Raw genomic sequence first — 57,671 nt, 5'->3', positions numbered from 1 at the left:
GATGCTTACCTGAGGCGGGATGAGGAAGAAGATTATGTATTGCAAAAATCCCCCTGTGCTTTCCTGGGGCCGGATAATAAGTGCATAGTATACGAAAACCGGCCAAGAGCCTGCCGGGAATACCCGCATACCAACCGAAAGCGGATGTATCAGATCACCAGCCTCACATTTAAAAACACCCTCGTATGTCCGGCGGTTAGCAGAATAATCTCTCGCCTCAAAACCATTTACTCATGACCCTGGAAGAACTGAGACAAGCTCGCGAATCGGAGGTAGATGAGCTAAAACAGCTTGCGATCGGCACCATCCGATCCACCAGCGCAATGGACTACTCACCAGACCAGATCAATGTATGGACCCGGGCGATCGAAAACAGCGGCAGGTGGGTTAGCTGCATTCAAAACCAATACTTCCTGGTAGCGGAGGCTGATCAGAAAATAGTGGGGTTCGGGTCACTGGAAGCTGGTAGTTATGTGGACTTTATATATGTGCATAAAGATTTTACCCGAAAAGGAATTGCCAAAAACATCTTTCATGCTTTGCTCCAAAGGTCGCTGGATAGCGGGGTAAGTGAAATGACCACACATGCCAGCAAAACGGCGGTACCATTCTTTGAAAGCATGGGATTTGAAATCGTCCGGCCAAATAAACACATCATTCGGGAAGTGGAGATCACCAATTTTTTAATGGTGCGTTCCAATGGAGTGTCCAAAATTGGACTGAGGTAATGGTGAATATTATTTAACTTAGTGGGCTTAAACCACCAACCTAATGAGTAATCGAAGGACTACACTCCGATCTTTTTTCGTCTTTTTTCTCGGTGCTTGTGCCGCTATATCCGTTCTTGCAGGATTTGGGATTATTTATTTTGTATTTACCAATGTAAAAGATCTGGACTTAACAGTAGAGAGCGACCTGAATACCCTCAGCCAGCTCGGTGAGTTTTTTGGTGGGGCCGTAGGTTCTATCTGGTCGCTGGCCGGGGTGATTTTATTTTACCTGGCACTGATCTATCAACGTAGAGAACTCGAATTACAAAGGGAAGAGCTTTTAGAATCCAGAAAGATCATGGACAGCCAGTCTAAAACGATCGAGATCCAGCAATTCGAGAATACCTTTTTCCAACTGCTGGAGTTTCACCTTACTGCGGCAAAGCGAATCGAAACGCAGGACAGTGGAAATGGTTTTGATAAAATGTATGTCGACTTCAAAAAAGCAGTCAGCGACACCAAGCGCAAACGGAAGAAAGACGGCAGCTCTCAGAACCTGGATTCACATTCCTTCGAAACGTGTTTCCGACAGGTCTATGACAGTTATAGAAACACCCTTTCGCATTATGTCGAAAGCTACAAGGCTTTGATTTTCCTGGTGGATAAAAAGAGCAGAGATCCGCTGTTTTATGTAAACATCATCAAGCCTCATCTCACAGAGCAGGAGGTTTTGATCCAGTTTTATTACCTGCTGCTTCACGACGGAAACGGTCAGTTTAAAAAGGTGGTGGAGAACTATGGGCTATTTGAGCGATTGAATTTCCGGGCTGTTCAGGCTATCGATAGATTGCACCTGGAAGAACTCGAAGACTCTGCCTACCAAACCACCCATGCTTTTCTTGTAGATGAGAAACCGTCAGCCGAAGATAGGGAAGTTGTAAAACCCGAAAAGTAGATCCTCCAGCTATGTCTCTGACCATCAGGGTGGCCTCCACCGAAGACATCAATGAAATCCTGCGAATGATGGTGGATTTTAATGCCATTGATGATTATCCTTTTGACAAGGAAATTGGGTTTAAAAACATTGTCTACCTGCTGAACCATCCGGAAGTCGGAAAGATCTGGTTACTCCTTATTGACAAAAAGATCATTGGATATATAGTCCTGACTTTTGGCTTCAGCTTTGAGTATGAAGGAAAAGACGCATTCATTGATGAGCTGTTCATCAAAGCACCATTTCGGGGCAAAGGCTACGGAGACAAAACGCTCGATTTCATTTTTGATGAGGCGAGATACCTGGACGTAAAAGCCATCCACCTGGAAGTAGAGTCTCACAATACCGAAGGAAACAGGTTATACAGCAATAAAGGTTTTGCAGGAAATAACAGGAGGCTGTTAACCAAACGAATATGACCATTGGTATTTTAGGATGCGGATGGCTGGGCTTACCATTGGGTAAGGAACTTGCCAAAAAAGGACACACCATAAAAGGCAGCACTACTCAGGAAAACAAGCTGGAAAAGCTCCAAAATGCTGGAATACAGCCTTACCTCCTTAGCCTGGAGCCTGAGCTTCACGGCGACTCTTCCTTTTTCTCAGCAGATCTACTGATCATCAACATTCCGCCCCGTAACAGAGAAGACCAACCGGATTTTCATAAACGCCAGCTGCTCGAGATCAGATCCAGGGCCATTGAAAAGGGTGTTTCTAAGATCCTGTTCATTAGCTCTACAGCGGTATACCCCAATCTGAATCGAGTGGTTCGGGAAGACGATGCAACTATTGAAAGCCTAAGCAGGGGTGGTATATCGCTCTTGGAAATGGAGCGTATTTTCACGCAGGATAAGAACTTCAAAACGACTGTTCTGAGGTTTGGCGGGCTCTATGGTCCGGGTCGGCATCCGGGCAGATTTCTGGCAGGCAGGACCGGCCTTACCGGAGCGGATAACCGTGTAAACATGATCCACCTGGAAGATTGCATCGGTGTGATCACCGCCATCATTGATCAGGACGTCTGGGGAGAGGTCTTTAATGCCTGTTCACCCGATCATCCGGATCGAAAGAGTTTTTATGAAAGAGCTGCAAAGGAAATGGACCTGGAGCCGCCTCGGTTTTCTGATGAACCAGCGGGATTTAAAGAGGTGAGTGTGCAGAAATTATTGAATTTGGTTAATTATACGTTTAGAGCAAGGCTATAATTGATGTTGGTACTAAGGGTGGTTGGCAGAACCCCGGGACTGTACTTTCACCAGACCATGAAACTATCCAAAATACCGGGATAACCTGACCCGATAAAACCCCATTCATTCGTTGCATTTGTTAGCGTTTTTTTATTTGAGTATTGATTTAAGGAGTGCATGCGTATCTAATTGTTGCAATCTTTTGTCAATTGTTGACATATCTATGTCATTGCTTAACAATTCTTGAAAATCAGTTAATCTTTTAAGAAGAATAGCTGTGATTTTAAGGTCGGGCTCATTTGTTAATGTGTATTTTTCGAGATCAACACTTACCCGTTCAATAAAGTCAAAAACTAGATCTATTAACCTTACATACTTATCGGTATAGCCTTTCAGAAGGTTTGTCTTATTCTCAGTAAGAATGCGCTTGTCAGCAAACTTGAGTCTGATTACTTTAATATTCGTAGTAAATAAATTACTAAAGGCTATTTCATACGAATTTTCGTTTAGTTTGTCGCTTTGGTTTGTGATGAATTTTTTGAATCTATTTCTGACGCCACTATCAAGTTGATCTACTACAATTGTGAAAGAATCAGATTTTATGTCATGAGCGAATTTGTTCCTAAAGACCATTAAAAGTTCAAGGTTCAAGAGTTCCTCTTTTGAAAGCACACCTATATCATACAGTAATTCCACCTTACTTTTAAAAGGAATGCCTGCTTTCTGACCAAAGTGTTTGGTTGCTTCCTTGTCTTCTATACCCAAGTGGAGCAGAAGTAAAGAGTTGATTGCGTCCTCAATTACTATTGAAAGTTTCAAGGCATCTGCTCTAACATTCATAATGGGCATCATCCCTTCTGTTTCAGTATTTTGCATTGCAGTATATTAGTGAACGATCAGCTATCGGTTGTATGCCCACGCGGCCCGGCCCACAGCTAATGAATAGCACTAAAGTAGTGAATCTGCCGGTGCTTCCAAAGTATCAGAATGGCACTGCGTTCTGAAGTGAAAAAATCCCGCTAGCGGAAGTCTCTAAACAGCACAAAACTATCTCGGCGGCAGACTTCACGGTCGAGTTCAGATGCAGTTTGTAGAAAGCACTTAAGCACATGCCTTATACATTTTGTTATGCTTATTTTCTATTGTCAAGCGAATTGATCACAGTTTGAATTTCCTCTGATTGCAACTTTAATTCTTGTTGAATCTGAGTTATCGATCCACTTATTACTATTTTTTCACTTCTTATTTTATGTAAAATTCTCATACAACTTGACGTGAATTCAAGGATGTTACTAGTTCGCTCATCTAATCTTTTATGAGCAAGGATTTCTAGCATTGGCAGAAAAAAATCTTTTTCTAGTGTAAAAATGTCCTGGTGAGATTCTCCGTTAATACTTGGAGTCAATAGGTGTTCAAAAATTAGATTACCCATTTTGGAATATGCCTCATCTTGAATTGGGTCACCCTTTATTGATTTTTCTACCTCAACGGAGTAATGATTAAATGCCTTTTGAAGATTATAGACATTTTCATTTAGCTCATCAGTTAGATCGCCAATTCTGTTCATGTAATCATCAAATCGATGCTGGAGCATTTCCGAATAATGGGATAGAATTTGAGTAACTCCATGAGTTCTATTGGCTAGATTAACTGCTTCTTGATATTTTATTTTGTTTATTTTTTCGAGTGCATCCAAGAACTCACCCTTATCAAGAGTTTTAAATATTTCCCCTTTTAGAATGGTGTTAACTCCCATGTCCGGTATATCATTCCTATCCTCTTTGACCTCATTAATGAATTTTTCGAGATCTTCAATTTGTTTGTTTAATGGATTTACCAAAATCCTGATTTCAGCAATCCATCTCTTTAGTATAGATCTCAGTTTTTTCTGTTTAGAATAATATTCCAAAAGCTTATTGATACCAATACCAAGAAGTAAGGTTAAGAATGGGAAAATGTATTTAAAATAGTCTATTGAAGGCCCTGCTTCTTGGTTAATCAGTACAACTGTTACGCTTTCAGGGATATTCAAAGTCGTATCAGTATTTGCAATTAAAATTGTATCTGTTTTCTGAGGATAAATATTCGAAGAACTGTCATATCCACTGTTCAGTTGATTACTCAAGACCGTATCTTCTGAATCAATAGAATCAGTTTCTATAGCGAATATTAGAAATAGGAATAATATTTTCAATTGTGCAGATCAATTAAGCATAACGACCAGATATGGCACGTGCCTCTGGACTTTCAAATATCGCAAATATTTCTGTTTTGCATTTCACTATCAGGTTGCTCAGTAGAGGCATGTGCTATATCGTCTGTGCCCGTTGCACAACTCAAATTCCCCCGAAATGGTCAAATTTTCCTATCTGAAAACCTGGATTACAAAGCTTAGAGACAGGTAATGCTTAACAGTATTAGGTATTTACCAACTATTGAGGGGTTGTGCAACAGCCACATTTGTTAGGCAACGTGTTTTCTTTTCAATTTTATCTCCCCTGTGGTTTCTCGGTCAGTCCAATATTGGCCTTCCATTTCGTTAACCTTAAAACCTTCAAATGTCAGCAGAGTAGATCCATAATGAATCTCACTTCTGTCCCGCACACTTGATTTTGGGGTGTTTATGTATGAGTAAATTAATTGTTCCAAACCACGGTCTTTTTCAATATCAAATGAGGCTCCAATACTATGACTTCTGCTTTCATTGGTTTTAATCTTAACTTGGATGTTGAAAAATGTCTGAGTGATTTTGATTTCAGTTGGGATTGGGTCAAGTGACTTCTCTTTCCAATTTGATTTAAGTTCTCCTTCCCATTCTCCTGATAGGTTTGGGAATGGTACAAGCCAGGGGTAAAATATTTTCCACTTCCACGCCCATTTAATAAATAATGTCCATATAATAACATCTATCGAAATGGTAGTAGATATATGAGTCAAAGCTTTATTAAAATCAATGCTATCTAAATTTTGCGTTGATAGAAAAATTATTCCATAGATCAAAAATGCTAGTCCCAAAATCGTAAACGCAAAAACTCGAATGTTATAAGTTACCATAGATTAAAATTCTAAATGATTCCATAATAAAACCATATAAGAATTTACATCCTTATAAGTCCACTTCCTACCGACAAATAGGTACAGCAATTCAGAAACTTCTCCCCATTCTTTGCAAGTCTCTTCGTCCTTGGTCTGTTCGTAAATGTAAATTATTGACTCCCTTAATCTATCTGTCCAAGAATCGTTGTTATTCATAATCCGATTTGGAACATTCCAAACAAGGCACTCCAAAAGAAAAGAGGTGATATTATCACTTACGTTCTCACCGTCATCAATCATTTTATATCTCAACTTGCGGTGTAATCGGGTAAGACGTTTAAATCTACGGTAGGTATTCGAGTTTTTGTTTCCTCCATTTTCTATGTGTTGCTTAGGATAGTTTACTGTAGCTTTTCCTTTATCTGACCAAAACTTTGCACCTAACACATATTTGCCATCTTTAGAATATCTTCTAAAATTCCAAGTAGGCACTACATCCGTTTCGATTCTATTTGTATTGGCTTTTACTGTTATGCATTTGTCATTTCTAACAACTTCACTTCTTCCGAATTTATTTGCCAATGCTATTTCAACGTCATCTTTAAACTCAGAATAAGAATAGCCACTTGAACCTATGTGAGCAATATTTACATCTTCTTCTGTAACTTCAGGAGGTAAGCTGAAATAATAGCCACCTATGTATCTTACATTTATATCAATATCGCTATTTAGTCTAACATTTGTGTTGTTTGCATAAGAGCCTTGACCGAAAGTTTCAGTCGATTTCTTTTTTAACTTTTCATCAGAGTTTATGGCATCTCGAACCATTCGTTCAGAATTTTCAAGTTTAGTCTGTTCTGAATCACTTGGAGGTCTTGTCCAACTTGTTAGTTGGTCTTCAGTGTACTTTGCCATATTATTAGACTATTATTTCTGTACAATTCTTATTGGGTTTCTTTTTTGCTCTTTGTAATGCCAAATTGACCCTTTCGAGTACTTCCGATTTTATTTCATCTTTATTATACTCAGTTACTCCACAGCTAACAGTAAACTTAAAGTTCTTCCCATCAATATTAAATGTTGAATCTGCAATCAATTTTCGTTTCCTTTCTGCAGCAATTTGAGCATTGGATATAGAGGTCTTTCTAGCAATGATTAAAAATTCATCACCACGCATGAAGTACCTATATATTTCATCAGTTATTCTGCTGTCTTTAGTTAACAAATTGCCCAATTTTGAGAGAATTTTGTCTGCTACTTCATAGCTATTATCTTCATTGAATTTCTTAAAATCATCTATGTCTAATAAAATAAGAGATACCGGTTCGTCATTTGAGTTCCAATTGCTTACCAAGTTATCCATGTCCAACTCCAATGCTTTGTAATTTTTCAACCCTGTTAGTTCATCTATTCGACTATCAGCTTGTATTTTTTTAAATCTTTTGTTGAATAATAGATATGATGTGGTAAGACTTATTCCAATTAAAAGCAAAGAATAAATTAATATTACCCAGATAGAATTTGAAACTTCTAGCTCAACTTTTTCCTTAGCAACAGGTACATATTTAAGGATTTGAACCTGCTACATTTGACCGGACAGTAAGTTAAGCTCGGGTAGCTAAATTTACTGATAATGAAAAGAGAAAGAAGAAACTTCGATAAGGAGTTTAAATTAATGGCAGTGAACCTGTGTTATGGGGATAAATCCACAAAGGAGGTTGCTGAAGAACTTGGAGTCAGACCGGAGCTTGTCAGACGGTGGAAGCGTGAACATGAACAGTACCAGAGTGGTAGCTTTTCAGGCCATGGAAATGCAAACATGACAGCTGAACAGAAGGAAATAGCCAAGCTCAAGAAAGAATTGAAAGAGGCCCAACTGGAAAGGGATATCTTAAAAAAGGCAGTAGGCATCTTCTCCAGGAACGACAACAAATATTCCGGTTCATGAAGGATCACCGCCACAGGTTTGGTGTCGAGAAGATGTGTAAAGTCTTCAATGTAAGCAGAAGTGGTTATTATGATTGGTTGAATAGAAAGCCTTCCAGCAGACAGCTTGAAAATCAACAGATCACTGAAGAAGTACAGATGGTTTACCAACAGAGCAAAGGTCGTTACGGCAGCCCCAAAATAACTGACGAGCTTAGGGATAGAGGATGGAAAGTCTCTCGCCCCAGGGTAGCCAGGATCATGCGCTCAGAAGGGCTTAAAAGCATTGTCAACAAGAAGTTTAAAATACTTACCACCGATTCCAGGCACAACTTGCCAGTGGCCGAAAACTTACTTGACCGGGATTTTGTAGCAGAAGCACCTGGCCGGAAATGGGTTTCGGATATCACCTACATCCCAACTCGTCAAGGATGGATGTATTTAACCATTATTATGGATTTATATGATCGGAAAATAATCGGATGGGCATTAAGTACTACTATGACCGCCAAGGATTCGGTATTGGCTGCCTGGAAAATGGCAGTTCTGAATAGATCTTTTGTCCCTCATCAATTAGTTTTTCATTCGGATCGTGGAATCCAATATGCCTCATCTGCATTCACAGGTAAGCTTAAGCATTATCAAGTGATACAAAGCATGAGCCGGAAGGGCAATTGTTGGGATAATGCAGTGGCGGAAAACTTCTTTAAAACCCTAAAGTCTGAATTGGTCAAACACACGAACTTCAACAGCATTCTGCAAGCAAAAACAGAGTTGTTCGAGTTCATCGAAATTTGGTACAATCGCAAAAGAAAACATGCATATCTGGGGTATAAAACTCCGGAACAATATTGGAAAATCAATTATTCAAAATGCGCTTAACTATTTGTCCAGTTTTTTATTGCAAGTCCAATTAGTACTAAAATGAAGGTAATGAACAAATATTTCAGCAAGTCATAGAAGACCTTAGAAAGTACATCTTTCTTAAATTTGGTAAAAGAATCTTTTAAATATTTCATTGGCATTCAAATGTTGCCTAACGCCACGCTATCAGGCGTGGGGATTTATATCTTCTAAAGTTAAAGATTGCACTGAAATTTCCAATAGCTTAAAACTCTCCGAACCCACTGACACCCCATGACTGATAGCAAAATGTTAGGGCATGTTTCATTTCTTCAATTTGTTAAATAGATATATTAACCCCGTTCGAGCGCGTTTGTAACGCGTTCGTATCTATCCCTTCCATACTCAGACCAGTAGTTCACTATAATCAGAGTTGTGAAATAAATCCCGGCTGGATCGTTGCATTTATATTTCTCAGAACATGAAGCAAATACAGAGGAAGGAGAAATGAAAGGTCAGTGTTTTTTAGTTGTCTCAGAGTCCCTTCGGAGACTCTGAGAGGAATAAGACACCACAACCAGGTCTGCATTTGGCCCAAAAATCTATCAGCTCAAACTGGGACTGGCGTTTTCGCTTTAGGTCCTACTCCACCATCACAAAAGCCCCCCAGTAGTAAGGCTCACTGTATGTCTTCATCAGATTGAGCTGGGCCTGGCGAAAGGCTTTTTCGGGAGCCATCTTTTTGTTTACCCACAGGTCATAGAAGCTGCTCATCAGCTGCTGTGTGGCACTGTCATCCACCTTCCAGAGACTCATAACAAGCTTATTAGCCCCTGCTACTCTGAAAGCTCGCTGAAGTCCGTAAACTCCCTCTCCGGATTTCACATCTCCCACCCCGGTCTCACACGCAGACAATACCACAAGGTCCGTCTTATTGAGGGAGAGGTTCATCGCTTCGTAGGCCGTCAGTATCCCATTATCATCCTGATCAAAGGACTGACCGGAATACTCACTCACTGCCCGACTGGCACCAGCCAGCATCAGTCCGGACCGTAGCAATGGGTTATTCCTGGCATACTCGATCTGTACTCCAAACACATGGCCGGTGGACTGGACATCTTCCAGGAAATACCCATGTGTGGCAATGTGCACCAGCTTTGGGTTTTCTACTTTTTTAATAGCCCTTTCGGTGGCATCCTTCTGCAGGTATTGCATCAGCTGATATTGGCTTCCGCTCAAAGCCGCAGTGATCTGCTCGATCTCCTTTTTGGTACCTGGCAGAGGAACAATCTCAGAAGTCCCATAATCAGGGAAACCAAGAAGAAATGCACTTTTCTTTCCGGCTCCATCCTCAGGTTTATCAGTAAGATCCAGCGGATTACCGATCACATGAATATTGGTAATTTCTACCAGGTACGTTCCATCAGGCTGCTTCAGGGTATTCAGATTGATCTGATTGTAAACTCCATCGGGAGAGAAGTAAACGGTATTCACTCCACTCAGCTTATCCTGAACGGGCTTCCAGAACTTTTCATAGGAGTAATTATCCGCTACCTTTTGCTTGATCAGGTTTTTGTATAGCGCATAAAACTTGGTGTCAAGTGATCTCCCATCCTCAATGACCACCACTTCTATCGGAGCATTCTGCCTGAAGATAAGCGCTGCATAGTTGGTCTGATCGGTCAAAGCATTTTCAAACCTGGGATACTGGACCAACTCTACGACAGCCTCATCGGGTGCAAGAGCATTGATTATTTCATTGTAATCACGAGATTTTGAGACAAACGCTTCAGCAAAAGCAGTAGACTGCTCCGAAAGTTTTCGTTCAGACTGATTAGCAGCACGTTCCAGGGAATCAACATTGATCTTTTGTTCGCTGATCTCTTCTTTGGATAAGCCGTAGTAAGTGGCCAGGGTTCTTTTCTGATCCTGCCACCGATTGTAAAGCTCTACCAGCTCCTGGTCACCACTGTTTAAAATCGTGTTTTTGATCTTGGTGGTGGCATTCAACAAGAGCCCTTTAGTGGCCATTCGGTAATTAGCTGCTTCTCCCAGCAGCTTCGGAAATTCATTCGCATTCGCAAAAGCGAAATTGTAGTAGGTGAAAAATCTGGGTTTGAGCTTTTCCCAATATTTGGTTTTTTCCACTTCGCTGAGTGGAGGAAAAAACTCATTAATGAATGAAAGACTGTAGTCCATCACCTGATCAAACAGCTCTTTCGCTTCAGTGGCATTTCCCTGTTTCCACCTCACGATAGCCAGGTCTTCCATAGACTGAACGGTGTTTGGGTGCTGTTCTCCCAGCTTATTTTTTCTGGTAGACAATGACTGAACCAGTAAAGTAGAAGCTTTGTCATATTCGCCTTTATATCTGTATAGATTACCCAGATCGGCCTGCGCTGTGGCTGTCAGGGGATGCAGCTCCCCAAACTTACTTTTATAGATTTCCAGACTTTCCTCCAGCAGCTCCTGAGCTTCATCTGTTCTTTCGGTCAGCATATACAGGGAAGCAAGGTTGTTCAGCATGTGTGCATAATCCGGGTCGGATTTTCGGTTAAGCTTTAGGCGGCTGGTCTGAAGGTCGAGCGCCTCCTTATACACTTTCTCAGCCTGATCGTACTGCTTATTCTCCTGCAGGACCAGGGCTTTATTGGTCATCAGCTGCAGGTAGGTGCCGGACCGTTCTCTGAGCTCGGCATCTGCGATTTTCAGACATTGATCCAGGTAGTCCAGGGCATCATCGCTGCGCCCCATGTACTGATAGAGGATCCCAAGGTTATTGAGCGAAATAGCATAAGGAACAGACTCTTTCCCCTCCGCATCACCCACCAGTTCGATTGCTTCTTTGAGTTGTTTTTCAGCTTTGTTATATGCTCCCTGATTAAAGTGCAATACAGCCAGGTTGTTGGATTCTGCAGCGTAACCGGCACTACCCGGACCAAGGGTTTTCTCCCAGCCTTCCAGAGCTCTTTTAGTCAGCTCCCCGGCGCCTTCATACCGCCCCATATCACTGTATAGCAGTCCCAGTGTCCCAAGAGTTTTAAGGTAAACGGGATCATCAGTGGCGTCCATCACTTCATAGGCTACCAAAGCTGCTGACAGGTAAACCTCACCGAGCCGATAGCTTCGTTTCACATAGTTGAGCCGTCCAAACTCGTACAGGTCACGAGCTTCCTCGCGTTCGGTTTTTTCCTCCTCTTCCTTCATCAGGAAGTTGGCCGTTTTGATCAGGCCTTCACCTTCCTGCTTATTCTCAAAAGACTCGGACTTATCCAGAAAAGCTATCGCATAATTAAACGAAGTGGTATCATACTCATCCCGCTTCTCATCGGTCTTTTCTACGACCTTTTCCTTGACGAGCTCGGAGGCTTTTTCCTTTAGCTTCTTTCCAAGGTTACCGAATTGGGCGTAGGTGTTAAATCCAAAAAAGAACGCAAATACCGTAAAAACAATCAGTCTGGTGAACATATACAAATACATTTTTAGGCTATTGACAAATCTACTGAATTAAGAATATCATTTGGCGGAGGGCACGACAGTTTTGCATTATTGAATGTTCCCAACAATTTTCACACAAAAACAAACTTGCATATAAACATTCCCCTACACCCCTTTTTCTTCCCGAAGCTTCGGGAGGGGAATATTGGTGTTTTTGTGTGAAAACCTCTTATACGCCACGGTCATTTTTTGCAAAATTGTCGTACACCCTTTGGCGGACACTTCATTATCTGATTACAAGATTTTATTCAGATCAGGGTCAAAAGGTTTCCGTTTCTGTATCTTAACCAGATTATGGCAGGCATTTTAAACTTCGAGGCTTTTGTATTGGCATCTCTGATCATTACTCCGGGAGCTTAACCGCTGGCAAAAATGGTTACCCGGATTTTTATGGGGACGATTTACCTGTTAGTTTCGCAGCTGCGAAAAACAAATCGAGAGCACAGTGCGGGAGGTTTTGCGAGGCACTGGTAGGAGACCTTAGTTTATTATGAAGTTTAAATCAAAACAATTATTTACCGCACTTTTATTTCTTTTTGTCGTTCAGTTTTCACAAGGCCAGATTGTCATGTCTGCACAGGAGGCCGCTACACAGGGCATTGATGTCAACAGGCTGGATAGTCTGTATACACCGGCAGTCGGCGCTGATTCCATAGCAGCTGCATTTAAAGGTAGGGAAACAGCCTATGTAGAAGCTTACTATGACCTGATCCACGACCTCAGCACTTATCTCAACCAAAATAATTTCAGATGGGGCGAGCAGATACGGTGTTATAACCGGATCTACTTTGCAGAGGATGGCACCGTGGATTATTACATCTATGACTTTAAGGCATACCTCTCCGATGAGCAAAAGCAAGAGTTTCAGCAGTTGATCAGTGAGTTTATGGTAAACTATGAATTCCCATTGGAATCTGACCGGCAGTTTGCTCAATGCAGCCCTGTGAATTTTAGGGATACACTGTAAGCCAAAGCATCTTACAGGAAGCCATCTTTCCGTGGAGCGACTTGTATTTTCACAAGTTAACCCGTAAATATTCGGATTGATCCCGTGGTCCCATCATCGTAGACTTCAAACTACAACGCAGATCAGGATAATAAAAAGCCATATGGTCAGAAGCATTTTCATCGGTGTCCGTGTATGCCTCTCAATTTAATGTACGGACGTACCTTCTCCTATTTCTTTGATTATGTTTCACATTCCCTGACATTCTTTTACAAGTTCGTCGATATATAAAATTCAACAAATAAGCTGTTTTGTTATTTATTTTTTAACATTTATAACTTATAATTGTAAAACAATTAATAAATAACCCATAATGATGCTAAAACCACCTATGAATGAGCGCTGCAACTCATATAGCATCAACCATCGCTCCCATTCTTGAACTAGCCAGTAAAGTTGAGTTCAATGAAGGGCATATCCTTACGCAGCAATATGCTCGCGCCACCGATTTTTACCTGGTCATATCAGGCGAAGTGAGCTTTTCGCTCAACATGGAAGGAGAAAGCGAAGAGCTGATAGTGGGATACAGCAAAGATGAATTTACTCCCATTGGATGGAGTGGCTTCAATCTCCCGCACCGGTATACCACTACAGTCAAAGTTTCTTCACCCGGTATGAAAGCATATCATTGGGACCATAAAGCGCTTAATGATCACCTGAGGATGCACCCGCAAGAATGCGGAGCCTTTTTAAAGCTGATAAGCTCAAAAGCAAGAAATCTCATTAAAGAAGCGATCCATCTTTTGGGTGAGTTTGCACCAGGCCTGCCTCAGCCGGAACATGTCGGCCACCAGGAAGAATATCAGAGTATCAATAAAGCCCAGGAAGAAGACCTGATGCTGTTTCTGCGCCGGTCTCCCTTCTTCGAAATCTTTGATGAAGGGGCTCTTTCCCATATTAGCCATTGCATAGAGCGCAGACAGTACCGGACCAACGATATTGTTTACGAACAGTCTTCAAGAGCCGATGGCATTTATATTCTGGCTTTGGGCAAAGTCAGATTCAGCTATTATGATGACAAGCAACAGTACATCAGCTTTCGCCAGATCAACACGCCGGGGTTTATTGTAGGCTGGTCAGGGGCAATCGATCAGCCAAACCTGATCAATGCGCATGCCGTGCAGGAATCAGTCATTTATTTCATCCCTAAAGACTGCCTGGAAACCATACTCAGACAGGAACCTTCTTTTGCACCTAAGCTCTATTACCGGCTGCTATGGCTTATCAGTCATCAGCTTCAGGCTGTAAGAGCCCGTTTGATCTCAGCTAAATTCAACCATGAGATTGTTGCTATCAGTAACCTGATCGAGCAAAACAGCACGCGCCTGGAGTTGACGTCTGCACTGCATAAAGTACCACACCTGCTGGAAAACAAGCTGACGATCCGTGATGGAATAGAAACACTCAAGTGGCTCAAAGATGTGGGAACCACTCTGGAGAAAAATATCTCAGCTCTCTCGCTGGACATTCTGGAGGAGATCATGAAGGAGCAAAAATTCTACTCAGGACTGGTTCGGGTATATGATACCGTTATAAAATCTCCACCTGAAGTTTCCCCGGAGGTGGTAAGACAGAAAAGTGCGGACGCTTACGCAGAACTGTTTGAAGACGTTCCTTATGAGATCAAAGGCTGGGAAAATCTACCGGACAACCCCGGCCATATTTTTATCTATAACCACTTAAGAAACCATCCTTTCAACACGCTTCCCAACCAGTTTCAGCTTACGCTTGATTCACATTTTATAAGCTCACTCATCCTGCATAGAAAATACAGAGATCCTGGCATTCGGATCGTTCGTATCAGCAGAGGGGCTGAGTACGCCCACCAGGAGTACTACCAGCGTCTGGGACACATTGATGTGTATACCAATGAATCTGACCCATCTGCCTACACGCCGGAATACCGGGAGGAACAGCGCCGGGCCTTTTATGAGAAAGCGAGCAGGCATCTCTCGGAAGGAAAAAATATGATCATCAGCCCCGAGGGTACTTCCTATAGTACGGAAGAATCTCCGGGACCTTTTAAGCCGGGCGCATTCCGGTTGGCGCTGGGACTGAAAGAAAAGCCGCTCATCGTGCCGGTGGCTCTGGCTAATTTTGATAAAAGAGTCCGAAATAACCGGTTTTCGTGTATCATTTTGCCCCCTTTTAAGGTCTCTGACTATCTTAGCGATCCAAAGGATAAAAAAGCAATGAAATCCTTTTTAAAAGATTACCAAAAGAAATTTAAGAGCTATGTTGATCAGGCTGTAAAACTGGGCTCTGGTAAGAATTTGTAATGGAAGAAGACGAAGAAATACTGGATATCAACCAATTTGAAAGTGAAATAAAGGCTCTGGAAGCAAGGATCCAGGACCATCAGAATAAAGAACAACTTGTGGTTTTTTACGGGAGCTCTTCCATCCGCTTGTGGGAAACGCTGGAAGAAGACCTCCACCCTCTCAATGTCCTTAATCTCGGCTTTGGCGGCTCTTCCTTCTCCTGGTGCATTTACTACTTTGACAGGCTTTTTTCAAAAGTGAAGCCGTCTCACCTGGTGATCTATGTGGGTGATAATGACCTGGGTAAGGGCATCCCACCCGAGAAAGTGCTTAAAAAGTTCGGAATACTGGTAAACCTCGTCCGGTCTAACTTTCCTGAAATCCCGGTAGATTTTATTACCATCAAACCAAGTCCTGAACGAACTTATCTACAGCCCGAAATACGGCTGACCAACAACCTGATCCGGAAAGAGTTGCTGACTATGCATAAGGCCAGCCTCATCAACATTTTTGACTCGATGCTCGACGAAAACGGTGAAGCCCGCCCTGAGCTTTACCTGGAAGATCAGCTGCACATGAATGAAAAAGGCTACAAGATCTGGAAAGGAGTGCTGAGGAAGCATTTTGGGATTTAATCAGTCGGTAATAACTCCCGACCACCACTCGTCTGCAAAGCCCAGTCAAATGCATTAACTTTTAAGTAAAAATGTCTTTAACAAAAGCTTGTCCGGTATTGGCTTCCCTGGATATGAAAGCCACACTGGATTTTTATACTAACAAACTTGGGTTTAAACAAACCTACGGCGATCCGGATTATGGGATAGTAGTCAGAGATCAAATAGCAATACATTTCTGGAAAACAAAGAAAAGGATTTTTCCAAAAAACACCAGTTGCTATGTAGAAGTAAAGGAAGTGGACCAATTATACGAGGAAATGAAGGAAGCAGGTGTGGTACACCCTAACGGACCGTTACAGGGTCAACCCTGGGGAATGCGAGAGTTTGCCATTCTGGACCTACATGGCAACATGATCAAATTTGGCCAGCGGATCTGATTGCAATATTCCCATGATGATTTAATTTTCCGGCATGAAAAAAATCGCATTACTCCTTCTGGGAATGATCACCCTGGCGTGTAGCCAAAAAACTTTCAAAACCAAATGGTTGGAAGAGTCGGCTCCCGAATCCTTCAAAGCCCGCTTTGAAACCACAAAAGGCAGCTTCGATATTTATGCAGAACGGGAATGGTCTCCCGAAGGAGTAGACCGGCTCTACCAGCTGATCAAACATGGTTTTTACACCGACATAGCTCTGTTCAGGGTGGTTCCCGATTTTGTGGTACAATTTGGCATCCATGCTGACAGTGCTGCCAACGCCGCCTGGAGAGCACATAAAGTAGCCGATGAGCCTGTAGTGAAGAAAAACGAAAAAGCTACGATCTCTTTCGCACGTGGAGGACCACAAACCCGCAGCACACAAATATTCATCAACCTGAAAAGCAACAGCCCCTACCTGGATGAAACGGACTACAGCGGTGTGAAAGGCTTTCCTGTAGTAGCTGAGGTAACGGACGGAATGGATGTGGTGGGATCATTCTATGATGAGTACGGTGGCGAACCTGCCATGCATCAGGACTCTATCTACGCCAAAGGAAATGATTATCTGAAAAGAAACTATCCGGAGCTGGATTATATCAAAGAGGCTTATTTACTGAAGGAGTAAATAGTCCTGTGAGAAAACTTTAGAACCATTCTCCCCTATAAATTCCCAATGGGTTAAGTCGATTTAAGAATGGCCTGATAAGTCTTTCACAATGCTCATGTTTTAGTTGTTTGTATCTGTGGACTGAATCTGCAAGAAGGAGTATATGTTGTGTTGAGTCTAGCTTGAATGGGTTTTCTTGAAATATTTTTAACACTTCAGCTTTTAAGGTAAATAAATACGGATCCATATTCCTGTCAGGAATTAATAATTGATAATCACCTAAATCACTGATATATAACAGAGAATCAACTTCAAACAGATATGGATTGTCCTCTTTGTTGTAAATGACTATGGTTGAATCATTGATGCGCTTCCAGTTAGAAACTTTGTGTACTCTGGATAGAAATGGTGGGCCATCACTCCAATGTCTGGCATAAATAGTAGAATCTTTAAATATTATTGCTTTCTGGGAAAATTCACCGTTTTTGAATACTGGATAGAGTCGATTTTCCAGTTCGAAGTTTTTTCCCCGGTTCATTACAATGCAGGAGCTTAGAAAAACACATAGAATTAAAACATTATGCTTCATGGTGAAGAAATGCTTTTTGTCTGTCCAAGCTACAAAAACCTCTCATACAACACAATGAAAAAATTAGAAAGAGAGCCTTACAGGATCTGAAATGGCTCTCTTAAAGACATTTGCACAGACTAGCTCTGATCAGGGGAGAAATGAAATATTAACTCTATAACCTTCAATCGGAGAATTCCCCCTTAACAAAGGGGGAGACAGGGGGTTATACCCGACAGTTGATCGTTGGACTTTATGAAGTCCTTCTCCCCTGGGAGAAGGATTTTCCCGAGGGGATTCCTTTGGAAAGGATGAGGTCAAAACAAAGCCACCCTCACAACAAGTGCAAGGATGGCTTTAGGTTATCGGAAAGTGATGTTTTAGTCGTGTCTATTGGATTCCGTAAAGCTTCTTACCAGCCTCCTCATATTTATCCCCTTCTGTCCAGAAGATCTCATCTGTACGATTCCCAATGAGGGTCACCGCATAGATGAAGGATTTGGAATACTTCGTAAGATAATCATAATCCAGCGTATTGGCCTCATCCGCAGGCTGATGATAGTACTTGGTGATCTCTTCATTCATCTCGGTATAGCCCGGATCAAAGGATACGGACGGCACACCTTTCGCAGCAAAGCTCACATTATCCGACCGGTCGTAATAGTTTTCTTCCGGAAGCGGATCATCAATGGCTGTCAGGCCAAAAGCCTCTGCAGCCTGTGTAAAAAGTGGCGTCACCGAAGTTCGGTGAAAACCTACTACGGTTACTTTAGAAGTGTCATTGTAGCCTCCGGTATCCGTATTTAGATCAAAGACCGTTTTCTCAAGCGGGAAGATCGGGTGCTCTGCATACCATCGGCTACCCAACAGACCCTTTTCTTCAGCATTACAGGCAAGGAAAGCCACTGATCTTTTCGGAGGGTTTTTGGCAAGGTATTCCGCTGCAGTCAGCATGTTACCAATGCCTATTCCATTGTCACGAGCGCCATTCCAGATAGAGTCACCCTCTACCTGACTTACGCCCACATGATCCAGATGCGCCGAGATCATCACATACTCATCTTTCAATTCCGGATCTGTTCCTTCAATATAACCAACCACGTTGGGCACTTTGATGGAGTTATTCGCCTGCCCTTTGATGGTCATCGTGGCTTCTGTACCCTGATTTTCTTCAAAAAATGCCAGCAGCTCACTTTCATCCAGCAGCCATGCAGATGGGAAGGTCGATTTTCCTTCACCTTCGCCCTGGTCAAGCCGGTACTTCTCACCTGAGAAATAATATTTGATCAGCCTCCAGGGGTACCTCCCAGGCTTAAAGAGTTCGATCAGCCCCACGCCACCTGCTTTTTCTACCAGCTGTTGCTTTTGAATGGTGTAGGGAGTCAGCCGCTCCTCGGGATTTCCATTGCCCACTTTTGCGACCACCATTTTGCCTTCCAGATCCAGACCTTCCAGATCCTCCTCCAAGCCATAGCCTACGTAGATCACCTCTCCGGTAAACGTTCCATTGCTTGAAGTGTAAAAAACCATATCCTCACCCAGCTCAAACTCACGTTCACCTACAGTCAGAGTAGCAGCCTGCGGACTCACTTCTTTCACCAGGGAAACAGGTTGAAAATAGCTGTCCATGCCAGGCGCCATTTTTACACCGTAAGACCGGAACCGCTCCGCAATGTATCGCGTTGCAATTTCGTTTTCGATGGTCCCCGTATTTCTGCCTCGTAGCTCATCTGAGGCCATGAAATAAATATGAGACTTGATCTCAGATTTTTTTACACTTTCATCAATGGATTTCACTGCTTTCTGAGCAGTAGCCGTCCAGAAAACAAGCAGCAACATTATGGCAACCAGGTTCTTATTTTTCATGTGTTAGTTCATTTCTATTTGACGAATGTATTCAAAACATCCGATTTGAGAAATCAGGATTTTTTGATCGGCGGATTTTTGTTGTTGAAGGTGAATCAGAAAACAAAAAGGCCCCTGATCTTCACCAGGAGCCTTTACAAATTTTGCTTGATTTTTTATTTAAATTTTGGTCGCTTCATTCCGGGGAAGTTCTCATCAAAGAAATCTCCGTATTCGCCGATGGTCTTTTTCATATCCTTTCTCAGCCAAAGAATACCCACCAGGTTAGGAAGGGTCATCAGAGCAATGGTAATCGCTGAAAGGGTCCAGATGATCGTAGTATCCTGGAACGCAGCAAAGAAAAACGCCACCACGTAAACGATCCGGTAGTAGATCACGGATTTTGCACCAAACAGGTAGGTCATGGCCCGGTCTCCGTAATAGGACCAGCTGATCGCCGTACTAAAGGCAAACAACAATAGGCCTATAGAAACAATGTACTGACCGTATTCGCCAAAGAAGCCCTTGTTAAAAGCTAAAGCTGTGAGTGGGGCGCTATGGACCAGCGATCTCCCGATAAATTTCAGTGGCCGCTCATCGACAATCGTCCCATTTCCTACTTTGATGTATCCGGAGAAAACTTCATCCGTCAAAAGGCCTTCATTTTTATAGACCATGATGTCATCGGCAAAGCTTCGGGCATGTATGAAAGTAATATCATCATTTTGGATCTTACCATCCACCACATTCAGTGTTCCGGTAAAGGTCGCTTCCCGCTCGATATTATTCAGATGCTGATATATCCGTTCTTTATGTTCCGGATTGCTCTCAACATACTGATTTTGCAGGATCTCTATTTCAGAATACTCAAACTGGTTGACATGCTTTTCTGCCCACACCCCGGAAGACAACAGCACCAACCCGGTAACGGTACAGATAATGATGGTATCAATGAATGGCTCCAGGATTGCTACCATCCCTTCAGAAAGCGGTTCGTTCGCTTTTGCGGAAGCGTGAGCGATAGGTGCAGACCCCTGGCCGGCTTCATTGGAAAACAACCCACGGTTTACACCACGGTTAAAAGCAAATGCCAGGTTAGCGCCGATAAAGCCTCCCGTCGCAGCTGAACCCGTAAAAATATCACCGAAAATAGCCGCTATGGATGGTATGATGTTCTCATAATTAAAAAAGATCACTGCAAATGCTCCAATGAAATAAATGATTGCCATGCCAGGCACCAGCTTGGAAGTAACTGCTGCGATTCGCTTAATTCCACCAATGATCACAAGGCCAAGAAGAACAGCCAGCACAGCTCCTGTGATCACCTGGTTCAGCCCAAAGGTGGCCAGCATGGTACTGGAAATGCTATTGATCTGCGGCAGACTGCCTGTACCAAAAGAGGAAAGCACGGTAGCTACAGCGAAAATTGCCGCCAGCCATTTGAGATTTACTTTTTTACCTCCAAGCTTAAAGTTTGCATTTCGCATGTAATACATAGGTCCTCCGGCCATGGTACCGTCTTCCAGCTTCGTACGGTACTTATGTGAGAGTGAAACCTCCACAAACTTGGTACACATACCAAAGGCGGCAGTCACCAGCATCCAGAACAGAGCTGCCGGACCGCCTAAGTGAACGGCGAAAGCTACTCCGGCTATATTACCCGTTCCCACGGTACCTGAAAGTGCCGTTGCCAGGGCCTGAAAGTGAGACGTGTCACCCGGTAGGTCCTCTCGATCATATTTACCGGTAACTATCCTTAACGCATGGCGAAAAAACCGGATCTGGGGAAATTTTAAGTAAATCGTAAAGAAGAGTCCGGTGCCCAGAAGTGCATACGGGAACCAGGGCGCACTGCCAATAAAACTATCGATGAGTTTTAGAAATTCATTGACTTCAAGCATAAAAATTTAGTGTTGGGTTGTGTTTATAATCCGACAAAAATAACCATTCTGATCAATCGCAGGTGATTCTCAGGTACCTTTGAGCGTATTCACCCAATATTTATCAAAATGAAAAGAAAAAACATCTCCTCAGGGGCCAGGTGGGAAGATATTGTTGGTTATAGCAGAGCAGTCAGGATCGGAAATACCATAGAGGTATCAGGAACAGTAGCTGTAGATGGTGACAAAGTCCTGGCTGATAACCCTTATGAAGAAACGAAGATCATTCTGCAAAAAATAGAGAAAGTACTCCGTGAGGCCGGAGCTAACCTGAATGATGTGATACGTACCCGTATGTTTGTCACAGACATCAGCAAATGGGAGGATATAGGCAGAGCTCATGGTGAGGTTTTTGGTGAAATAAAACCTGCTACTTCCATGGTGCAGGTAGCAGGTCTGATTGATAGCAGGCTGACCGTGGAGATTGAAGTAACTGCAGTCGTTACGGAGCAACCATGATTAGTAAGCTCCCATGTCAAAACACCATTTGGTTAAACCTACTTTGTTAAAGCATATTGAATGATCATAATGGAGTATGGGTTTGATACAAATATTCCCCCTTTTCTTGCAAAGGGGGCGATGGGGGTTATAGAAAAATTTATCAAACCCATACTCCTTGCTGCTTGTCGCAAACTTGACAGAGTAGGATTAACTTACTTGAATAATGCTTTTATTCTTAGAAAGAAGTGATTAATTTGGATTTTTTTAATTTTAAATTACATTTAATGAAACTATCACAGCTAATTATCCCTTTATTTTTAATCGCTCTAATTTTTACCACTTCTTGTTCAAAAGACGAAGAAAGTGGACCGTCCTATGAATTTAAAGATCAGAACCTGCAGGGAATGATTGACGGTGAAGCTTTTGTTTTTGGCGAAGGAACTTTTTCTGTCTCTAATGACCAAATCTCCATAGAACTTCTTAGTGATATGGAAACAGAATCCGCATGCGACATTTTCGGTTTCGGAGATCATGTTAGTGCTTTCTTCACCATTCAAAATGAAGTTGGACTTGTGGAACTATCTTTGGACCTGAACTCATTTGAGGATAGTCAAACGGTTACCCTTTTTAATCCGGAAACCACATTAAACATCATTGCTTCTGAAGGAGCAGTTGAGATTACTTCTATCACTGAAACTACCGTTTCAGGAAAGATAGATGCCCGTTCAGATGATGATTACATCAATGGAAACTTCACTGTTTCTGTTTGCGAATAAAATTCTTAATGCATGCAGGTGGATCTTAAAACCTGCATGTATGTTTGATCACCTGATAAATAAAGACGCAGCCTGCCTGGTCGGCAAAAGCTCCTCGTCTTGCGAAAGGACGTTCATTTTTTTCTTTTCCCTAACTTAGCTTTAAGTTTTTCTAAGAAGCTGACGTCTTCTGAATCTCTTGATTTTTTACGCCCTTTTACAGCGGCTTTTTTTAATAAATACAGGTCTTCAAGGCTCACAATATTAATAGCAAGTCCATCAACTGCCTTTTTATTAACTCTTTGATACGCATAAATAAAATCAACAGCGTCTAATTTCTTCAAAACTTCGATTCTTAATGGAGGAGAGCCTATTCCTACCATTTTTTGAATGATAAACATTTCTTCATTCAGGCTGTCTTCAGGTATTCCATAACTAACACAAGCAGAAATCATTTTTTTTGCATTTTCTCTGGTAGCATGTATAAATATATCAAGGTCATTTGTCCCCCGAAAATGTCCATAGGCACCCATCGCGTAGCCTCCGATCACCATGTATTCTACTTCATTATTATTGAGTTCATGGATGAATTCTCGGAAGTTTTTGGGAAACTGATTATTCTCAATACTCATCCTCCAAATAATAAATGGTCTTATCCACAAGGGGATCCGTTACATCAATATTTGACATAGCACAGAGAGAAGCAATCAAATCACAATAGGTCCTGAAATTCTCTTCCATTGAATTTTTGAGTGCCATTTCTACTTCACACTCCAATGGGTCTTCATTCTCATCTATGTAACTAATTGTGCGATTATTCATCACTTAAAATTACTTCTTTTTTGAAATAACTCCCTTAACTGAAAAAGGACATCACTGTTTGATAAACAAACGATGCAGCCAGCTTAGCTGTCCGCCCATCATCATAAGTCGGGTTGAGTTCTGCAACGTCCAGGCTGATGACTTTTCCTGATTGCAAAACATGGTGCATCAACTCACGGATCAACTGAGGCAAAACACCAATGGGCGCAGGTGCACTTACGCCCGGCGCAAATGCACCAGAGATGACATCCAGGTCCAGTGTCACATAGATGTGATCTACCTTGTGAACAAATGATTCTATACGCTCCCTCATGAGTGATATAGTATCAAACCTGAGGTCTTCCTGCAACACATAATTTTGGTGATGCTTATTCATTATATTAAATAAGGCGCGGGTATTAGAAGTTTCATTGATCCCGAAGGGTAAATAATGAAAGCCCTCTCCCTGGCTCTGGCATTCATCCAGGATCTGCCTGAACGGCGAGCCGGAGTGAGCTCCCTGAGTATAATTCCTCAAGTCAAAATGCGCATCAAAATTGATGATCCCAATAGACCCTTTTCCCTCCAGGTGATTATGAATACCTTTATGGTGTCCATATGCAATCTCATGTCCACCACCCAGTAGGATGGGAAAATATCCTTGATCCAGCAGCAGTTGTACTTTCACAGCCAATTCACGCTGGGCATCTTCCAGTCTCCCCTGACTGGTAACCACATTTCCAGCATCGAAAAGCCTGTGCTTCTCCAGGTCAAAGTGAACTGCGAGGTTGGACATAGCAGCCCTCAGAGCATCCGGTCCGTCTTTAGCCCCCACTCTGCCCTTATTTCTTCTTACCCCTTCATCTGAGACAAACCCCAGAAATGCAATGTCAGCCTGCTCCGACACAGCAATCGTATCCTTTAAATCCAGGGTTCGGATTATGTGATGCCACAAATAATCCAACTTTGTTTGCTCCGGATCATTTCTTCCTTTCCATACTGCCTGGTCGGGTGACTGATACATGATTAGCCTGTTTTAATTCCATTTTTCCAAACTGCTGAAGGCTTTATCTTTCCCTGATTATAGAAAATATCCCTGTAATCCGCCAGATCAAAGGCCATAAAGTCAGCTAAATAACCGGGAGCAAGAACGCCACGATCCTTTAGACCTAGGGCAGCAGCGGCCCGAAAGGTAACTCCTGCAAATAGCTCGGCAGAGGTGAGCCTTTCGTAAATCCCTAAAATGGCCGTTTGCACCAGCAAATCACCCATAGGTGCGGATCCCGGATTCCAGTCTGTTGCAATAGCCAGTCCTGCACCTTCATCCAAAAGTCTGCGAGCGGGGGTGAACTGCATCCCCAAACCCAGGGAAGCTCCCGGAAGCGCGACAGACATTACATCCGAGTTAGCTAATGCCTTAATATCCTCCTCGCCGGATGCTTCCAGATGATCCGCACTCTGGGCCATGAGGTCCACAGCCAGCCTGGATCCACCTGTAGTAAACTGATCGGCATGTACGGTGAGGTTGAACCCCAGCTTTTTGGCAGCCATCAGATAAGGTTTCGCCAGCTCAACAGGAAAAGCATTATCCTCCACAAAAATATCTATGCGCCGTGAAAGACCTTTTACCAAAACCTGAGGTAATAACTCATTCTCCAGGTACTTTAAAAATGCTTCTCTCTCAAAATCCTTCGGGCAAACATGTGCGGCCAGACAGGTTGGGATCAGGTCGGCACTTACTTCCGCCTGACCTGAGCGAATTGCTTCCAGCAGTTTTAGTTCATGCTCCTTGATCAGTCCATACCCGCTCTTTACTTCAATGGTAGTTATACCGTCCCTCAAATGGCGATTTGCCCTGGCGACCAGGTTTTTAATGAGGTCTTCTTTGGAGGCTTCCTGTGTTTTGGATACCGAATCAAAGATGCCTCCTCCGGCCGCAAGAATATCCTGGTAGGATTTCCCGGCCATGCGCATGGTATAATCGCGAGCTCTGTTACCGCCCCAAATCAAATGGGTATGACAGTCTACCATAGATGGCAGCAGAACCTGTGTTGTGCTCACCGTTTCGACTTCATAATCCCTGAAATTAAATGAACTGAAAACATCTACTTTTACAATCCGCTCTCCTTCAAGAACGATACCGCCATCTTCAATAATAACCAGCTGGTCATCCGAAAGAGCGCCTTTTAAGGGCAGGTCCTGAAGGGTGATTATCTGTCTGAATGGGCCAATGAGCTTTTGCATAGATAATGGGGCTTAGGCGAGCAAAGCTAGTGCCTAATGGCACAAATAATCAAGGGAAACAGTAAACTGGCAATCAACTATATATGACACATTTTAATGTAGTATAAATTCTGCAACTTAACACTAGTAAAATCTGCAAGCCTAATATCCATATTTATCTTTCCATCGATTTCTCAAAAACTTCCGCAACTCCTCTTCACGCGGATTTTTGCCCGGATCGTAAAATTTGGTGTTTTTAATTTCCTCCGGCAAAAATTCCATCGCAGCGAAATTGCCTTCATAGGCATGAGCATACTTGTATCCTTCTCCGTACCCCTGATCTTTCATGAGCTTAGTGGGAGCATTGCGGATAGCCATGGGCACCGGCAGATCTCCGGTCCTGGCCACTTCACTCTGGGCTCGGTTGATAGCCTCGTAGCTGGCATTGCTTTTGGGCGAGCTGGCCAGGTAGGTTACACATTGCGACAAAATGATGCGGGACTCCGGGTAACCAATTACGTTGACAGCCTGGAAGGTAGTAGTGGCCATCACCAGGGCAGTCGGGTTGGCATTGCCAATATCCTCTGATGCCAGGATCACTAAACGCCGGGCTATAAACTTTACGTCCTCGCCTCCTTCTATCATCCGAGCCAGGTAGTATACGGCAGCATTGGGATCACTACCCCGGATCGACTTGATAAACGCCGATATGATATCATAGTGCATCTCCCCCTTCTTATCATACAGCACCGTCTTTCGCTGAGCCACATCAATAACCCGCTCATCCGTAACTGCAATGGTCTTTTCTTTTTCATGACTCTTGATGACCAGCTCCAGCAGATTCAAAAGCTTACGAGCATCGCCACCACTGAGATTAAAGAGCGCTTCTGTCTCTTTTAGTTTTACTGAGAGCTTTTTCAATTCATGATCTTCGGATAATGCCTTATCAACGATCAGTTTCAAATGCGACTTATCCAAATGCGCCAGGGTATAAACCTGGCATCTGCTTAAAAGGGCAGCATTTACTTCAAAGCTTGGATTTTCTGTTGTCGCTCCTATCAGCGTAATTGTTCCTTTCTCTACGGCTCCAAGCAAAGCATCCTGCTGAGACTTATTAAAGCGATGGATCTCATCAATAAACAATATGGCCTTACTCCCCGCCCGGATGTTGTTAATTACATCCCGGACATCCTTCACTCCCGAGCTTATAGCGCTCAGTGTATGAAAAGGCATCTTCACCTGGTTGGCAATGATGTTGGCCAGGGTCGTTTTACCCGTGCCGGGCGGCCCCCATAAGATCATCGATGGTATCCTGCCGGACTCTATAGACCGCTTCAGGATTCCACTTTCACCAACAAGATGTTCCTGACCGATCAATTCCTCTACATTGGAGGGTCGCATACGTTCTGCTAATGGAGAATTATCCTGAAACATGCTCATTCGCTAACTTTAATATTTAAATTTAAATTAAAGGGAATCTAACCAATTATGAAATATCTAATTACCAGCCTGACAGTCCTACTGCTTTTTAATCTTTGCAAGTCACAATCGAGGAGCGAAGATAGCGTCCAGCTAGCCCAAACCATTGAGTGGTTAGAAGATAAGCTTACCTACCATTATTACAACGTGGATGATGACGAATGGTGGATAAATCGATTTACCTATAACCACGGAAGTAAAACCATTACCATTAAAAACATCGCCTCACCCAAGCCTTTGGCCGTGACGGATAAGACTTACCTTGAGCTCAATTTTGAAATAAACGAGCTAAACCCGTATACAATCAGTGTTGAGGAAAGGGAGGCCAATGCCGGCAGATTGGTAAAAGGGAAAACCATCCGGGTGGGAGCTTACGATGATAATGCCATACGGCGAACCCGGAATGGAAGACTTTCCACACGGCAATCCTTTATTTACTTTTCGATCCCCGAATTTTTCGAAGATAGTGTCAAGAGCTACACACAGTCTATAGCAGATAAGCTGACATTAGCTATTCAGCTATCCACAAAACTATACCCCAGTGAAAACACTAAAGAAAACATGACGACTATCAAAGCTCTGATGTACGGACGGTTTAAGTCAGGGGACAGTTACTGGGTGTTCCGACAACCCTTCCCGGAGCTTTTTGAAGTACTGGAGCTTAATGCTGAGCTGGAGCTAATTGGTATGCGGTACCTGAGAATGCCTGACGAGGATACGTTTTCTGAGCTTACTAAAATAAACCCAACAAGTCCTCCCGAGATCTATACGATGAATATGGACCCTGAAAACGGACTACTGTTTGCATCAGGAGAAAATACGATGCTCTTTCAGACAAAAAACCAGTTTACTTTCAATGAGAACGGGAAGGAGTATGTATTTATCCGCGATGGCTCATTTGACCGAAGTAAAGCCAAATACCGTTAAAAATAAGCTCCTTGTACAATCAATCGAGTAGGAGACAAAGGTAGGTAATTACTCCCAACTTTGTCGTCCTCTCACATGCTTGCGCTGAAGCTTCAGCATAGTCGCCACCACCCAGCGTACGTCTATCGTACTTGGCGGTTTCTTTAAATATTAAACCATAGTGTCCTGACAGGCTAAGTACCTCTGCCCCATTCTTCTGCTCCTGGCAGATGCATCTGAACTCCACGGTATTTGTCTGTTCTCTTAAGGTTATTACAGTTTACAGGTAACTGCTCTTTGATTTAAAGATTTGGCCCTTCCCTAAGATGGTTATTGATTCATTTTCAATCGGTACTATGGCCGCTGCTGACTTCCTGACACCCCTCGGCAACACAGGACCTACCATGTTAAGGCTACATCCTCCCTGCTGATACCACAGCATTTATCACCCAGGGTTATGTTTGACTTTTGGGCTTCAGTGTCTATTGCCACCTTGTCCCCTTGGTAGACCTTATATGCTGTTCCTGTTCGTTGGCACCAGCTTTTGCTTTAGGCTTCTTTTGCGGACGGCTAGTCAGATCCCCGATTACTCGGGGCACCCTTGCCATCAGCTAATGATTCCCGTCAAATAGGCTCATTCAGGACTTTAACCCTATAGAATGTTGCCATGCAGGCAAACAAAAAGCCGGAATGAAACACTCCGGCTTTAATATCTTTTCTGATTCTGAGAACAGATTGATTATCCATTCATGGAAACCAGGAACTCGTCGTTGTTTCTGGTTCCTTTCATTTTGCTGAGTAAGAACTCCATGGCTTCATTACTATTCATATCTGCCATAAACTTCCTCAGGATCCATACTCGACTAAGCTCTTCTTTATCCATCAGCAGGTCCTCACGACGCGTACCAGATGCAGGCACATCAATCGCAGGGTAAACACGCTTATTGGACAGTTTTCTGTCAAGCTGCAGCTCCATGTTACCCGTTCCCTTGAATTCCTCAAAGATCACCTCATCCATTTTAGAGCCAGTCTCGATCAGCGCTGTAGCAATGATGGTCAAAGATCCACCATTTTCTACATTTCTCGCTGCACCAAAGAATCGCTTAGGCTTGTGAAGTGCATTGGCATCCACACCACCGGAAAGGATCTTTCCTGAAGAAGGCACTACTGTATTGTAAGCTCTTGCCAAACGGGTAATAGAATCCAGCAGGATCACAACGTCGTGACCGCACTCTACCATACGTTTTGCTTTTTCCAGCACTATGCTTGCAACTTTTACATGCTTTTCAGCCTGCTCATCAAAGGTGGAAGCAATTACTTCTGCTTTTACAGATCGTGCCATATCAGTTACCTCCTCTGGTCGCTCATCGATCAGCAGGATCATCAGGTAACATTCCGGATGGTTCTCCGCAATGGCATTGGCTACATTTTTCAGCAACACTGTCTTACCGGTCTTAGGCTGCGCCACGATCATACCCCGCTGACCTTTCCCTATTGGGGCAAAAAGGTCCAAAATTCGCGTGGAGTAATTATCAGGTTTGGTACTGAGCTTTAATTTCTGTTCAGGGAATAGCGGAGTTAAGTACTCAAAAGCCACCCGGTCTCTGATCTCCTCAGTAGTCTTGCCATTTACACTTTCTACCCGGAGCAGTGCAAAATACTTCTCTCCGTCTTTCGGGGGTCTTATCTGACCTTTTACAGTATCTCCGGTTTTCAGTCCGAAAAGCTTGATCTGAGAAGGAGAAACGTAAATATCATCCGGGCTGGCCAGGTAGTGATAGTCACTTGAGCGCAAGAAGCCATAACCGTCTTGCATGATCTCCAGAACACCTTCGTTCTCGATCACACCATCAAAATCTTTGACGTCTTCATTAAACTGGGCCTTTTTGCTTCTGTGATCACGCCTGTCCCCTCTATCGTTTCTATCGCTCTTCTGATCTCTATTATCTTTCTGATCTTTGGGCTGTTCTTTATTCTCTTTTGCCCCCTGATTAGATTTCTTAGAATCGATACTGGTATCTGCTTTTTTAGTGGTCTCGTCTATCTCTATATCCAGAGACTTCAATAGATCATCAGCGCTTTTGCTGCTGTCTTTTTGCCCTTCGGGAGAGTCTTTTACATTCTCTCTTTTCTTTTTTGGAGCTTTTTTAGCAGGCTTCTCTTTTTCCTGAGTGGATTTATTTTCTTCTTTCTTGATCTTTTTGATTTCGCTTTCAGGAAGCGTAGCCTGCTTATCAAGAATCTCGTAAATAAGGTCTTTTTTTGCTGTTTTTTTAGCGTTTTTAACGCCAAGATCTTCGGCTATTTCTCTCAGTTCAGAAAGGAGCCTTACACTCAAATCGTCTAAAGTGTACATAAATCAAAATTGTGGGTTTTAATAACGGGTCCGCTGGTTAGAAACTGCGGGTTTGTGAAATAAAATAATCGAAATGGATAAAAATTAAGTGATAGTCACTTGAATTGATGCACAAGTATATGCCAACGCAACTTATTTAGCAAATATAAAGAAAAGAATTCTATAAGGCATTATCACTCAATTTTTACTCCCCGCCGGTTTCTTTATTATAGAGAATGCCCTTTAATTTGCACACTTAACTAAAACGTGCTCTGATGTTACAAGTTTCAGCTGTCCGGGAAAACCTGGAAATTTTTATTAAAAGATTGGAAAAAAGAGGCCTGAAAGATGTCTCTTCCCTTTTAAATGAGCTAATTGACCTGGATGACCGACGAAAAAAAACACAGCAATCTCTGGATGACATCAAAGCCAGATCAAACCAGCTGGCCAAACAAATCGGACAGTTGTATAAGGAAGGTAAAAAAGATGAAGCCGAAGCTGCTAAACAGGAAACCTCTGCACTAAAAGAAGAAAACAAAAAGCTGGGTGAAGCGCTTTCCGGCCTGGAAAATCAGCTAAAAGAAAAACTGTATAACATTCCTAATATACCTCATGAGTCCGTCCCGGCAGGAAGGAGTGATGAGGATAATGAGGTGGTGAAGCTGGAGGACGCCAACATTCCTGAGCTAAGTCCTGACGCTAAACCACACTGGGACCTCATTGCCGAATATAACATTATCGATTTTGAGCTGGGGAATAAGGTAACGGGCGCCGGTTTTCCTTTTTACATGAAAGAGGGAGCCCGGATGATACGCGCTATGGTCAACTACTTTCTGGATCAGGCGCTGGAGGCGGGATACATGGAGGTACAGCCTCCCATACTTATCAATGAAGACTCCGGCTATGGTACCGGACAGCTTCCGGACAAAGAGGGGCAGATGTACGGGATCACAGATTCCAATTTATTCTTAATTCCTACTGCCGAGGTACCCATCACTAATATTTATCGTGATGTCATACTTGATGAAGCCAGTTTACCCATTAAACATGTGGGCTATACACCTTGCTTCAGAAGAGAGGCAGGATCATGGGGATCACACGTGAGGGGACTAAACCGACTTCACCAGTTTGATAAAGTAGAGATCGTGCAAATAGCCCATCCTGACAAGTCCTATCAGGTGCTTGATGAAATGGTCGCTCATGTAGAAGGACTTATCAAATCGCTTGGTCTGCCTTACCGCATTTTGCGTCTTTGCGGTGGCGATCTGGGATTTACCTCCGCGCTTACTTATGACTTTGAGGTCTACTCAGCAGCACAGAAAAAATGGCTGGAGGTAAGCTCCGTATCAAACTTTGAAAACTATCAGGCAAACAGACTAAAGCTGCGATTTAAGGATGCAAGTGGTAAGAAAATACTTGCCAACACTTTGAATGGATCTGCGTTAGCGCTTCCTCGTATACTGGCGGCTATTCTGGAAAATGGTCAAAAAGATAATGAGATCATGATCCCTGAAGTCCTTCAACCTTATACTGGTTTCAAAAGCATCAGAAAATAACCGCTCATATAATATAGGGGGTTAAGCAAACCTTAAAAGGTCTTGTTGAATTATCTTCATAGCTACAACCAACAAAATCATATTAGTAATGAAGAGACTACTACACCTGTTGGTATCGGGCTTGCTTTGCGCCTGCCAGACAAGTACTGATACACAGCAACAAACTGACCTGAACTACCCTGAGACTAAAAAGGTAGATACAGTAGACACTTATTTTGGGGTGAAGGTCCCTGACCCTTACAGGTGGCTGGAGGATGACAGGTCGCAAGAAACTGCAGCATGGGTAAAAGCCCAGAATGAAGTAACCTTTGCGTACCTGGAGTCTATTCCGTTTAGAGATAAACTGGAGGAGCGCTTAAAAACACTCTTTGACTATGAAAGAGTATCAGCTCCTTCCAAACATGGAAAATATGAATATTTCTTCAAAAATGACGGTCTTCAAAATCAAAGTGTCTGGTACCGCAGGCAATCCATTGATGATGAACCGGAAGTGTTTCTTGACCCGAATAAATTTTCAGATGATGGCACCATCTCACTGGCCGGGTCAGAGTTCACAGAAGACGGCAGCCTCCTGGCTTATATGATCTCGATTGGTGGGTCAGATTGGAGAAAAGCGCTGGTTATGGACGCGCAAACAGGGGAAATCGTGGAAGACACCCTTCATAATATCAAATTCAGCGGTGTTTCATGGAAAGGAAAGGAAGGCTTTTACTATTCCTCCTACGATAAACCCGAGGACGGTAGTGAATTGTCCGCCAGGACTCAGTATCACAAACTTTATTTTCATAAGCTAGGCACTCCTCAGTCCGAAGATAAATTGATTTTCGGAGGTGAATCTCAGCCTTACAGGTATATCTTCGGAGGTGTCTCAGAAGACGACAGGTATTTAATCATCGGAGCGGCATCCAGCACAAGCGGGAATGTTTTGTTTATCCAGGACCTGGAAGATCCAAATGGAAAGATCATACCAGTAGATGAAGATATGGAAACCGAGGAGCATGTAGTAACCACAGATGGTGATCGTATTATTATACAAACAAACTACAATGCTCCAAATAAGAAAGTGGCAGAGACTACCATCCAAAACCCATCCACAGAAAGCTGGACTGACCTGATCCCGGAAACCGAAAATGTCTTATCAACCAACTCTGGTGGCGGATACCTTTTTGCCAGCTACCTGGAAGACGCCAAAACAGCTATCATGCAATATGACCTGCAGGGAAAACTTATCAGAAACGTAGAACTGCCCGCTATTGGTACCACATATGGGTTTGGAGGTAAAATGAAGGAAAAAGAGTTTTACTATACTTTCACATCCTTCACCTACCCTTCTACTATTTTCAAATACAATGTGGGAAACGGAAAGTCTGAACTGTATGAACAACCAGATATTGATTTTAACCCGGAAAACTATGTCACTGAGCAGGTTTTCTATAATAGCAAAGATGGCACGGAGGTTCCTATGTTTATCGTATACAAGAAAGGACTGGAAAAAAACAGCAAAAACCCAACCTACCTCTATGCCTATGGCGGGTTTAACGTAAGTTTAAAGCCAACCTTTAGCACATCACGAATTCTCTGGCTGGAAAATGGTGGGATATATGCCCAGCCAAATATTAGAGGGGGAGGAGAATATGGGGAGAAATGGCATAAAGCAGGCACCAAAATGCAGAAACAAAATGTCTTTGACGATTTCATAGCAGCTGGCGAATACCTGACCGAAAACAACTATACCTCCAGTGATTACCTGGCTATTGCAGGCGGGTCTAACGGTGGCCTCCTGGTTGGTGCTACCATGACTCAGCGACCCGACCTGGCAAAGGTAGCTTTCCCGGCCGTTGGCGTAATGGATATGCTTCGGTACCACAAATTCACGGCAGGGGCAGGCTGGGCCTCGGACTATGGTACGTCCGAAGATTCAAAAGAGATGTTTGATTATTTGCTTGGCTACTCCCCGGTACACAACATTGAGGATGGCGTAGACTACCCGGCAACTTTGGTCACCACAGCTGATCATGATGACCGGGTGGTTCCTGCACATTCGTTCAAGTTTGCTGCTGAACTCCAGGAATCGCATGCCGGGGCTAATCCTGTACTGATCCGGATAGAAACTGATGCCGGGCATGGTGCCGGCACTCCTATCTCAAAAACCATAGAGAAAGAAGCCGATAAATATGCTTTTGCCTGGTATAACATGGGTGTCATCCCGGATATTGCCAAAAAGGGCATGTAAAAGCCAGGAAACCTCCCGGAATAAGCCGGGAGGTTCCTTATTTTTGAATCATGGTAAAAATCAGAAGAGGAACAGAAAAGGACCTTCCCCAGGCTCTGGAGCTTATCAAAGAGCTTGCTCTGTATGAAAAAGCACCGGAACAGGTTACCAACACACTGCAGATGATGAAAGAAGACGGGTTTGGTGATCATCCGGTTTATGGATTTATAGTAGCTGAAGAAGACGGAGCGATCCACGGGATATCTATTTACTACTGGCGCTACTCCACCTGGAAAGGCAAGCGGATCTACCTTGAAGACCTTGTAGTGACCGAGTCTAAAAGAGGATTAGGGATCGGGAAAATGCTTTTTGATGAAACCATCGAAATCGGCAAGAAAGCCAACGCAACAGGAATGATGTGGCAGGTACTGGACTGGAATGAGCCAGCCATCAATTTCTATAAAAAATATGAAACCAACCTGGAAGACGGCTGGCTAAATTGCAACATGGATTTTTAAACTTCTTCCAGGAATGTTCGGAATGCCACACACTTATCCTGATACTTTTCAATGGTTTTCTTTTGGATAGCCGGAGCATGATTATCCAGGTACCTGTTCAGGCTGGTTATTCCGGGGGCAAAGTACTGAACAGCATAGGTATTCCCCTGGGCCTCAGGGCTTTCATTCAACAGTTTAAGAAACTTGTGGCCTGTAAAACAGCCAGTATCTAATACCTCAGGTATGTGCGTTTCCTTCATCCAGCTAATCCACTCTTCTTCGATAGATGCCTCTACATTTACAGTTACATTGTATAATATCATCCCTTGTACTTAATTTTAGTCAAACCTTCCGGCCGTCATATTGGTTCCTAGCCCAATGTCTGAAAAACACAAAGTTATAGCATTTATTATAGTACTATTTCATCTGGTGGGCGCTGCAGGTACTATGTTATCGGAAACCCGCCCCCTGATGATCTCTCTTACTCCCTGGAGCTTGTTACTATCCTTTATGCTATTGGTTTACGGTCACAGGGGATCAGTAAAAAACCTGTTGTTTTTCTTTATCCTTTCATTCGTTATCGGTTTTTCTGTAGAGGTACTGGGCATCAATACAGGATTTCCATTTGGAGATTACTCCTATGGAAAAACACTTGGCATAAAATTATTTAGTGTACCCCTTATTATAGGAGTAAACTGGTTTCTGCTTTCCTATGCATTTGGAATGCTTGCCAAACGTATGACTGGTAAAAAGTATCTGGCTGTTTTGCTTGCTTCTCTTGGAATGGTGCTCCTGGACCTATTGATCGAGCCGGTAGCTGTCTTCTTAGATTACTGGATTTGGGAAGGTAATATACCTGTTGAAAATTACCTGGGCTGGTTCGTGACAGGTGGCATCATTCAAATATTTTTTGTAAATTTTAAGTTTTTACAACCAAATAAGTTGGTTATTCCATTACTATGCGGTCAAACTCTTTACTTCGGACTAATAATAATTTTAAATTTAATTTTTTAAACACTTTGAAAATCAAGTGGTTTAATTATTTAAAGCTTCAACTGGCATGACGGTGATTTGGTAAGTTTACAGAGGGATGAGTACATTTTCAATTAAGGATTTAGAGCATTTATCGGGAATTAAAGCGCATACCATAAGGATATGGGAGCAGCGATACGAACTCATCAAACCGAAAAGAACTGATACCAATATCCGGTATTATGATGATCAGGATCTGAAGCTCATCCTCAATGTTGCCCTCCTCAAAGAAAATGGAATAAAGATTTCCAAGATCGCTGAAATGACCGAAGGAGATATGCAGCGTGAGGTGCTCAAGCTCACCGAGAGGAACCTGCGGTATCCGGAGCAGATCCATGCTTTGACCATATCCATGGTAGATTTGGATGAAGAACGTTTTGAAAAAATCATCTCTACCAACATTCTCAAACTCGGCTTTGAGAAAACGATGATGAATATTATCTATCCATTTCTATCAAAAATTGGTGTCCTTTGGCAAACCGGAGCTATCAATCCGGCTCAGGAGCATTTCATATCCAACCTGGTAAGACAAAAGCTGATTGTAGCTATTGACGGTCAATATAATGCTGTTCAGGATAAAGCCGATAAATACATTCTCTATTTACCAGAAGGAGAACTTCATGAGTTAAGCCTGTTGTTTGCTGATTATATCATCAAATCCAGACAAAACAAGACCATTTACCTCGGTCAGTCACTTCCATTGGTTGACCTGGAGTCAGTCCATGAAATACACAAGCCTGAATATATCCTGTCTGTACTTACTACGGTACCCGGACCAAAAGACGTCCAGAGCTATGTAGATCAGTTGAGTGAAAGATTTCCCGATTGCACAATATTATTAACAGGTTTTCAGGTAATAGGACAGGATATAAATACACCCGGGAATGTTAAGATCTTCACGAGGCTGGAGCAATTGACCCAAATGATTGAAGAAAAGTCAATGCATGTCGCCTGATTCAATAAAACATTATCATATTTTTAATATTCCTTAAACAAAAACAAAAAACCGGAATACGGTACAAAAACAAACCCTGAGCCTTTTCAATATATTTGGAAAGGCTTTTTCTTTGTATTTTTGTAACTTTTATATGTCTATACACGTAATATTGTTTATCAAATCAAAGGAAAAATTAAACAAAAGTTTGATATTTTGTTTAACCTTTCATACATTTGAATTAAACAAAAAATAGACCACAACCATGACAGCACTAGAATTCAGCTATAAAGTAGATCAATTGACAAGTTCACTTAAGCCGTTTGCACTCAAACTCACAAAAGACATGGAAGATGCAAATGACTTATTGCAGGAGACTATCCTAAAAGCATTCACTAATCGGGACAAATTTGCAGAGGGAACAAACCTGAAAGCGTGGATGTATACTATTATGAAAAACACTTTCATCACCAACTACCAGAGAATGGTGAGAAGAAATACGTTCATAGATACCACTGATAATCTTCATTACATTAACTCCAGCGATAGCATCATTCAAAATAGTGCTTACACTAATTTTGCGATGAGAGATATCAATGGGGCGATTGAAAGACTTCAGGACTCGTATAGGGTTCCCTTTATGATGCACTTCAGAGGGTTTAAATATCACGAAATTGCTGATAAGCTAAGTATACCCATTGGTACAGTGAAAAATCGTATTCATATTGCAAGAAAAGAACTAAAAGGCAAACTCAAAGTATACGGCAAAAAGAACTAATGGGTCAAAAAATAAGTGTCATTGGTTCAGGTTTTGCCGGACTATCGGTAGCCTGCCATTTGGCAAAAGCCGGAAACGAAGTTATACTTCTGGAAAAGAATGCTACTGCAGGTGGCAGAGCCAGACAATTAAAAATGTCTGGCTTTACTTTTGACATGGGGCCATCGTGGTACTGGATGCCGGATGTGTTTGAGCGATTTTTCAATCAATTTGATAAAACGCCAGGTCATTACTACGATCTCATCCGGCTAGACCCCTCCTATCGTGTGAAATTTAAGGAAGAAGATATAGACCTTCCTGCCTCTATGACTGAGCTCGAAGATCTGTTTGAAAAAATCGAGCCCGGCAGTGCTGGTCAATTAAAAAAATTTCTTCATCAGGCTGCCTTTAAATACAAAGTCGGCATCAACGATCTGGTTTACAAACCCAGCCGATCAGTCACAGAATTTATAGATCCACGAATACTCACGGGTCTGTTAAAAATGGATGTGTTTAGCTCCATGAGTGGGCATATTCGCAAGTTTTTTAAAAATGAAAAACTCATCCAGCTCATGGAATTTCCCGTGCTGTTTCTGGGAAGTACACCGGAAAAAACCCCAGCCCTGTATAGTCTGATGAACTATGCTGACATGGCCCTGGGCACCTGGTATCCCATGGGTGGAATGCACAAGATCATTGAGGGGATGGTCTCCCTGGCTAAAAGCCTGGGTGTAAAATTTCGATTTAACGAAACAGTTACAGAGTTTGCAATAGAAAACAGAAAAATCACAAAGGTCCTAACCAACCACAACGAATACATCACGGATATAGTCGTAAGCGGTGCGGATTACCATCATATAGATCAGCAGATCTTACCGGAAGAGTACCGTAATTACACTCCCCGGTACTGGGATAAACGCATCATGGCGCCATCTTCCCTCCTTTTCTATATGGGGGTGGATAAGAAACTACCCAAAATGAAACACCACATTCTCTTCTTTGATGAAGACTTTAAGCAGCACGCTAAAGAAATATATACAAACCCACAGTGGCCTTCTAAGCCCCTTTTGTATACCTCAGCTACTTCTAAAACAGATCCGGGTGTGGCTCCCGAAGGATGCGAAAACCTGGTGGTTTTGATCCCCGTAGCGCCTGGACTGGAGGATACAGAAGAAATCAGGGAAAAATATTACAACCTCGTCATGGACAGACTGGAAGCATACACCGGAACCAAAATCCGGGATCATGTAATCACAAAAAAGAGCTTTGCTCATAATGACTTTCAAAACGATTATAACTCCTTTAAAGGAAATGCCTATGGCTTGGCAAACAGGCTGCTGCAAACAGCCCTTTTAAAACCTTCAATTAAAAACAAAAAGTTAAAAAATCTGTATTTCACAGGTCAACTTACCGTACCTGGCCCCGGGGTGCCTCCTTCCATCATTTCAGGTGAGGTAGTAGCACGCGAAATAGCTAAAGATTTTGAGTAATTTAGGCCTATGCTGGACCTGTATACCCAAACAACCCTTAAGTGCAGTAAGCTGATCACTCAGCATTACAGCACATCATTTACCCTTGGTATAAAAACCCTCCACAAGCGATTTCACATGCCGGTTTATGCTATCTACGGGTTTGTGCGATACGCAGATGAGATTGTCGATACCTTTCATGAGTACGATAAATCAAGTCTTCTAAATCGCTTCAAAGCGGACACTCACAAAGCCATAGAAGAAAAAATAAGCCTCAACCCTGTCCTCCATTCATTTCAGAAGGTGGTAAACGAGTACCATATAGAAAAAGACCTGATCGATGCTTTTTTATATAGTATGGAAATGGACCTGAACAAAGAGTCCTATAATCAGGCTGGATATGAAAAGTACATCCATGGCTCTGCAGAGGTCGTAGGACTTATGTGCCTTAGGGTATTTTGTGAAGGTGATCAGGAAAAATACAACCAGCTAAGCCCAGCGGCTAAACGGCTGGGTGCTGCATTCCAAAAAGTGAACTTTTTAAGAGATATCAAAAGTGACTTCAAAGACCGTGGGCGGATATATTTTCCGGGAGTAGATTTTGAAACGTTTACGGAGGCTGAAAAAAAACAAATTGAAAAGGATATTCAGGATGACTTTCACGCCGCCCTGGAAGGGATCAAAAAACTGCCAAAAGGCTCCAGAGCCGGAGTGTACCTCGCCTATATTTACTACCTCAAGTTATTCAATAAGATCCAGCGCGTATCGTCTTCCGGAATTTTGAATGAGCGGATAAGGATACCTGATTTCAAAAAGATAATACTACTCTCAAAAACCTTATTTCTCAATAAACTCAACTCCCTGGGATGAATAGTTTGTATCTGCTACTGAATGCTTTTACCATATCATTCCCGCTGGTCAGGTCATTTGAGTCACGTATCCGGTATGCCAAAAAATGGAAAGCACTGTGGCCCGGGCTGTTCATTACAGCAGCGTTCTTCATCATATGGGATGTGATTTTCACTGAAAACGGGGTATGGGGCTTTAATCCCATGTACCTCACAGGCATCTATTTCCTTGGCCTCCCCATAGAAGAATGGCTATTCTTTATAACCGTGCCATTCGCCAGTGTTTTTATTTACGAATGCGTCCTTTATTTCCTGCCCTCAGTTAATACCACCAAAAGTCTGTCACTGGTTTCAATGATAATCTCTGCCGGTTTAATAACTCTTGCCTTACTAAATCAGGAGCGAGCTTATACTTTCTGGAACTTTCTTTTTGGCGGCATCTTTTTAGGCTTTGTTTCTTTAAGAAACCCGGCATGGTTTGGTAAGTTCTGGATCAGCTATTTCTTCCACCTGATACCCTTTTTTGTAGTAAACGGGATCCTGACAGGATCTTTTATTGAAGAGCAGGTGGTGTGGTATGACAATCGTGAAAATTTGGCCATAAGGTTATACACTATACCAGTTGAAGATTGTGTATATTCATTACTCTTGTTGCTGATGAATGTCAACTTTTTTGAGTGGTTTAAAAAGCATTACAAATTTTGAACACAGGCGTTAAAACAAGGTTATAAGATCATGCTAAACCTCAAGGTAGATATTGACCAGAATTCCGGTTTTTGCTTTGGAGTGGTATATGCTATTGAAATGGCGGAGGAGATCCTCAATGAGGAGCAGCACCTTTACTGCCTTGGTGACATTGTGCACAACGATGAAGAGGTAAAGCGGCTGGAAGCAAAAGGACTCAAGATCATCAGCCACCAGGACCTCCATTACATCAAAGATGAAAAAGTCCTTATCAGAGCGCATGGTGAGCCTCCGGGTACCTACCAGCTGGCCGTAGAAAATAACCTTACATTAATAGATGCATCCTGTCCCGTGGTGCTTAAACTCCAAAACAGGATCAAAAACTCTTTTGACAAAGATGAAAAGATATACATCTACGGGAAGCACGGACATGCCGAGGTGGTGGGGTTACTTGGCCAAACCAATAATGAAGCAGTGGTTTTCCAGGATCTGGCAGAGCTTGATATAGAAAGCCTGCCCAAACAAATGACTTTATACAGTCAGACCACAAAAAGTACTGATAACTTTTATCACATTAAGTCGAAGTTGACCGAAGCAGGCATTGAAGTAAATGCCAACGACACCATCTGCCGCCAGGTTTCCAACAGGGATAAAGAGCTTCGGGATTATGCTAAGCGATTTGATAAAATTATCTTCGTATCCGGAACTAAATCTTCCAATGGAAAAGTTCTCTATGATATATGCAAGGAAAATAATCCAAACGCCTACTTCGTGTCTACTAAAGAAGAACTGGACAAAAGGTGGTTTCAACAAAACGACACCATTGGGGTCTGTGGAGCTACTTCCACACCTATGTGGCTGATGGAAGAAGTACGAGAAAAGTTACTGGCATACTAAGATGCATGTGGTAGTCAATACATTACTGGTCATTGGGACCTTCTTTTTTATGGAAGGAGTAGCCTGGGCAACACACAAATACGTGATGCACGGGGTTCTGTGGAGCTGGCATAGATCACATCACAAAAAGCACAAACATGCCCTGGAGATGAATGATCTATTTGCCCTTGTTTTTAGCATTCCGTCTATTCTCTTGATAGTAGCGGGATATGAATATCACGGGGTGGGGTGGTTGAAGTTTATAGGATTTGGCATTCTGGGTTACGGCATTTTCTATTTTATCTTTCATGACATCATAGTGCATCGTCGTATCAAAATTCCTTTTAAAACCAGAAGTAAATACATGAAGCGAATCATGCATGCCCACTATATTCACCATGAAACCCACACCAAAGAAAATGCTGAAGCCTTTGGCTTTTTGTACGCTCCCAGAAAATATGAACCTAATGGAAAGTAATGCACGTACCGTCCACGCCTCAAATACCGTCATTCGTAGATATATTTCAACAATTAGCCGAAATCATATTTATAGTTCGTCAGAAAACATTACATTTATCAAATCATTAAGCGAATTATAAAACACCATTAAGAACCGGCTTGTTTTTCAACCAAAAAATAAAACAAGCAAATGGCAAACCAAGATGAAACCTGGGCTCCTATAGAGGGCTTTAGTAATTATGAAATCTCGAACAGAGGAAAGATCAGAAGCAAAACCAGAACTACGTGGCACAAAGGCAGTAAAACCAACATGAAGATCAGAGGTAAAATGATGCGCCAGCGTTGGAACAAAGCCTGTAAGTGTTACTTTCTGGATTTGATTGATGATGAGAAGCGTAGAAGGACGGTGTATCCGCACAAAGAAGTAGCAAAGGCTTTTGTTAAAAATGAGAATCCTAAGGAGTTGACCATGATCATTCATGAGGACAACAACCCCAGGAACAACAAAGCTGAAAACCTAAAGTGGATGTCAGCTTCCGATCACATGAAGTGGCAGTTTGAAGTGGGCAATAAAAACAACTTCAAAGTATGGAAAACCAGGAAGAAGCGATACAAAAACGGATTTAAGCCCGACACTGTATTGCCTGGAAGACCCAGAAAAAAGCCAGTTGAAGTTAAGGCTTAGGCCAGGATCAAAGATCAGACTACAAAAAAAGCCTCGTGATCACGAGGCTTTTTTTATATCTTAGAAATAGAATAATAGGTCTGTTATTGCCTGTATTATTCAGAAACCGGATCAATATGTACATAAGAACGATCCTGGCGACCTTTCTGAAAGCGTACAGTTCCATCGATCAAAGCAAACAATGTGTGATCTTTACCCAAACCTACATTGTTACCAGGATGATGCTTGGTTCCTCGCTGGCGAACAATGATATTACCAGCTATAGCCTTCTGGCCTCCATATATCTTTACACCTAGCCGTTTACTTTCTGACTCACGACCGTTTTTCGAACTACCTACACCTTTCTTATGTGCCATGGGATATTAACTTTTAATGTCTTCAATTAAAACCTTAGAAAAATCCTGTCTGTGACCGTTTTTCTTTTTGTATCCTTTTCTCCTTTTCTTCTTGAAGACAACTACTTTGTCTCCTTTTACATGCTCTAATATCTTACCGGATACTTTAGCACCTTTCACAGTAGGAGCACCAACTTTCACTTTGCCGTCATTGTCAACCAACAACACCTGATCAAAATCTACTTTTGCCCCTTCCTTACCTTCAAGTAATGGTGCGTACACAAAATTGTCTTTCTCAACTTTGTATTGCTTTCCGGCTATGTCTACTATTGCGTACATGTTTTATTTATTGCTTATTCCAAAAAAGGATTGCAAAGATATGAGAAGTGTTTGAAATTTCAAACTATCCTATACCCTAAAACCGTGTTAAAAAAAAATTAAGATTTTTTTCACTTTTTTTATCCGCCTTTTCGCCCGTTTTTTAATGAAGTTCTCCTTAGGAAAATCCTATCTAACCACCTTTTTTACAGTAAGTTATATGGTTTTTTTACTGCTTTTCAGAGTCCCCTATCCGACCACCCAAATCGCTTGACTTTTCCACGGAGTTTTTACACATTTGTAAACGCAGCTAGAAAAAAATAAACCACTTTCGTTCTGGGCTGTATCCCAAAACTTGACAAAACACTCATAAAACCGCGATTTTAAACATCGGGGGCTTAGCCATTTTGTCTTTGTGGATAAACGATCATAAATGTGGATAACTATTTCAGGCTGTGGATAACAATGTTAGCATTCAGTTTGTCTAGTGGAAAACATTAAATAAATTAAGCTATTATGAGCCAAGTAGAAGAACCCATATTAAAAGAAAACAAAGATCGATTTGTCTTATTCCCTATACAGAAGGATGACATCTGGCAGTTTTATAAAAAAGCAGAAGCCAGCTTCTGGACAGCAGAAGAAATAGATCTTAGTCAGGATTTTAAAGACTGGGCCTCACTAAATGATGGCGAAAGGCATTTTATCAAGCATGTGCTGGCCTTTTTTGCCGCCAGTGACGGAATTGTAAATGAAAACTTAGCAGAAAATTTTGTAGCAGAAGTACAGTACACTGAAGCGAAGTTTTTCTACGGATTTCAGATCGCTATAGAAAATATCCACTCAGAAACTTATTCTTTATTAATAGATACCTACGTAAAAGAGCCCAAAGAAAAAGACCGACTTTTCAACGCCATAGAAACAATGGACTGTGTGAAAAAGAAAGCTGACTGGGCACTACGATGGATTGACAATGGAAACTTTGCCGAACGACTTATCGCCTTTGCCGCCGTGGAGGGGATATTCTTTTCCGGAAGTTTCTGTTCAATCTTCTGGCTTAAGAAGAGAGGCCTGATGCCGGGACTTACATTCTCCAATGAATTGATCTCACGAGATGAAGGACTGCATTGCGACTTTGCATGTCTGCTTTATACCAAACACTTAGTGAATAAGCTTTCAGTAGAGAAAGTGACAGGCATTATTACCGATGCAGTGTCTATCGAAAAAGAATTTGTTACAGACGCCCTGCCGGTCAAGCTGATCGGGATGAATGCTGACCTTATGTGTCAGTACATTGAGTTTGTTGCTGACAGACTTCTCGCCGAACTGGAATGCCCTAAAGTGTACAATTCAACAAATCCGTTTGATTTTATGGATATGATCTCACTTCAGGGTAAAACCAACTTCTTCGAAAAACGAGTAGGAGAATACCAGAAGGCAGGAGTAATGGACAGTAGCAAAAACAGCAATGATGATGCTAAGCCTAAATTTAGCTTAGATGAAGATTTTTAGAATAACCCATTTTCCTATTTACTAAATCGCCGTATAAAACATGCTAGTAGTAAAAAGAGACGGAAGACATGAGTCCGTCAAATTTGATAAGATTACCGCCAGAATAGAAAAACTTTGTGATGGTCTCAATGCAGATTTTGTAAAGCCTGTTGAGATCGCCAAAAAAGTTATCGATGGTCTCTACGATGGGGTTACTACCATAGAGTTGGATAATCTTGCTGCAGAAATAGCCGCAACCATGACCACCCGTCATCCGGATTTTGCAAGGCTGGCTGCCAGGATCTCCATATCTAACCTGCATAAGGTTACTGAAGAGTCGTTTGCTAACACCATGAAACGGCTTTATACCTTTGTAAACCCAAAAACAGGCGAAAACGCCGCTCTTCTCTCCAGGGAAGTGTATGGCATCATCCGCGCCAATGCCAAGCGACTGGATGACGCTATTGATTACAAAAGAGATTACAACTACGACTTCTTTGGATATAAAACCCTGGAACGATCTTACCTGATGAAGCTTGATGGTAAAATCGCGGAACGACCACAGCACATGCTGATGCGGGTTTCTGTAGGGATCCATATGGATGACATAGATGCGGCGATAGAGACCTACAACCTGATGTCGGAAAAGTGGTTTACACACGCTACTCCTACCCTGTTTAATGCAGGTACTCCAAAGCCACAGCTTTCTTCATGCTTCCTGTTGACCATGAAAGATGACAGCATTGACGGTATCTATGATACATTAAAACAATGCGCCAAGATCTCTCAGTCTGCAGGTGGTATAGGCCTAAGCATTCATAATGTACGGGGAACCGGAGCCTATATCAAAGGCACCAACGGTACTTCCAATGGTATAGTGCCAATGCTTCGGAACTTCGATATGACGGCCCGGTACGTGGACCAGGGCGGTGGTAAGCGAAAGGGAAGTTTTGCTATCTATCTTGAGCCATGGCACTCAGATATTTTCGAGTTTCTTCAACTGAAGAAAAACCACGGTAAGGAAGAGCTGAGAGCTCGCGATCTATTCTATGCTCTATGGATCCCTGATCTATTTATGAAGCGAGTGGAAGAAAACGGAGAGTGGTCTCTTTTCAGCCCTGATGAAGCTCCTAACCTGTATGATACTTATGGTGACGAGTTTGAAAAGCTTTATGAAAAATACGAGAAGGAAGGGAGAGCCAGACAGACTGTCAAAGCGCAGGATCTATGGTTTGAAGTTCTGGAATCTCAGATAGAGACCGGTACACCTTATATCCTGTATAAGGATCATGCAAACAAAAAGTCTAACCAGAAAAACCTGGGAACGATCAGGTCCAGCAACCTGTGTACAGAGATCATGGAGTACACCTCTCCGGAAGAGGTAGCAGTTTGTAACCTGGCATCTATCGCACTTCCCAAGTTTGTAAAAGAAGACGGGAGCTTTGATCATCAGAAGCTTTATGAGATCACTAAAGTGGCTACTCGCAACCTGAACAAAGTTATTGATATCAACTACTATCCGGTTCCGGAAGCACGAAACTCCAACATGAAACACCGACCTATCGGTATTGGAGTACAAGGCCTCGCTGATGTATTTATGCTGATGAAGATGTCTTTTGACTCTCCGGAAGCCAGAAAACTAAATGCTGAGATCTTTGAAACAATCTACTATGGAGCTATGGAAACATCCATGGAGCTTTCCATACAGCATGGGCCATATGAAACGTACAAAGGATCACCCGTATCCAAGGGTATCTTCCAGTTTGACATGTGGGGAGTAGAGCCTGATTCCGGACGTTGGGACTGGTATGACCTAAAGCAAAAGGTTCGTAAGAACGGAGTAAGAAACTCACTGCTTCTTGCCCCTATGCCTACAGCTTCTACTTCACAGATTCTTGGTAACAACGAGTGTTTTGAGCCTTATACTTCAAACATTTATACGCGCAGGACACTTTCGGGTGAATTTATTGTGGTGAACAAGCACCTGATGACTGACCTGATCGCTAAAGGCTTGTGGAATGACCGTATGAAAAACCGGATCATGGAAGCAAATGGTTCTATACAAGCCATTCCTGAGATCCCTGAAGACATCAAGGAGCGGTATAAAACCGTTTGGGAGATCTCTCAAAAGGCGATCATCGATATGTCAGCTGACAGAGGAGCCTACATCTGCCAAAGCCAGAGTCTAAACATCCACTTAATAGATGCAAACTTTGGTAAAATGACCTCTATGCACTTCTACGCATGGAAAAAAGGACTGAAAACAGGCATGTATTACCTCAGAACCAAAGCTGCGACAGATGCGATCAAGTTTACTGTGGAGAAAGAGCAGAAAGCGCAACCTCAGCTACAGCAACAACAGCAGGCTCAGAACTCTGCTGACATGGAAGCTGAAAAAGCACAAAATCAGTCAGCCATGCAATGTTCGTTAGATAATCCTGACGATTGCGAAATGTGTGGTAGTTAATAATTAATAATCTGCTATTTTTGATAGTCAAAGCCTCACTGAAAAGTGGGGCTTTTTTATTAGATTAGATCAAACGTCCAAAATTAGCTTGCTATGAAAAAACTATTGACCTATTCAATCTGCCTGACCTTTGTCCTTTCAGGCTATGCCCAATGCGAAAACGCTTACTTCCCGTTTCAGGAGGATGTAAGTTTTGAAATGACAAATTATAAATCCAATGGCAAAGAAATTGGGAAAACACAAAGCACCGTCACCTCTGTAGAGGGAAACACGGTGGTAGTAAGCAATAAAATCTTTGATAAAAAAGACAAGCTTGTAAACGAAGGAGAGTATGAGGTGATCTGTGAAGATGGCACCATCAAAATGGACATGAAGCGCTTCATCCCGGATGAAATCATGGAAAACTACCAGGATATGGAAGTAACTGTAGAAGGTGATTTCCTGGAAATCCCGAGCGAGTTGGAAGCCGGACAATCACTACCTGATGGCACTGGTAAAGTCACGGTTAAAATGGGATCCGGAGGTGTCAATATGAATACCACCATGGATATGACTTTCACTGCCAGAAATGTAGAGAAAAAAGAAACGATCACTACGCCAGCAGGCACCTTTGAAGCCTACAAAATCACTCAGACAACCATCTCAAAAATGTCTATGATGGGTATGAACCGCGAAACAACCTTTACTTCAGCCACCTGGGTAGCAGAAGGTGTAGGTACGGTGAAAGCCGAAAACTATGACAAGAAAGGTGAGGTGGATACCTATACTCTACTCACCAGTTTCGAAAAATAAGATGGCAAAGGGCTGCTTCTGGCAGCCTTTATTAATTCCACTCCATTTTATTCCTCAGATCCCAGTAATTTTCACTCCGCATGCGCAGGGCATCCAGCTCGCGGACTTCTTTTTCAGACAATGGGACCTCAGTGGCTTTTACGTTAGACAGCAGGTGCTCTGGTATTGCCGCACCACTCAACGTAACATGACCAATTTTTTTATGGAGGATATATGCCAACGCAATGGTGTCCACGGATACTTCATGTTTTTTTGCCATGGGTTGGAGTATCATCATGTAAGGCGCATCCTGGTTGCGGCTGGTCAGCCGACCGTTGGCTACTCCTTCTTTGATAATAATACCAAGCCCCTGATCCGCAGCTTTCTTTAAAGCCTCTTCTGCTGATTGTTCCAAAAGATTAAAAGTAGCCTGTACACTTCCAAATAAAGGTTTATCCCCTATTTGTATCTTCAGCGCTTCTGACAATACATCAGATTGTTTCGGCCCGCTGAGCGAAAGTCCGATTATATAGCCGTCAGACCTTATTTCTTCGAGCTTTTCCAGTACAGCTTTATTTTCCAGGACTCCGCTTTCAAAGGTAGCTGAATGGATCTGGTAAAGGACCAGGTTCGAGTTCAGCCGTTCTTTGCTTTGCGGCCACTGCTGATTCAGTCGCTCTATCGTATGCTCCTTGATTTCGTGATGTTCAGCCTGCACCGACCAGCCGGCGGTATAGTAATAGCCCCATTTCGATCCGACAGAAATATCCCTGGCAGAATTATTTTTCAACCAGGAACTGAGAAACAACTCGGCTCTACCATAAGATTGGGCGGCATCAAAATAATTAATGCCCATATCATTTGCTTTAGAAAGCATCTGATGAGTCTGGGTTTCCATTCGTCGCTCATCATACCCCTGACTCAGATCCTCACTATGACCTAAATTGATGTAACCCGGCCTTCCAAGTGCCGCAAGACCCAGTCCCATTTCTGATACCTTTAATCCGGAGCTTCCAAAAGTTGAGCGTTTCATAAACCAAAAGCTATGAAATATAGAGCAGCATAAAAAAGTTAATTCTTTTCCTTCAACTGGAATTGCCTGTTTTTCATCCAGTTGCAGCTCCAGAATCGGAGCTTCCAACTGATGCTGACGGTATCATTTAATCAAACTTTTATTTTACAGCTCCTTTGATAATTTCTTCCACTACCTCAGGGTTAAGCAGTGTAGAAGTGTCTCCTAACTGATCCGCTTCACCTGAAGCCACTTTTCTCAGGATTCGTCGCATAATCTTTCCTGACCTGGTTTTTGGGAGTCCCGGTACAATCTGGATCTTGTCCGGTTTGGCTATCGGCCCGATAATATTACTAACTGACTGACGTATTTCACTTTTAAGATTCTCCTCAGTACGACCATCCATGTTACAGATCACAAAAGCGTAAATACCCTGGCCTTTCACCTCATGTGGATAGCCTACCACAGCAGACTCTATTACCCGCGGATGTTCGTCTATTGCATCCTCTACTTCAGCTGTACCCATACGGTGACCGGATACGTTGATCACATCGTCTACCCTGCCCAGGATCCTGAGATATCCGTCATGATCCCTTTTCGCTCCGTCTCCGGTAAAGTACATGCCTTTATAGGTGGAAAAATAAGTTTGTTTACAGCGCTCATGATCGCCGTAGGTAGTTCGAAGCATGGAAGGCCATGGAAACTTGATACAGAGATTTCCCTGTACGTTGTTACCCTTCAGCTCATTTCCATCTGCATCTACAATCACTGGCTGAACTCCCGGTAATGGAAAAGAAGCATGTGCAGGCTTGTTTGGAGTAATGCCTGCCATAGCAGAAATCATAATTCCCCCGGTTTCGGTCTGCCACCAGGTATCCACTAAAGGACAGTTGCCTTTTCCTATATGATCATGGTACCAGTGCCAGGCTTCCTCATTGATCGGCTCACCCACTGAACCGATCACTTTGAGGGTATCCAGTTTATAAGGTTCCAGGGGTTCAAGGCCATGGGCCTGTAAAGCTCGGATGGCTGTCGGTGCTGTATAAAACTGGTTGACCTTATGTTTATCTACCGTAGCCCAAAAACGTCCGGCGTCCGGGTAGGTAGGTACGCCCTCATACATTAGAGTTGTAGCACCTGCCAAAAGCGGCCCGTATACGATGTATGAATGTCCGGTGATCCATCCCACATCAGCGGTACACCAATATATATCTCCCGTGGTGTATTGAAAGGTGTTGATAAAAGAGTAATAGGTGTAAACCATGTAACCACCGCAGGTATGCACTATACCTTTGGGCTTGCCTGTAGACCCTGAAGTATACAGAATGAAAAGCATATCTTCCGAGTCCATTACTTCAGCCTTACATTCTTTGGGCTGCCCTTCGATCGCTTCGTCCCACCAGATATCACGTCCATCCTTCATTGTAACATCCGAGCCAGTTCGTTTCTTCACAATAACTTTTTCAATTGAACTGGTTTTTTCCAATGCTTCATCTACTACGGATTTCACCCCAATGGTCTTTGCTCCTCTGAAGTTTCCATCTGAGGTAAGCACCATTTTTGCTTTGCAGTCATTGATCCTGTCTGCCAGCGAAGTGGATGAAAAGCCAGCAAAGACCACAGAATGCACAGCGCCAATTCTGGCACACGCTAACATGGCTATGGCTGCTTCAGGTATCATAGGCATGTAAATGATCACACGATCTCCCTTTTCTATACCCTGAGCCTTCAAGGCATTGGAAAATTCACAAACCTTTTCATACAGGTCCCTGTAGGTCAGGGTAATTGCCTTATCTCCCGGTTCATTGGGTTCCCAGATGATTGCCGGACGATCACCCATGATGAACAAATGGCGGTCCAAAATATTCTCCGTGATGTTTAGCTTTCCGTTCACAAACCATTTTACATCCGGTCCGTCAAAATTCCATTCCAGCACTTTGTCCCAGGGCTTGTCCCAATGGAAGGATTCGGCCACACGCGCCCAAAATGCTTCCGGTTCGAGAACACTTTTTTGATATTCGTGAATATATCCGCTAAGGGTTTGTATTTTATGACTCATAAAGCTTGTGTTTTATCAGTTTTCAAAAAATCAGTGATCAGAGGCTTTTCCAGCACCTCGGGGATATCGGATCAGCTCTACCATCTCCTGAACATCTTCCGGTGGCTTGGGGTAGAATCGAGAGATGGCAAATGAAACCAGGAAATTAACCAGCATTGCCACTGTCCCAAATCCTTCCGGAGATATTCCAAACCACCAGTCTTCCTGCGTACCTCCTCCGAAACCTCCCAGCTTAAACTTGATCATGTAAAAGAGCATCAGCAACATGCCTATGATCATCCCTGCTATGGCTCCTTCTTTATTCATCCGCTTGTCAAAGATCCCAAGGATGATAGCCGGGAAAAACGAAGCTGCAGCCAGGCCAAATGCAAGTGCCACAACCGCTGCGACAAAGCCTGGTGGATTGATACCGAAATACCCGGCTACCACCACTGCTAAAAGTGCACCCAGCCTTGCATATAGCAACTCGCGCCGATCCGAAATGTTGGGATTGATCTGTTTCTTGATCAGATCGTGAGAGATACTGGTAGAGATCACCAGTAGTAATCCGGCAGCAGTAGACAAAGCCGCTGCTAACCCACCTGCCGCCACCAGGGCGATTACCCAATTTGGTAACTTCGCAATTTCAGGATTGGCCAAAACCATAATGTCTCTGTCGATAGTCAGCTCATTGGACTCTCCGGCAACATACTGGATCTTTTCATCACCATTTTTGTCTTCAAACGCAATAAGCCCGGTCTTCTCCCAATTGGAGAACCACTCCGGCACCTGGTCATATCGTTCTTCTGAAACAGTGGTGATCAGGTTGGTTCGTGCAAATGCCGCGATAGCTGGAGCCGTGGTATAAAGAATGGCTATAAACAGTAATGCCCAGCCTGCAGAAATACGGGCGTCTTTAACTCGTGGAACAGTGAAAAATCTCACAATCACATGGGGAAGACCCGCCGTGCCCACCATCAAAGCGAACGTGATGGCAAATACATCGATCATGGATTTTGTTCCGCTGGTGTATTCTGCAAAACCCAACTCTACATGCAGGTTATCCAGCTTATCCAGCAGATAAGTACCATCGGCCAGCTGGCCCCCGAACCCTAGCTGAGGAATGAAGTTTCCGGTGAGCTGGAAAGAGATGAAGAATGCCGGAACCATAAAAGCGAAGATCAGCACGCAATATTGAGCTACCTGCGTGTAGGTGATCCCTTTCATTCCACCTAATACGGCATAAAAAAATACAATGGCCATCCCAATGTACACCCCTGTCTCTACCGGTACCTCCAAAAAACGGGAGAATACCACACCTACACCACGCATCTGGCCAGCCACATAAGTGAAGGAAACGATGATAGCACAAATCACCGCTACTGTTCGTGCTACATTTGAATAGTAACGATCACCTATAAAGTCCGGGACGGTGAATTTTCCAAATTTCCGAAGGTATGGGGCCAGGAGGAGTGCTAGCAGCACATATCCTCCCGTCCAGCCCATGAGGTAAACGGCTCCATCATAACCCATAAAAGAGATGAGTCCTGCCATGGAGATGAAGGAGGCCGCAGACATCCAGTCTGCTGCCGTGGCCATCCCATTCGCCAAAGGAGACACTCCTCCACCAGCTACATAAAATTCATTTGTTGAAGAGGCTCGGGACCAAATAGCAATCCCGATATAAAGGGCAAAAGATAGCCCTACCAATAAAAAAGTCCAGTACTGTACATCCATGGGTCAGTCTTTTTCGTCTACGTCAAATTCCTTGTCCAGCTTGTTCATCAGCCAGACATACACAAAAATCAGGATCACGAACACAAAAATTGACCCTTGCTGAGCAAACCAAAAGCCCAGCTTAAATCCCGTAATTTTTATGGTGTTTAGCTCTTCTACGAATAAAATTCCGGCTCCATAGGACACAACAAACCAGACGGTCAATAGAAGAACCAGATACCGGAGATTGCGCCTCCAGTAGGTTTTCATTTTATCTTCTTTCATTTTTCCAAAATACAATTATTCCTAATCGGGAAAGATAAGGATTTTGTATTGCCCGGAACAAATAAAAATTGGTAACATGGTCTTTTTTATAGGAAATATTCTGTAGCGATAGCCAGTGCGGCACCTATAAGGCTAACGGCGAATTTCTTAAAGCCAAAATGATGATTAGGGCTCGACTCCACAAAAATGGTGGTGGAAATATGAAGGAAGCTACCTGACACCAGAGCAAACAATAAAAGCAGGTTTTGTTCGGAAATAGTCAATAGCTGATCACTGAGCAGAAACCCCAGCGGAGAGGAAATACTGAAAATGATCAAAATAATCCATGTGCTCATACTCAATTTTTTCTTCCCATTTAGTGTGGCTATGAGGGCATAGGCAGCTGGGATTTTATGTAAAACGATCCCCAATAACAGTGAGTGGGATTCGTGCTGTTCATGAAAAGGAGAATGATGCGTCAGCAAAGCACCCTCCAATAAAGAGTGGATGACCAAAGCCACCAACAAGCCAAACCTTGAAGCTCCTGAAACCTGATCATGGGCATGAAAGTGTCCGTGTTCTATTCCGGAAGTGAAGTACTCCAGAAATTGCTGAAGGAAAAATCCAGCCAGGACAAACAACCCTACCTTCAAGGGGTCTTCACCCAGGGAGAATACTTCGGGTAATATATGAATAATTGTGATGGAGAACAGAAAGGAGCCGGCAAAGATCAGTGGATACCGGATGGTCTGTGTGGAGCTTCCGAGGAAGCCCGCCGAAATGCCTCCAGCCAGCGAGGCAACAAATAGTGTAAATACAATTAATGTCATAGTTTCACTAAATGACCTTACCGGGTCTTATTTAAAGTCACAAATTGCGATAATCCGGGAGAAACATAGCTCTTTAGTTGATTATTCTCATCCTGATAAATGAGGAAGCCTTCCAGATTGGAATTCTCGATCAGTTCTTTAGATGCTTCTAACCCAAGCACCATAAAGGCCGTAGCATACGCATCAGCAGCCATGCAATTGTCAGCAAAAACTGACGCACTTAAAAGGTTGTGAGTGGTATTATACCCGGTTCTGGGGTCAATGGTATGAGCAATGGTTCTGTCCCCTACTTTATAATAGTTTCGGTAATTACCAGAGGTAGCCATAGACTGATCTTTTAGCTGTACTATCGCCAGTAGCTTCTGTTCATTACGAGCTACTACCGGATCCTCTATTCCTATGGTCCATGTTTCATTATGTTCATTTTGGCCTGAAGCCCTCACTTCTCCTCCAATCTCCACCATGTAATGTTCGAAACCTTTTTCGTCCAGAAACTCAGCTACCAGATCTACGGCATACCCTTTAGCAATCGCACTAAAGTCAAGATACATGGCTGAATCCATGGTCACTTTATCTTCAGAAAATTGGATTTTATTAAATCCCACTTGCTCCAGGAGTTCTCCAACTTCAGCACTGTCCGGGATATTGATTTTTTTGTCAGGACCAAAACCCCAGGCATTTACCAGCGGGCCTACCGTAGGGTCAAAAGCTCCATCTGTAGTTTCATAAGCTTCCTTACTGCTGATCAATACGTCCAGAAACATCCTGGATGGTGGAGTAAGAGTATCTCCTTTATTCAACCTGGAAATCTCAGAATCGGGAATATATGTTGACAGGGACTGGTTAAAGGCGACCAGAATAGAATCGATTTCTTTTTTGTAATTCGGAACATTATCTCCCAGGTACTTTACATTGTACTCAATCGTACCCATCGTTTGTCCGGTGATGTGGGTTTGGGTGTATTCCGGCTGATTGGTATAAAACCGATAGAGGATGAAGGCCAAAATAATGACCAGGATGATTCTAAAAGCAAGCTTCCGATTCATAATCCGAAATTTTATGCAATATTAACGGATAGCCACTTACTAATCTTCATTAACATTATCTTTGTCAGAGATCGATCCTAAAGTATGAGAGAAGACTACCTGACAGGCGATGATGACCAAATGAATTCTGCGGAAAAGGAGTTTGAAAAGGCCCTTCGCCCGCTCACTTTCGGTGATTTTGCCGGACAGGACAAAATAGTAGAAAACCTCAGGATCTTTGTAGAGGCAGCTAAAAAGCGGGAAGAGCCGCTGGATCACGTACTGCTGCATGGCCCTCCCGGCCTTGGCAAGACCACTCTTTCGCACATCATTGCCAATGAACTCGGCTCGGGCATAAAGGTAACCTCCGGACCGGTACTGGATAAGGCCAGTGAACTGGCCGGGCTACTTACGAACCTGGAGCCTCATGACGTCCTTTTTATTGATGAGATCCATCGACTCAATCCTGTTGTGGAAGAATACCTGTATTCTGCCATGGAGGATTATCGAATAGACATCATGCTGGATAGCGGACCAAATGCCCGTACCGTGCAGATCAGCCTGGAGCCCTTTACCCTGATCGGCGCTACCACACGGTCTGGTCTGCTTACTGCTCCATTGAGAGCTCGTTTTGGGATCAACTCCCGGCTGGAATACTATGATGCCAAACTACTAACTGCTATTGTAGGCCGATCAGCGGACATCCTGGACACACCCATTGATCAGGAAGCTGCTTACGAGATCGCTCGCAGAAGCCGGGGCACCCCGCGGATCAGTAATAACCTACTGCGCCGAACGCGTGACTTTGCCCAGATCAAAGGAGATGGCTCCATCACACTGGAAATCGCCAAAATAGCCCTTAAAGCCCTGGATGTGGATGATCACGGCCTGGACGAAATGGACAACCGCATTCTGGCCACCATCATCAATAAGTTTAAAGGAGGACCTGTAGGGCTTTCCACCATTGCCACAGCCTGTGGTGAGGAAGCAGAGACCATCGAAGAAGTGTACGAACCTTTTCTCATTATGGAAGGGTACATCAAACGCACGGCAAGAGGAAGACAGGCCACGGAACTTGCCTACCAGCATCTTGGAGAGATCCCACCGCAACAAATGGGGAGGTTATTTTAAAAATGGAGCATTTCATCAAGAGCTGGATCTTACTGATTGCTCTATTCATCTCAAACTTTTTTGGTTTCGCCCAAACCTATGAATGTTGACAAAGATTAATCACGATACCACCACAAGCAGACCATTTGTCTATTTCTATTAGTCTTTTTGTTTACTGATCGGTCCAATCAACCAAATTTTCGCTAGAATTAGGTATTCGTCATTTCAATGCCTACAAACATGCGGACTGTTTCATTTCTATTAATCATTTGTTTGGCTCTTTCAACCACTACGGCGCAAACAGCCTCAGATAAAATCCGACTCAATCAAATCGGTTTTTTCCCTGAATCCCAAAAGCTGGCTGTAGTAAACTCCAGCGTGGCAACCTTTGAAATCGTAGTTGATGGAAATCTGGTAAGCGTTTATGAAGGCACACTTTCCGAAGAGAATTACTGGAACAATTCAGAAGAAAATGTCCGCATCGCTGACTTTTCAGATTTCAAGTACACGGGAACTTATCGCCTTAAGTTGGGAAGCGAATATTCACATCCGTTTACCATTCAAAATGATGTACTAAAAGACCTGTCAAAAGGCTCGATCAAAGCTTATTATTTCAATCGCGCCTCCACTGAGCTGACCGAAACCTACGCCGGAGAACATCAAAGGCCTTTGGGCCATCCTGATGATGAAGTGGTGGTTCATCCATCTGCTGCCTCCTCCTCCCGACCTGCCGGAACCATCATCTCCACACCCAAAGGCTGGTATGATGCCGGGGACTACAACAAATACATTGTAAACTCCGGAATAAGCATGTTTACCCTACTGGCTGCTTATGAAAATTACGCCGCATATTATACCGACCTTGAACTGAACATCCCCGAAAGTGGGAACGAGATGCCTGACCTGCTTGATGAGGTGCTTTGGAACCTGGAATGGATGCTCACCATGCAGGACCCTGAGGATGGAGGAGTGTATAACAAAACAACTACAGCCAACTTTCAGGGGGCCGTTATGCCGCATCAGACTACAGCTACACGATATGTAGTTGCAAAGGGAACAGCTGCCACTCTTGATTTTGCAGCAGTTATGGCCATAGCCGCAAGAGTTTATGAGCCCTTCCTGCCAGATCTCGCCACCGAATGCCTGGAAAAAGCCGAACTCGCCTGGCAATGGGCTCAGACCAATCCGAACGTGCCATTTAACAACCCTGAAGCTCAGGACGGTTATCCGGCGGTATCCACCGGGGGCTATGGTGATAGTAATTTTGATGATGAATTTTTCTGGACAGCTGCCGAGCTATACATAACCACCGGTAATTCAGCGTATTCCGATGAACTCAATTTTTCACAAAACTTTGGTGTACCAGGCTGGCCCAACGTAGGAATGCTGGGGGTGTTGTCTCTGATCAATCATGATATGGCCTCCGCTTCCACGGAAAACATCTTGCTGGATCAGGCAGATAACCTAATGAATTATCAAAAAAACACCTCCCCCTACCGGATACCCATCAATCAGTTTTACTGGGGTAGTAATAGTTTGGTCGGCAATCAGGGGCTCATTATGATGGCTGCATTTGAATTGACTGGTGAAATGGACTATTTCAATGGAGCACTTTCGTCTATGGATTATTTGCTTGGCAGAAACCCCACGACCTACTGCTATGTGACTGGTTTTGGAGATTTTTCACCAATGCACATACATCACCGACAATCCGAGGCTGATGATGTAGTAGCTCCGGTTCCGGGATTTTTGGCTGGTGGCCCAAATCCAAATAATATGGATGATTGTGGCGAGGATCAATATCCTTCTTCAATCCCCGCTAAGAGCTACTA

General features: G+C 43.0%; 55 protein-coding genes (2 of these 55 cut by a window edge). 31 read left to right on the top strand and 24 right to left on the bottom strand.

All coding sequences use genetic code 11. The features are described from left to right. The 5 genes in view from AC3E9V_RS04120 to AC3E9V_RS04100 are tightly spaced (at most 43 nt apart) and all read left to right on the top strand, a layout consistent with a single transcriptional unit that may run on beyond the window. Window positions 1-237, top strand: partial view of a YkgJ family cysteine cluster protein gene (locus tag AC3E9V_RS04120; protein ID WP_488751923.1) — the final stretch only. 249 nt of this gene lie to the left of the window's left edge; the window shows 237 of its 486 coding nt (coding positions 250-486); its start codon lies beyond the left edge, outside the window; the stop codon is at window positions 235-237. After that, entirely contained in the window at window positions 234-728 is a 495-nt protein-coding gene (locus AC3E9V_RS04115; protein WP_488751922.1) for a GNAT family N-acetyltransferase, read from the top strand. Before AC3E9V_RS04120 ends, AC3E9V_RS04115 begins: the two co-directional genes overlap by 4 nt. Window positions 729-771: 43 nt before the next feature. Next, window positions 772-1,665, top strand: coding sequence for a putative phage abortive infection protein (locus tag AC3E9V_RS04110; protein ID WP_488751921.1), 894 nt, complete (start codon window positions 772-774; stop codon window positions 1,663-1,665). Between the two features lie 11 nt (window positions 1,666-1,676). Next, window positions 1,677-2,123 (top strand): GNAT family N-acetyltransferase, encoded by a 447-nt coding sequence (locus AC3E9V_RS04105; protein ID WP_488751920.1) that lies wholly within the window; start codon window positions 1,677-1,679, stop codon window positions 2,121-2,123. Then, on the top strand, window positions 2,120-2,908 hold the full coding sequence (locus tag AC3E9V_RS04100) for an SDR family oxidoreductase (RefSeq protein WP_488751919.1): 789 nt from the start codon (window positions 2,120-2,122) through the stop codon (window positions 2,906-2,908). The genes AC3E9V_RS04105 and AC3E9V_RS04100 overlap by 4 nt, the downstream gene beginning before the upstream one ends. 132 nt (window positions 2,909-3,040) lie before the next feature. On the opposite strand, the gene AC3E9V_RS04095 is transcribed toward AC3E9V_RS04100, so the two are convergent. The 5 genes from AC3E9V_RS04095 to AC3E9V_RS04075 form a co-directional block, all read right to left on the bottom strand. Then, window positions 3,041-3,766 (bottom strand): hypothetical protein, encoded by a 726-nt coding sequence (locus AC3E9V_RS04095; RefSeq protein WP_488751918.1) that lies wholly within the window; start codon window positions 3,764-3,766, stop codon window positions 3,041-3,043. 256 nt (window positions 3,767-4,022) lie between these two features. Further along, complete coding sequence (locus tag AC3E9V_RS04090; RefSeq protein WP_488751917.1) at window positions 4,023-5,084, bottom strand: hypothetical protein; 1,062 nt, start codon at window positions 5,082-5,084, stop codon at window positions 4,023-4,025. Window positions 5,085-5,353: 269 nt separating this feature from the next. Beyond that, a complete protein-coding gene (locus tag AC3E9V_RS04085) occupies window positions 5,354-5,944 on the bottom strand; it encodes a Cap15 family cyclic dinucleotide receptor domain-containing protein (protein ID WP_488751916.1) in 591 nt (196 codons plus the stop codon). 3 nt (window positions 5,945-5,947) lie between these two features. Further along, window positions 5,948-6,841 carry a nucleotidyltransferase domain-containing protein gene (locus AC3E9V_RS04080; RefSeq protein ID WP_488751915.1) on the bottom strand — a complete coding sequence of 298 codons (894 nt, stop codon included), beginning with the start codon at window positions 6,839-6,841 and terminating at the stop codon, window positions 5,948-5,950. A 4-nt stretch (window positions 6,842-6,845) separates the two neighbouring features. Next, complete coding sequence (locus tag AC3E9V_RS04075) at window positions 6,846-7,418, bottom strand: GGDEF domain-containing protein (RefSeq protein ID WP_488751914.1); 573 nt, start codon at window positions 7,416-7,418, stop codon at window positions 6,846-6,848. A 141-nt stretch (window positions 7,419-7,559) separates the two neighbouring features. On the opposite strand from AC3E9V_RS04075, the gene AC3E9V_RS04070 reads away from it, so the two are divergent. Next, a protein-coding gene (locus AC3E9V_RS04070; protein ID WP_488751913.1) for an IS3 family transposase occupies window positions 7,560-8,734 on the top strand; the annotation gives its coding sequence in 2 pieces (ribosomal slippage) (window positions 7,560-7,815 and window positions 7,815-8,734; 1,176 coding nt in all). A gap of 603 nt (window positions 8,735-9,337) precedes the next feature. Here AC3E9V_RS04070 and AC3E9V_RS04065 read toward each other — a convergent pair. Beyond that, a complete protein-coding gene (locus tag AC3E9V_RS04065; RefSeq protein WP_488751912.1) occupies window positions 9,338-12,163 on the bottom strand; it encodes a CHAT domain-containing protein in 2,826 nt (941 codons plus the stop codon). Window positions 12,164-12,683: 520 nt separating this feature from the next. Here AC3E9V_RS04065 and AC3E9V_RS04060 point away from each other — a divergent pair. The 5 genes from AC3E9V_RS04060 (at window position 12,684) to AC3E9V_RS04040 (ending at window position 17,181) form a co-directional block, all read left to right on the top strand. Continuing rightward, window positions 12,684-13,160: a hypothetical protein gene (locus AC3E9V_RS04060; protein ID WP_488751911.1), complete on the top strand. Its 477-nt coding sequence runs from the start codon at window positions 12,684-12,686 to the stop codon at window positions 13,158-13,160. 374 nt (window positions 13,161-13,534) lie between these two features. Beyond that, the gene (locus tag AC3E9V_RS04055; protein ID WP_488751910.1) at window positions 13,535-15,478 is read left to right on the top strand and encodes a cyclic nucleotide-binding domain-containing protein; all 1,944 of its coding nucleotides are present in this window, start codon (window positions 13,535-13,537) and stop codon (window positions 15,476-15,478) included. Continuing rightward, a complete protein-coding gene (locus AC3E9V_RS04050) occupies window positions 15,478-16,095 on the top strand; it encodes a GDSL-type esterase/lipase family protein (protein ID WP_488751909.1) in 618 nt (205 codons plus the stop codon). Before AC3E9V_RS04055 ends, AC3E9V_RS04050 begins: the two co-directional genes overlap by 1 nt. Before the next feature lie 71 nt (window positions 16,096-16,166). Next, a complete protein-coding gene (locus AC3E9V_RS04045; RefSeq protein WP_488751908.1) occupies window positions 16,167-16,514 on the top strand; it encodes a bleomycin resistance protein in 348 nt (115 codons plus the stop codon). 34 nt (window positions 16,515-16,548) lie between these two features. Continuing rightward, a complete protein-coding gene (locus AC3E9V_RS04040) occupies window positions 16,549-17,181 on the top strand; it encodes a peptidylprolyl isomerase (protein WP_488751907.1) in 633 nt (210 codons plus the stop codon). Between the two features lie 19 nt (window positions 17,182-17,200). Here AC3E9V_RS04040 and AC3E9V_RS04035 read toward each other — a convergent pair whose 3' ends face one another. From AC3E9V_RS04035 to AC3E9V_RS04025, 3 genes are all read right to left on the bottom strand, one after another. After that, window positions 17,201-17,701 (bottom strand): hypothetical protein, encoded by a 501-nt coding sequence (locus AC3E9V_RS04035; RefSeq protein ID WP_488751906.1) that lies wholly within the window; start codon window positions 17,699-17,701, stop codon window positions 17,201-17,203. A 420-nt stretch (window positions 17,702-18,121) separates the two neighbouring features. Further along, window positions 18,122-19,597, bottom strand: coding sequence for a M28 family peptidase (locus AC3E9V_RS04030; RefSeq protein WP_488751905.1), 1,476 nt, complete (start codon window positions 19,595-19,597; stop codon window positions 18,122-18,124). Window positions 19,598-19,752: 155 nt separating this feature from the next. After that, the gene (locus AC3E9V_RS04025) at window positions 19,753-21,477 is read right to left on the bottom strand and encodes an alanine/glycine:cation symporter family protein (RefSeq protein ID WP_488751904.1); all 1,725 of its coding nucleotides are present in this window, start codon (window positions 21,475-21,477) and stop codon (window positions 19,753-19,755) included. Window positions 21,478-21,585: 108 nt separating this feature from the next. Here AC3E9V_RS04025 and AC3E9V_RS04020 point away from each other — a divergent pair, with 108 nt between their 5' ends. Continuing rightward, window positions 21,586-21,975: a RidA family protein gene (locus AC3E9V_RS04020; protein WP_488751903.1), complete on the top strand. Its 390-nt coding sequence runs from the start codon at window positions 21,586-21,588 to the stop codon at window positions 21,973-21,975. Between the two features lie 266 nt (window positions 21,976-22,241). Continuing rightward, window positions 22,242-22,733, top strand: a complete 492-nt coding sequence (locus AC3E9V_RS04015; RefSeq protein ID WP_488751902.1) for a hypothetical protein — start codon at window positions 22,242-22,244, stop codon at window positions 22,731-22,733. Between the two features lie 113 nt (window positions 22,734-22,846). Here AC3E9V_RS04015 and AC3E9V_RS04010 read toward each other — a convergent pair whose 3' ends face one another. From AC3E9V_RS04010 to AC3E9V_RS03990, 5 genes are all read right to left on the bottom strand, one after another. Beyond that, a complete protein-coding gene (locus AC3E9V_RS04010; RefSeq protein ID WP_488751901.1) occupies window positions 22,847-23,344 on the bottom strand; it encodes a hypothetical protein in 498 nt (165 codons plus the stop codon). Continuing rightward, window positions 23,334-23,534: a hypothetical protein gene (locus tag AC3E9V_RS04005; RefSeq protein WP_488751900.1), complete on the bottom strand. Its 201-nt coding sequence runs from the start codon at window positions 23,532-23,534 to the stop codon at window positions 23,334-23,336. The genes AC3E9V_RS04010 and AC3E9V_RS04005 overlap by 11 nt, the downstream gene beginning before the upstream one ends. A gap of 34 nt (window positions 23,535-23,568) precedes the next feature. Further along, the gene (hutG, locus tag AC3E9V_RS04000) at window positions 23,569-24,537 is read right to left on the bottom strand and encodes a formimidoylglutamase (RefSeq protein WP_488751899.1); all 969 of its coding nucleotides are present in this window, start codon (window positions 24,535-24,537) and stop codon (window positions 23,569-23,571) included. Window positions 24,538-24,539: 2 nt separating this feature from the next. Further along, window positions 24,540-25,757, bottom strand: coding sequence for an imidazolonepropionase (gene hutI / locus AC3E9V_RS03995; RefSeq protein WP_488751898.1), 1,218 nt, complete (start codon window positions 25,755-25,757; stop codon window positions 24,540-24,542). 141 nt (window positions 25,758-25,898) lie between these two features. Next, window positions 25,899-27,176: a replication-associated recombination protein A gene (locus tag AC3E9V_RS03990; protein WP_488751897.1), complete on the bottom strand. Its 1,278-nt coding sequence runs from the start codon at window positions 27,174-27,176 to the stop codon at window positions 25,899-25,901. 48 nt (window positions 27,177-27,224) lie between these two features. Between AC3E9V_RS03990 and AC3E9V_RS03985 the strand changes: the two genes are divergently transcribed. Beyond that, entirely contained in the window at window positions 27,225-28,142 is a 918-nt protein-coding gene (locus AC3E9V_RS03985) for a hypothetical protein (RefSeq protein ID WP_488751896.1), read from the top strand. Between the two features lie 718 nt (window positions 28,143-28,860). On the opposite strand, the gene rho is transcribed toward AC3E9V_RS03985, so the two are convergent. Beyond that, window positions 28,861-30,477, bottom strand: coding sequence for a transcription termination factor Rho (gene rho / locus AC3E9V_RS03980; RefSeq protein WP_488751895.1), 1,617 nt, complete (start codon window positions 30,475-30,477; stop codon window positions 28,861-28,863). Between the two features lie 254 nt (window positions 30,478-30,731). Between rho and serS the strand changes: the two genes are divergently transcribed. The 3 genes from serS to AC3E9V_RS03965 all read left to right on the top strand — a co-directional run bounded on the left by serS (window position 30,732) and on the right by AC3E9V_RS03965 (window position 34,742). After that, the gene (gene serS, locus AC3E9V_RS03975; protein WP_488751894.1) at window positions 30,732-32,012 is read left to right on the top strand and encodes a serine--tRNA ligase; all 1,281 of its coding nucleotides are present in this window, start codon (window positions 30,732-30,734) and stop codon (window positions 32,010-32,012) included. A gap of 88 nt (window positions 32,013-32,100) precedes the next feature. Then, the gene (locus AC3E9V_RS03970) at window positions 32,101-34,245 is read left to right on the top strand and encodes a prolyl oligopeptidase family serine peptidase (protein ID WP_488751893.1); all 2,145 of its coding nucleotides are present in this window, start codon (window positions 32,101-32,103) and stop codon (window positions 34,243-34,245) included. A 50-nt stretch (window positions 34,246-34,295) separates the two neighbouring features. Beyond that, complete coding sequence (locus tag AC3E9V_RS03965; protein ID WP_488751892.1) at window positions 34,296-34,742, top strand: GNAT family N-acetyltransferase; 447 nt, start codon at window positions 34,296-34,298, stop codon at window positions 34,740-34,742. On the opposite strand, the gene AC3E9V_RS03960 is transcribed toward AC3E9V_RS03965, so the two are convergent. Then, window positions 34,739-35,044 (bottom strand): DUF4286 family protein, encoded by a 306-nt coding sequence (locus AC3E9V_RS03960; RefSeq protein ID WP_488751891.1) that lies wholly within the window; start codon window positions 35,042-35,044, stop codon window positions 34,739-34,741. The genes AC3E9V_RS03965 and AC3E9V_RS03960 overlap by 4 nt on opposite strands. A 55-nt stretch (window positions 35,045-35,099) precedes the next feature. Here AC3E9V_RS03960 and AC3E9V_RS03955 point away from each other — a divergent pair, with 55 nt between their 5' ends. The 9 genes from AC3E9V_RS03955 to AC3E9V_RS03915 all read left to right on the top strand — a co-directional run bounded on the left by AC3E9V_RS03955 (window position 35,100) and on the right by AC3E9V_RS03915 (window position 42,465). After that, on the top strand, window positions 35,100-35,735 hold the full coding sequence (locus AC3E9V_RS03955; RefSeq protein WP_488751890.1) for a carotenoid biosynthesis protein: 636 nt from the start codon (window positions 35,100-35,102) through the stop codon (window positions 35,733-35,735). 76 nt (window positions 35,736-35,811) lie between these two features. Beyond that, on the top strand, window positions 35,812-36,708 hold the full coding sequence (locus AC3E9V_RS03950; protein ID WP_488751889.1) for a MerR family transcriptional regulator: 897 nt from the start codon (window positions 35,812-35,814) through the stop codon (window positions 36,706-36,708). A gap of 244 nt (window positions 36,709-36,952) precedes the next feature. Continuing rightward, on the top strand, window positions 36,953-37,465 hold the full coding sequence (locus AC3E9V_RS03945; RefSeq protein WP_488751888.1) for an RNA polymerase sigma factor: 513 nt from the start codon (window positions 36,953-36,955) through the stop codon (window positions 37,463-37,465). Next, the gene (locus AC3E9V_RS03940) at window positions 37,465-38,934 is read left to right on the top strand and encodes a phytoene desaturase family protein (protein ID WP_488751887.1); all 1,470 of its coding nucleotides are present in this window, start codon (window positions 37,465-37,467) and stop codon (window positions 38,932-38,934) included. Before AC3E9V_RS03945 ends, AC3E9V_RS03940 begins: the two co-directional genes overlap by 1 nt. A gap of 9 nt (window positions 38,935-38,943) precedes the next feature. Continuing rightward, the gene (locus AC3E9V_RS03935) at window positions 38,944-39,783 is read left to right on the top strand and encodes a phytoene/squalene synthase family protein (RefSeq protein ID WP_488751886.1); all 840 of its coding nucleotides are present in this window, start codon (window positions 38,944-38,946) and stop codon (window positions 39,781-39,783) included. Then, window positions 39,780-40,466: a lycopene cyclase domain-containing protein gene (locus AC3E9V_RS03930; RefSeq protein ID WP_488751885.1), complete on the top strand. Its 687-nt coding sequence runs from the start codon at window positions 39,780-39,782 to the stop codon at window positions 40,464-40,466. Before AC3E9V_RS03935 ends, AC3E9V_RS03930 begins: the two co-directional genes overlap by 4 nt. A 30-nt stretch (window positions 40,467-40,496) precedes the next feature. Continuing rightward, the gene (locus AC3E9V_RS03925) at window positions 40,497-41,342 is read left to right on the top strand and encodes a 4-hydroxy-3-methylbut-2-enyl diphosphate reductase (protein ID WP_488751884.1); all 846 of its coding nucleotides are present in this window, start codon (window positions 40,497-40,499) and stop codon (window positions 41,340-41,342) included. Window positions 41,343-41,349: 7 nt separating this feature from the next. Then, a complete protein-coding gene (locus tag AC3E9V_RS03920; RefSeq protein ID WP_488751883.1) occupies window positions 41,350-41,799 on the top strand; it encodes a sterol desaturase family protein in 450 nt (149 codons plus the stop codon). Between the two features lie 171 nt (window positions 41,800-41,970). Beyond that, window positions 41,971-42,465, top strand: a complete 495-nt coding sequence (locus tag AC3E9V_RS03915) for an NUMOD4 domain-containing protein (protein WP_488751882.1) — start codon at window positions 41,971-41,973, stop codon at window positions 42,463-42,465. 95 nt (window positions 42,466-42,560) lie between these two features. Here the strand turns inward: AC3E9V_RS03915 and rpmA are convergent, their stop codons facing one another. After that, window positions 42,561-42,821 carry a 50S ribosomal protein L27 gene (gene rpmA / locus AC3E9V_RS03910; RefSeq protein ID WP_488751881.1) on the bottom strand — a complete coding sequence of 87 codons (261 nt, stop codon included), beginning with the start codon at window positions 42,819-42,821 and terminating at the stop codon, window positions 42,561-42,563. A gap of 6 nt (window positions 42,822-42,827) precedes the next feature. Continuing rightward, window positions 42,828-43,139: a 50S ribosomal protein L21 gene (gene rplU / locus AC3E9V_RS03905; RefSeq protein WP_488751880.1), complete on the bottom strand. Its 312-nt coding sequence runs from the start codon at window positions 43,137-43,139 to the stop codon at window positions 42,828-42,830. A 495-nt stretch (window positions 43,140-43,634) separates the two neighbouring features. Between rplU and AC3E9V_RS03900 the strand changes: the two genes are divergently transcribed. From AC3E9V_RS03900 to AC3E9V_RS03890, 3 genes are all read left to right on the top strand, one after another. Next, a complete protein-coding gene (locus AC3E9V_RS03900; protein WP_488751879.1) occupies window positions 43,635-44,627 on the top strand; it encodes a ribonucleoside-diphosphate reductase small subunit in 993 nt (330 codons plus the stop codon). A 40-nt stretch (window positions 44,628-44,667) separates the two neighbouring features. Next, complete coding sequence (locus tag AC3E9V_RS03895) at window positions 44,668-47,073, top strand: ribonucleoside-diphosphate reductase subunit alpha (RefSeq protein ID WP_488751878.1); 2,406 nt, start codon at window positions 44,668-44,670, stop codon at window positions 47,071-47,073. Between the two features lie 93 nt (window positions 47,074-47,166). Next, a complete protein-coding gene (locus AC3E9V_RS03890) occupies window positions 47,167-47,865 on the top strand; it encodes a TapB family protein (RefSeq protein WP_488751877.1) in 699 nt (232 codons plus the stop codon). Between the two features lie 31 nt (window positions 47,866-47,896). Here AC3E9V_RS03890 and AC3E9V_RS03885 read toward each other — a convergent pair whose 3' ends face one another. The 6 genes from AC3E9V_RS03885 to AC3E9V_RS03860 form a co-directional block, all read right to left on the bottom strand. Further along, window positions 47,897-48,877: an aldo/keto reductase gene (locus AC3E9V_RS03885; protein WP_488751876.1), complete on the bottom strand. Its 981-nt coding sequence runs from the start codon at window positions 48,875-48,877 to the stop codon at window positions 47,897-47,899. 139 nt (window positions 48,878-49,016) lie between these two features. Next, window positions 49,017-50,915, bottom strand: a complete 1,899-nt coding sequence (gene acs / locus AC3E9V_RS03880) for an acetate--CoA ligase (protein ID WP_488751875.1) — start codon at window positions 50,913-50,915, stop codon at window positions 49,017-49,019. 30 nt (window positions 50,916-50,945) lie between these two features. Continuing rightward, window positions 50,946-52,631, bottom strand: coding sequence for a sodium:solute symporter family protein (locus AC3E9V_RS03875; protein ID WP_488751874.1), 1,686 nt, complete (start codon window positions 52,629-52,631; stop codon window positions 50,946-50,948). Window positions 52,632-52,634: 3 nt separating this feature from the next. After that, window positions 52,635-52,895: a DUF4212 domain-containing protein gene (locus AC3E9V_RS03870; RefSeq protein ID WP_488751873.1), complete on the bottom strand. Its 261-nt coding sequence runs from the start codon at window positions 52,893-52,895 to the stop codon at window positions 52,635-52,637. Between the two features lie 86 nt (window positions 52,896-52,981). Then, window positions 52,982-53,704, bottom strand: a complete 723-nt coding sequence (locus AC3E9V_RS03865) for a ZIP family metal transporter (RefSeq protein WP_488751872.1) — start codon at window positions 53,702-53,704, stop codon at window positions 52,982-52,984. 17 nt (window positions 53,705-53,721) lie between these two features. Then, window positions 53,722-54,750: an FAD:protein FMN transferase gene (locus tag AC3E9V_RS03860; RefSeq protein WP_488751871.1), complete on the bottom strand. Its 1,029-nt coding sequence runs from the start codon at window positions 54,748-54,750 to the stop codon at window positions 53,722-53,724. A gap of 84 nt (window positions 54,751-54,834) precedes the next feature. Between AC3E9V_RS03860 and ruvB the strand changes: the two genes are divergently transcribed. Together ruvB and AC3E9V_RS03850 are read left to right on the top strand one after the other, a co-directional pair. Beyond that, window positions 54,835-55,860 (top strand): Holliday junction branch migration DNA helicase RuvB, encoded by a 1,026-nt coding sequence (gene ruvB, locus AC3E9V_RS03855; RefSeq protein WP_488751870.1) that lies wholly within the window; start codon window positions 54,835-54,837, stop codon window positions 55,858-55,860. Window positions 55,861-56,112: 252 nt separating this feature from the next. Beyond that, on the top strand, window positions 56,113-57,671 hold the 5' portion of the coding sequence (locus AC3E9V_RS03850; RefSeq protein WP_488751869.1) for a glycoside hydrolase family 9 protein. It continues 373 nt past the right edge of the window; 1,559 of the gene's 1,932 nt are visible here — the first part of the coding sequence; its start codon is at window positions 56,113-56,115; its stop codon lies beyond the right edge, outside the window.

It is taken from the genome of Marinoscillum sp. HNIBRBA16962, from assembly GCF_057801515.1.
The sequence above is the reverse complement of the archived record's forward strand: the minus strand, read 5'-3'. Positions and strand labels throughout refer to the sequence as shown.

Excerpts from the sequence above, each read along its gene's own strand:
- AC3E9V_RS03970 (WP_488751893.1), top strand. The coding sequence starts at position 32,101 with ATGAAGAGACTACTACACCTGTTGGTATCGGGCTTGCTTTGCGCCTGC.
- AC3E9V_RS03875 (WP_488751874.1), bottom strand. The coding sequence starts at position 52,631 with ATGGATGTACAGTACTGGACTTTTTTATTGGTAGGGCTATCTTTTGCC.
- AC3E9V_RS03965 (WP_488751892.1), top strand. The coding sequence starts at position 34,296 with ATGGTAAAAATCAGAAGAGGAACAGAAAAGGACCTTCCCCAGGCTCTG.
- AC3E9V_RS04045 (WP_488751908.1), top strand. The coding sequence starts at position 16,167 with ATGTCTTTAACAAAAGCTTGTCCGGTATTGGCTTCCCTGGATATGAAA.
- rho (WP_488751895.1), bottom strand. The coding sequence starts at position 30,477 with ATGTACACTTTAGACGATTTGAGTGTAAGGCTCCTTTCTGAACTGAGA.
- AC3E9V_RS03890 (WP_488751877.1), top strand. The coding sequence starts at position 47,167 with ATGAAAAAACTATTGACCTATTCAATCTGCCTGACCTTTGTCCTTTCA.
- ruvB (WP_488751870.1), top strand. The coding sequence starts at position 54,835 with ATGAGAGAAGACTACCTGACAGGCGATGATGACCAAATGAATTCTGCG.
- AC3E9V_RS03945 (WP_488751888.1), top strand. The coding sequence starts at position 36,953 with ATGACAGCACTAGAATTCAGCTATAAAGTAGATCAATTGACAAGTTCA.
- AC3E9V_RS03940 (WP_488751887.1), top strand. The coding sequence starts at position 37,465 with ATGGGTCAAAAAATAAGTGTCATTGGTTCAGGTTTTGCCGGACTATCG.
- AC3E9V_RS03955 (WP_488751890.1), top strand. The coding sequence starts at position 35,100 with ATGTCTGAAAAACACAAAGTTATAGCATTTATTATAGTACTATTTCAT.
- AC3E9V_RS03930 (WP_488751885.1), top strand. The coding sequence starts at position 39,780 with ATGAATAGTTTGTATCTGCTACTGAATGCTTTTACCATATCATTCCCG.
- AC3E9V_RS03950 (WP_488751889.1), top strand. The coding sequence starts at position 35,812 with ATGAGTACATTTTCAATTAAGGATTTAGAGCATTTATCGGGAATTAAA.
- AC3E9V_RS03895 (WP_488751878.1), top strand. The coding sequence starts at position 44,668 with ATGCTAGTAGTAAAAAGAGACGGAAGACATGAGTCCGTCAAATTTGAT.
- AC3E9V_RS04020 (WP_488751903.1), top strand. The coding sequence starts at position 21,586 with ATGAAAAGAAAAAACATCTCCTCAGGGGCCAGGTGGGAAGATATTGTT.
- AC3E9V_RS03900 (WP_488751879.1), top strand. The coding sequence starts at position 43,635 with ATGAGCCAAGTAGAAGAACCCATATTAAAAGAAAACAAAGATCGATTT.
- AC3E9V_RS04100 (WP_488751919.1), top strand. The coding sequence starts at position 2,120 with ATGACCATTGGTATTTTAGGATGCGGATGGCTGGGCTTACCATTGGGT.
- AC3E9V_RS04005 (WP_488751900.1), bottom strand. The coding sequence starts at position 23,534 with ATGAATAATCGCACAATTAGTTACATAGATGAGAATGAAGACCCATTG.
- hutG (WP_488751899.1), bottom strand. The coding sequence starts at position 24,537 with ATGTATCAGTCACCCGACCAGGCAGTATGGAAAGGAAGAAATGATCCG.
- AC3E9V_RS04025 (WP_488751904.1), bottom strand. The coding sequence starts at position 21,477 with ATGCTTGAAGTCAATGAATTTCTAAAACTCATCGATAGTTTTATTGGC.
- acs (WP_488751875.1), bottom strand. The coding sequence starts at position 50,915 with ATGAGTCATAAAATACAAACCCTTAGCGGATATATTCACGAATATCAA.
- AC3E9V_RS04115 (WP_488751922.1), top strand. The coding sequence starts at position 234 with ATGACCCTGGAAGAACTGAGACAAGCTCGCGAATCGGAGGTAGATGAG.
- AC3E9V_RS04095 (WP_488751918.1), bottom strand. The coding sequence starts at position 3,766 with ATGCAAAATACTGAAACAGAAGGGATGATGCCCATTATGAATGTTAGA.
- AC3E9V_RS04030 (WP_488751905.1), bottom strand. The coding sequence starts at position 19,597 with ATGAAAAATAAGAACCTGGTTGCCATAATGTTGCTGCTTGTTTTCTGG.
- serS (WP_488751894.1), top strand. The coding sequence starts at position 30,732 with ATGTTACAAGTTTCAGCTGTCCGGGAAAACCTGGAAATTTTTATTAAA.
- AC3E9V_RS04105 (WP_488751920.1), top strand. The coding sequence starts at position 1,677 with ATGTCTCTGACCATCAGGGTGGCCTCCACCGAAGACATCAATGAAATC.
- AC3E9V_RS04035 (WP_488751906.1), bottom strand. The coding sequence starts at position 17,701 with ATGAACCGGGGAAAAAACTTCGAACTGGAAAATCGACTCTATCCAGTA.
- hutI (WP_488751898.1), bottom strand. The coding sequence starts at position 25,757 with ATGCAAAAGCTCATTGGCCCATTCAGACAGATAATCACCCTTCAGGAC.
- AC3E9V_RS04050 (WP_488751909.1), top strand. The coding sequence starts at position 15,478 with ATGGAAGAAGACGAAGAAATACTGGATATCAACCAATTTGAAAGTGAA.
- AC3E9V_RS03960 (WP_488751891.1), bottom strand. The coding sequence starts at position 35,044 with ATGATATTATACAATGTAACTGTAAATGTAGAGGCATCTATCGAAGAA.
- AC3E9V_RS03885 (WP_488751876.1), bottom strand. The coding sequence starts at position 48,877 with ATGAAACGCTCAACTTTTGGAAGCTCCGGATTAAAGGTATCAGAAATG.
- AC3E9V_RS03985 (WP_488751896.1), top strand. The coding sequence starts at position 27,225 with ATGAAATATCTAATTACCAGCCTGACAGTCCTACTGCTTTTTAATCTT.
- AC3E9V_RS04060 (WP_488751911.1), top strand. The coding sequence starts at position 12,684 with ATGAAGTTTAAATCAAAACAATTATTTACCGCACTTTTATTTCTTTTT.
- AC3E9V_RS04040 (WP_488751907.1), top strand. The coding sequence starts at position 16,549 with ATGAAAAAAATCGCATTACTCCTTCTGGGAATGATCACCCTGGCGTGT.
- AC3E9V_RS04015 (WP_488751902.1), top strand. The coding sequence starts at position 22,242 with ATGAAACTATCACAGCTAATTATCCCTTTATTTTTAATCGCTCTAATT.
- AC3E9V_RS04055 (WP_488751910.1), top strand. The coding sequence starts at position 13,535 with ATGAGCGCTGCAACTCATATAGCATCAACCATCGCTCCCATTCTTGAA.
- AC3E9V_RS04080 (WP_488751915.1), bottom strand. The coding sequence starts at position 6,841 with ATGGCAAAGTACACTGAAGACCAACTAACAAGTTGGACAAGACCTCCA.
- AC3E9V_RS04085 (WP_488751916.1), bottom strand. The coding sequence starts at position 5,944 with ATGGTAACTTATAACATTCGAGTTTTTGCGTTTACGATTTTGGGACTA.
- AC3E9V_RS03870 (WP_488751873.1), bottom strand. The coding sequence starts at position 52,895 with ATGAAAGAAGATAAAATGAAAACCTACTGGAGGCGCAATCTCCGGTAT.
- AC3E9V_RS04110 (WP_488751921.1), top strand. The coding sequence starts at position 772 with ATGAGTAATCGAAGGACTACACTCCGATCTTTTTTCGTCTTTTTTCTC.
- AC3E9V_RS03860 (WP_488751871.1), bottom strand. The coding sequence starts at position 54,750 with ATGAATCGGAAGCTTGCTTTTAGAATCATCCTGGTCATTATTTTGGCC.
- AC3E9V_RS04065 (WP_488751912.1), bottom strand. The coding sequence starts at position 12,163 with ATGTTCACCAGACTGATTGTTTTTACGGTATTTGCGTTCTTTTTTGGA.
- AC3E9V_RS03935 (WP_488751886.1), top strand. The coding sequence starts at position 38,944 with ATGCTGGACCTGTATACCCAAACAACCCTTAAGTGCAGTAAGCTGATC.
- AC3E9V_RS04010 (WP_488751901.1), bottom strand. The coding sequence starts at position 23,344 with ATGAGTATTGAGAATAATCAGTTTCCCAAAAACTTCCGAGAATTCATC.
- AC3E9V_RS03865 (WP_488751872.1), bottom strand. The coding sequence starts at position 53,704 with ATGACATTAATTGTATTTACACTATTTGTTGCCTCGCTGGCTGGAGGC.
- rpmA (WP_488751881.1), bottom strand. The coding sequence starts at position 42,821 with ATGGCACATAAGAAAGGTGTAGGTAGTTCGAAAAACGGTCGTGAGTCA.
- AC3E9V_RS03915 (WP_488751882.1), top strand. The coding sequence starts at position 41,971 with ATGGCAAACCAAGATGAAACCTGGGCTCCTATAGAGGGCTTTAGTAAT.
- AC3E9V_RS03925 (WP_488751884.1), top strand. The coding sequence starts at position 40,497 with ATGCTAAACCTCAAGGTAGATATTGACCAGAATTCCGGTTTTTGCTTT.
- rplU (WP_488751880.1), bottom strand. The coding sequence starts at position 43,139 with ATGTACGCAATAGTAGACATAGCCGGAAAGCAATACAAAGTTGAGAAA.
- AC3E9V_RS03990 (WP_488751897.1), bottom strand. The coding sequence starts at position 27,176 with ATGAGCATGTTTCAGGATAATTCTCCATTAGCAGAACGTATGCGACCC.